We start from the raw sequence: 56,195 nt of genomic DNA on the forward strand, positions 1-56,195 counted from the left end.
TACTCAGCGTCCCGCCCGTATCGCATCATCGCCGTCTGTACCGGCAATATCTGCCGCTCCCCCATGGCGGAATTCATGCTGGCGGAAGCGTTCGACGCCGCGGGGCTGGGCGACGTCGTGGTGGTGGATTCGGCGGGAACCACGTCCTACGAGGTGGGGCGGCCCATCGACCCCCGCGCCGCCCGCAAGCTCTCGGCCCACCGCATCGCCTCGGGCTCCCACGTTGCCCGCGTCTGGCAGCAGGAATGGTTCCGGGACCGCGAGCTGATCCTGGCCTTGGACGTTGACCATTACGGCTGGCTGCAGCAGGCCGCCCCGGGCCCGGCAGAGCTGGCGAAGATCCGGATGCTGCGCAGTTTCGACCCCGCCGTGGCCGGCCGTAACACCCTGGAGCTTGGCATCGACGATCCCTGGTACGGCGGCCACCGCGACTTCGACGCCACGTGGGACCTCATCAACGCAGCCATTCCCGGCATTGTCGGATTCACGAGGAATGTCATCGCCGGAAAGCAGGACGACACCCAACAGGTACGCTCTATTCCATGACTCCAGCACCCGTGATCATCGCCGTCGATGGCCGCTCAGGAGCAGGAAAGACCACGCTGGCCGTGGAACTTGCGGCGCGGCTGCGCGAGCACCACAAGGTGTCGCTCTTCCATCTTGAGGACATCTACCCCGGCTGGAACGGGCTCGCCGCAGGCATCGAACGCTACGTCACCACGGTCCTGGCGCCGCTGCGCCGTGGCCTGGCCGCCGAGTGGGTCAGCTGGGACTGGGAAATGCACTACGACGGCGCCGGCCACACCACCCTCCCGGCGGAGATCGTCGTCGTCGAAGGCGTGGGCGCGGCCGCCGAGGCAGCCCGTCCCTTGGTGGACGCTGTGGTCTGGGTGGAGGCACCCGAGGAGGACCGCCGCCGGCGCGCCATGGACCGCGACGGCAGCGGCTACGAACCCTACTGGGACACCTGGGCGGCCCAGGAACAGGAATGGCTGGACACGGACGACGTCCCCGCCCACGCGGACATCCACGTCCTCAACCGCGCCAACGGGGACGCCCCGGATGACCTGATGCAGGCCCTGAACTACCTCCCGACGCTCTCCGCTGTCCTCACGCCGGAGCTCTCCGCGCGGCGTGGCCTGCGGCTCCTGTCCGAGCGGATCGATGCCGCACCCAAGGCTGAGGCCCTGTTCCAGGCCCTCTGCGGGAACTCGGAAAACGCCGTGTGGCTGGATTCCTCGAACGCGGCGGAGGCGCCGGCCGGCGGGCAGGCGGCGCCTTCCGGGGCGGCGCCATCCGAAACAGCGCCGTCCGAAGCTGCGGCCCGCAGCCGCTTCAGCATCCTGGCGGACGACGGCGGCACCTTCGGCCAATCGGTGCTGCACCGCTCCGGCAGCACCCGGGTGACCGCGGGATGCGCCACCGCGGAGGTCTCCTCCCCTTTCTTCCGCTGGCTGGACACCGTGTGGGGCCGCCGCGCCGTGCGCGCCCCCGAGGGCTACGACTGCGAATTCACGCTCGGCTGGCTCGGCTACCTCGGCTATGAACTCAAGCGCGAAACCGGCGGCAACAACGTTCCCTCGGACACCCCGGACTCCGCGCTCCTGTTCGCCGGCCGTGCCGTGGTGATCGACCACCAGGAGGGTTCCGTGTGGCTGCTCGCCTTGGACGCTCCCGACGCCGGAGACTGGCTGGCGCACGCCCGCTCGGCCGTGCTGGACGCCACCAAGCCGGGGGCCGCAGTCGAGCCCCCTCGCCCCGGGCTGTTGCCGCCGTCGTTCGCCAGCCGCGACAGCCAAGCGGACTACCTCCGCAAAATCAAGGAAGCCCAGCAGGAGATCACCGAGGGCAACAGCTACGAGGTCTGCCTCACCACCACGGTCAGCGCTGCGGACCCGGGGCTCGATCCGTGGCAGACATACCTTGCACTGCGCCGCCGGAATCCCGCGCCGTTCGCCAGCTACCTGCGCTTCGGCGGGCTCACGGTGGCCAGCACCTCCCCTGAGCGTTTCCTGCGGATCACCTCCGACGGCGCCATGCGGGCCGAGCCGATCAAGGGCACACGCGCCCGGGCCAACGATCCCGTGATCGATGAGCACCGCCGCAAGGACCTGGCCGGCTCGCTCAAGGACCGGGCCGAAAACATCATGATCGTGGACCTGCTTCGCAACGACCTGAGCCACTTCGCTGTGCCGGGGTCCGTGACGGTGAGCCGGCTCTGCGCGATCGAAAGCTACGCCACGGTGCACCAGATGGTCAGCACCATCGACGGGCAGCTGCGTCCCGGCGCACCCCGGGCCGAAGCGGTGGCCGCCGCCTTCCCCGCGGGCTCCATGACCGGTGCCCCGAAGATCAGCACCATGGACATCCTCGACCGGCTCGAGGACGGCCCGCGCGGCGTGTATTCGGGAGCCATCGGCTACTTTTCGCTCAACGCGGCGAGCGACCTCGCGGTGGTGATCCGCACCCTGGTGATGGACAACGACGGCGGCGGCGGGCGCACGCTCTCGCTCGGCGTCGGCGGCGCCATCACGGCCGATTCCGACCCGGCGGAAGAGTACGAGGAGATCCGCACCAAGGCCTTCGGCGTGCTCTCGGCGCTGGGCACGGAATTCCCCGAGGACTGACTCCCGCTATCCGGAGCCTGCCGCTCGGCCCCTCCGGGAGGGGAGAACTCCCCATGCGCACCCGGTGCACCGCCCGTGCGTTCCCCGTAGGGTTGGGGACCATGAAGAGACTCCTCGCAACGATCGCCGTCGCCGGCGCGTGCCTTACCGCCTGCTCTCCGGGCGGCGCCGGCCCGGCACCCAGCAGCACGCCGCCAAGTCCCTCGAACAACGCCGGCCCCTCGGGCAGCGCTGAACCCTCGGGTGGCACTGAGGGCACGCTGTCGTCGGCTGCGGCAAGCGGCGTGAAGGAATCCTGCGAACTCTTCAACTCCCTTTACGCCGAGTACGCGGCCACCGGCAAGGACGACGCCAATGGCTTCGACGACATCTACCTGCGCGCCGACGACGCCAAGGAATCCGCTCCGGACGAAGTGTCCGGGCTCTTCGACGCCCTGAGCCTGCTGGCCCTGGACCGCTCCCTCGGCGACGCCCCTTCCCAGGAGTCCAAGGACGCCATCCAGAACGCTTTCCTGGCCAGCTCCGGGCCGTGCACCGCCGAAGGCGTCACGCTCAAGATCTGAGCTTTCCCGGCACGCAACAGACGCGCGGGCCACCTTTCTGGGTGCCCGCCGCTTCCGCTGTATCTACAGGACTCAGCCCAGGCTGATCGCCCCGACGATTTCCTTCAGGCGGTCCGCGCGTGGTTCCTTCCCGGCGTCGGCCACCGGCCAGACCACCAGGACCCCGATGAACCGCTCGTTCTCAAAGACGCCGACGGCGGAGGCCACCTTCGCGGTTCCGTCGGGATCCTGGAAACCCACCATCACGGCGTAGGAGTCCTTGCCGGGCAGGTCCAGCGAGCCTTCGGCGAGTTTGGTTCCGCCGCGCTCGTCCAGGTAGTAGACGGACATGAGGTGCGCCCATCCGGTGGCCTGGGGCGCATCCTTGACGGCGCTGTCGTCCTTGATGAGGGTCACCAGGACGCCGCCCAGGAGTCCGTACTGCTCGGTGTCGGGCCCGGCGGTGGATTCGGGGAGGGCCTGGGTGAATTCGGGGAAGTCTGCGGTGAAACCCAGCGGGGATTCAATGTGGACTGTCATGTGGTTGCTCCTTCTGTGAGGGACTCGTAGCGGCCTGCCTGGGGGCGGGCCTAGAGCTTCTCGAGCTTCGTGTCGTTCTCGACCTTGTGGTAGGTGCTCACATTGGTGGTCACCTGGCTCTCGGTGCTGACCTTGACCTCCCCGGCCTTGAGGTCGACGCCGGCCTCGTTCTTGGCCGTCACCACGCTGTTCACCTGGACCGTGGCGGAACCGTGGTCGTACAGCTTCGCAGCATCCGATGCCGCGGCAACGGTGTTGCCCGTGGCGACGTTCCGCATGTAGCTGTCGATGATTTCCTTGTTCTCCGGAGTGTAGTCAACATCGATCTTGACCGTGCCCTGGGTGCCGGCCGTGATGCTCGACTCGGCGCTCCCGACGCCCTTTGCCTCCACGCCATCAACGGCGCCGGCGGCCACTGTGCCCTCGAGGGACAGGGAGACGGAGTCGATGTTGTTGTCCTTGTCCATGTTGACCTCAAGGCCGCCCTTGCCGGAAGCCTCGAAGCGCCGGCCGTCAAGGTCCAGCTGGCCGGAGGCGGACACCTCGCCGCTGGCCTTGGACGTTCCGTCGCTGAGGTTCTTTTCGTAGGACAGGTCCAGCTTCACGCCGCCTTCGGCATCCGTACCGGCCTTGCCGGATGCTTCGAGGGACAGGGTGCCCTTCGCCTTGTCCACATGGCCGTCTGCGCCGTTGTCTTCGGCGGCATCGTTGATCCGGTCGAGGACATAGCCCGGCGGGTTCGTGGCCACATCCTTGACGTCGCCCAGGCTGTCCGGCGGGAGCTCCTTGAACATCTGCGCACGGGCCGCCGCGGCCTCTTCGATGCTGTCGAACTTGTACTCCCGGGAGACCTCGCCGCTGAGCGTGGCCCCGGCGGTTCCGGACGGATCGTTCACGCCCAGGCCCAGGTTGCCGTGAACCTTCATGGTGGCGGAACCGTCGGCGTTCTCCACGATTTCCGTGCCCACCTCGGCACCGCCGTGCACCCAGGCGACCCGGGCTTCGATTGCGGCCTTGGCGGACTCCTTGTAGACCGGGATGTCGGCTTTGGCCTGCTCGTGGAGGTATTTGCGGGCCTCGGCCTGGGCGGAATCCGGGACTCCGCCGTCCATCTCCATGATCTGTTTGGCGGTCTCTTCGTTGCTGAGCAGGTATTTCCTGTCCTCGTCGGACAGGCTGTTCCACCACTTCGCCTGCTCTTCCGGGCTGGCCTTGGCCATCTTCTCCGCGCTCTCGGCGAGTTCCTTGCGGTGCTCTTCCTGCTCAGCCGCTTCCTTGGCCCGGTCCTCCAGCCACTTCCGGGCGGAGTCGATCTTTTCCTGGGCCTTCTCCGCGGAGCTCATGCTGGTGCTGCCGGTGCTGCGGTCGGAAGCCTTCTCCTGCTCGTCGGCGTGCTGGCGCAGGATCTTGGAATTCTGCCGCAGGCTCTCCACGACCTTGTCCAGGCTGGGGCGATGGCGGCCGGTCCAGTCGTGCTTGAAGCGTTCGGCGTCGTTGCCTTTCCAGGGGGCGGCCATGATCTGGCCCTGGAGGGTCGCTGCCTTGGTGCTCAGCAAGGTGGCTGCCTTGTCAGCGGCCTTCGCCAAGGCCCGGAGCTGGTCTACATCAGCGCCGTAGAATGTCATATTTCCCCCGGGGAAGAGTGCGGTGGTTGTACAGCTTGGTACCCAAGATCGTTGCATGTTGGCCGCGGCGCTGCCATGGGCAACACTGCCCATCCCCGCCGCCCGCCCATTACCAGGCGCGGGCTATTGCAGGGTCGCAGTCAGCCTCGCCACGTTGTCCACGTATTTGGCGAGCATCGGCCGGTGGAGCCAGTCCCCCAGGGTCAGTTCGAAGCTTTCCTCCCGGTAGCCCTGCTCCACCGAGCGCATCAGGTCCACGGTTTCCGCGCCCAGCAGCATCACCGAGACCTCCATGTTGAGCGAGAAGGAGCGCATGTCCATGTTGCTTGAGCCCAGGACCGACACCTCGTCGTCGATGGTGAAGTGCTTCGCATGGAGCACGAGGGGCGCCCGGTAGAGGTAGATCCGCACTCCCGCCTCCAGCAACGCCTCGTAGTAGGAACGCTGGGCATGGTGGACCAGGAACTGGTCGCCCTTCTCCGAGACGAACAGCTCCACGTCCACCCCGCGCTGGGCCGCGGTGGTGATGGCGTAGAGCAGGGAATCGTCAGGCACGAAGTACGGGCTGCAAATGGAAATGCGGTGCTGGGCCGAGTAGATCAGGGTGTTGAACAGGCGCAGGTTGTTCTCCGTGACGAACCCCGGGCCGCTGGGCACCACCTGTGCCGTAACCCTGCCGCGGCGCGGGTGGTCCGGCAGCTGGAGCTGGGATTCGAGGGATTCGTCGGTTTCGCTGAGCCAGTCCGTAGCGAACACGACATTGAGGGTCGCCACGATCGGGCCGTCCAGCCGGGCCATCAGCTCGACCCATTTGCGGCCGGCCCGGCGGTGGCGCGGGTTGTTGTAGGAGGGCTCGATCAGGTTCTGCGATCCCGTAAAAGCTGTGACGCCGTCGATCACCAGGATCTTGCGGTGGTTCCGGAGGTCCGGGCGGCGCCACTGGCCATGGATCGGCAGGAGCGGGAGCATCCGCTTCCACTGGATCCGGCTGGCCCTGAGCCGGCGGATCAGCCGGCGGTAGCCGCTCACCCGCAGCGTGCCGATGTGGTCGAACAGCAGTCGCACGCTGACGCCGCGTTCCGCCGCCTTCTCAAGCTCGCTGAGCAGCCCGTCCGTGACGGCGTCGCTGCTCATGATGTAGAACTCGGCGTTGACGTAGTTCCGGGCACCGCGGATGGCTTCGGTCATGGCGTCGATCGATTCCTGGTAGCCGGGGATCAGCTGCACCGAATTCCCGTCCACCATGGGCAGGGAGCCAAGCCGGCGGTTCAGTTCGGCGGCCGAGCTCACCCATTCCGGTCCGGAGTATTTGCTCACGACGTCGGCCATCGCCGAGGCACCCGCCCGCACCCGCTCATTCACTTCAGCCTGTTGCTCCCGGCGGCGCCGGGACAGCCGGAAATTGCCGAAAAGCAGGAAAAGCACAAAGCCCACGGACGGCACGAGGAAGACAGCCAGCAGCCACGCCATGGCCGTGGTGGGGCGCCGGTTTCCGGGAATAATGCCCAGGAGCACGATGCGAAGGATGATTTCCGCGAGCGCCCACGCGGCCAGGGGCCATGTCCAATCGGTCCCCAGCTCGAAAGGAAAAAGCACTCAACCCCCCGATTCCGATAGCCGTTAGGGTCCAGCGTAACCGGCGGATCCCGGAACATTCTGCTGGATCACCCGGTTCGTGCGTGCAATCCGGATCGGGTTTCCGGGGATGCCTGGCCTGGATGCTGAAAGTGATCCAGCAGAATGTGCGCCTGGCCATGGACTTCCCGCTGGAAGGCCCCAGTTAGGGGCGCCGTTCCCACACAGTCACTGCCCGCAGCGCCGCACTAAGCTGGTGGCATGACTCTCCCCGCCCCCACGGTTCTCGTGTTCCTTGATCCTGCCTTCGAGGACGGCCGCATTGCCGACGCCACCCAGCCCCAGCTGATGGCAACGGACCTGGGTGCCACCCGTGGTGACGGAGTCTTCGAATCCCTGCTCGCCGTCGGCGGCCATGCGCGGAAGGTGCATGCACACTTAAACCGGCTGCAGGCTTCGGCCCGTGCGCTCGATCTCGTAATTCCGGAGCAGGAGGCCTGGCGCCGTGCCATCGAAACGGCGATCACCGAATACCGCGGGACCTTCCCTGCCCCGGAACCGGAATCCGACGAAGTGGTGGTCAAGCTCCTGGTGACCCGCGGCGTCGAAGGCGCTGCTGCTCCCACCTGCTGGATCCAGGCCTCGCCGTCCCCCGCGGGCAGCCGCCGGCAGCGGGAGACCGGGATCGATGTCGTCCTCCTGGACCGCGGCTTCGACGCCGAGGCGGGCGAGCGGGCCCCGTGGCTGCTGCTCGGCGCCAAGACGCTGTCCTATGCAGTGAACATGGCGGCACTGCGCTACGCACACAAGCAGGGGGCCGATGACGCGATCTTCATCTCCACCGACGGCCGCGTCCTGGAGGGCCCGACGTCCACCGTGCTGCTGGCATATGTGGAAACGCTCGACGACGGCAGCGGCTCCCAGCGCACCGTCAAGCGGCTGGTCACCCCGCAGCTGGACAGCGGCATCCTGCCCGGCACCTCCCAGGGTGCCCTGTTCGCCAAGGCCAAGGAGGCCGGCTGGGAACTCGGCTACGGTCCGCTGGTCACCCAGGACCTGTACGACGCCGACGCCGTGTGGCTGATTTCCAGCATCCGGCTGATTGCGCCCGTCAACCACGTGGACGGCCATGAGATCGGCAGCCCGGCCCTGCGCAAGCAGCTCACGGACGAACTGAACGAGCTCTTCGCCGGGATTGAATAAGGCGGCAAACAAATCCCGGACATTTCCGCCGTGTCAAGCCTTATCGACATTAATTAACACTGAAATCCTCGGCCGCAAAACGATACTTGACTTGCAATTACAAACCCGGTCATGGCTGCCGAAGTTCAACGGAAGAATTCTATTGTGAACGCATTCCATCAGTGATTCACTAATGCCTGTGATCCCTGCTGGGGGCGGGTGAACTCCCATTCCGTCCGGCAGGGCACCTGTTTTCACGACGTCGTGAAAACAGCCAGACTGATGGGGGTCATCATTGTGAGCGCAGTTTCTTCGTCCCAGAATTTCAACCATGGATTTCCCACTCCCGGACCCCAGGACCCTTCCCCGCAAAAGGTGATGGACCATGTGTTTTTCCTGAGTGAAGGCGAATGGAAAACGGTCCGCGAGGAAGAGCAATTCGACCATATCGTGATCGGCAGCGGCTTCTGCGGCTACGCATTCGCCGAGCGGACATTGACCGTCAACCCGCATGCGCGGATCCTCATTATCGAGCGCGGCCCGTTCTTCCTGCCCCAGCATTTCCAGAACCTTCCCCTGCCCTACCGGGAGACGCTCGGCGGCCTCTCCGAGACGTTCCCCTGGACCCTCGCCGCCGCTACCGCCGGCCAGCCGGCCGGGAAAATCTCCTGGCAGCACGGCATGGTTCCCTTCTACGGCGGCCGCTCCATCATGTGGAGCGCCTGGTGCCCCCGCCCGGAGGAAGACGAAATGCGGGGCTGGCCGCGCGCTGTCATGGACGCCGCGAAGGCCCACTTCACCACGGCAGAGGACCTGCTGAACGTCGTTCCGGCCGACCAGATCGACGCCGGGGCGTCGGCCGACGTCGTCGATCTCATCACCAACACCCGACCGGTGTACGGGATCATGCAGAAAGCCCTGCAGGAGCGGCTGGCGGCCGGCCTGCATGAGATCGATTCCGCCACGCGCTTCATGCCTGCACCGCTGGCGGCAGCCTCGGGCGCGACGTCGGGCATCGACTTCGCGAAGTTCTCGACGCCGGCGGTCCTCCTTGAGCTTTCGGACAGGCAGCAGCTCCTGGCCGCCCAGGGCAAGGGTTCGGCACTGCGCGTTGTCACCGACTGCACCGTGAAGTCCGTGATCCAGCAGGATGGCCGGGCCACGGCGCTGGATACGAGCCGCGGCGTGGTGAACATCGGCGACGCCAACCTGGTCCTCGCCATGGGCACCCTTCCCCCGGCCACGCTGGTGCTCAATTCCTTCCCCCAGGTTCCGCGGGCCGGCGAAAGTTTCAGCGCCCACTTCATCACCTCCGTGGTGGCCAGGGTTCCGCGCCGGGACTACGACTTCAGCGAAGCCCTCGGCGAACTGGAACTGGCGGCGATTTACATGGCAGGCAAGAGCCCGGAAGGCATGCAGTACCACGTGCAGCTCTCCGTCCTCTCGGACCGGAAGCCCGCTGAAAACGCCCAGAAGTCCGAACGGTACGCCCCGGATGTCGTGGCCACCGCGTCCATGGCGCAGCTGCTGTCCTCCGAGGATTACCTGGTGTTCGTGTGTGCGGTGCTCGGCGAATTGGACGAATCGAATCCGGAGAACCACCTGCGCCTCTCCGGCGGCGCGGATCCCACCACCAACGTGACTCTGCAGGTGCTGGCCAACTCCACCGACGACGTCACCTGGGACACCATGGACGAGGGAACCTTCCAGATGCTGGAGCGGGTGCTTTCCCCGGGCGGGGCCAGCCGGGTGGAGTACTGGCACGGCGATCCGAACAACGGAAGCTGGGCCACGGAGCGGCCGGAGATCCCCGAACGCCGCGTCCCGGGCCTGGTCCATGAAAGCTCGAGCCTGCCCATCGGCGAAGAGGACGACGCCGTCGTCGGGATCGACTACCGGCTCAACGGCGTCGAAAACGTCTTTGTCTCCGGCGGCTCGCTGTGGCCCACCGGCGGTTCCTGGAACCCGACCATGACCATGGTGGCCCTGGCTCAGGATCTTGCCGAAAGGCTGGAGGCCGACGGCGGCAAGGAGGTTGCGCCGTGACCGCCGCCGCAGCGCTGGATCCGGTGGTCCTGCCGACATTGCCGCCCATGACCGTGGCCGATGTGCTGGACAAGCAGGACGGCGTCTATTGGGTGGTGAAGGACGCGAACTCGGTGTTCCTGTGGGTCAACCAGAACTTCGCCGACCTGGTGGGCATGAGCAAGGACGAACTGATCGGCCACCAGGACTCGCGTGCCGAACACGTGGCACACGACAAGGAGGTCATGGCCAGCGGAAAGCCGCTGCTGAACTTCCACGAAACCATCGAAGTACCGCTCAAGGATGGCGGCATGGTGAACGTGGACATCGTCACGCAGAAGGGTCTCCTGCGGTCCCTGGACACCGGCGCGATCATCGGGATCACGGTGTGCTTCTCCCTGGCGGATCCGCCCAATGAGTGACATCGGCACGGGCGGGCCCGACGCAAAGGGGTGGATCAAGCGGCTGGGCATGACGCCGTCGGGGGTTGGCGGCTGGTTCGCCCCGGCCATGGTCAGCAACGAGAACATTCCCGGCGCGGCCCTGCCCCCGCGTTTCGGCGCGGTTGACCATCCGCTCTACAGTTCCAACTGGTACCTGCTGGAAGCCGGCGAAGTCCTGCAGCTGCACACTCTCAAACAGGACGAGCTGTGGTTCTTCCATCTGGGCACTCCCGTAAGGCTGCACGTCTTCTCCGAGGAGGACGGGTACTCGGAGACGGTGTTCGGCCCGGATCCGGAGGCCGGCCAGATCCTGCACGGAGCCGCGCCGCATTCCACCTGGTTCGGCGCAGAGCTGGCGGGCCCCGGCTTCGCGCTGGTCAGCTGCAGCCTGTCGCCGGGCTACGAGCCAGCGGATTCGGCGAAACCCACAGAGGAACAGCTCGATGCGCTGGTGAGTGAGTTCCCCGTGCAGGCCGAACTGATCCGGCGGCTGGCGGGCGGGCAGCTCCCGGACGGGGAGTTCCGGGACGATGCGCAGGTAGGGGACGACAGGCAGGCAGGGGACGGCCGATTCGCCGGCGGGCGGGTAGCTGTTCAATAGGCCTGTTCAATAAGACCTGGGGGCGCGGCGCGGCCACGATCGCCGTGCCCCGCCAGCATTGCCTCGGCGGGGCTAGAGAAGTGCTATGCCAAGCTGGCCAAGTGGGGACGTGAAACCATCACCCGGTTCCGCCCGGCAGCCTTGGCCGCGTACAGGGCAAGATCAGCTTCGTGCAGCAGTGTGTCGACGCTGACCCGGTGGCTGTCCGTGCAGGCCGCTATGCCGCCGCTCAAGGTGAGGACGCCGGGCGGATTTCCGGAGTGCGCTATCTCCAGTTCCCGCACCGCCTCAAATGCCCGGGTCATGAAGGCCCGGGCGCCGGAGGGAGACTGCCGGGGCAGGATGATGAGGAACTCTTCGCCCCCGAAGCGGTACACGCCGTCGCTCTGCCTTACCTGCTGCGCCAGGGCGTCGGCAACGGCCCGCAGCGCGGCGTCCCCTGCCTGGTGGCCGTAAAGATCGTTGTACCGCTTGAAATAGTCGACATCGCACAAGACCACGCTGAACTGCTCACCGCCGTGTTCCGAGGTTTTGCGCAGCTGTTCCAGGTCTGCGGCCAAGGTCAGCCGGTTCCGCAGCTTGGTCAGCGGGTCCGTGCGGGCCTGCTCGGCCAGGGCCGCACGGTAGCGGGCAAGGTCGGCGTGCAGTGAGGTGACCCGCTCGGCCACGAGCAGCCGGGTGTGCAGGGTGAAAGGATCCAGCGGCTTGGTCATGTAGTCGTCCGCGCCGGCGTTCATGCCTGCCACCACCGCGTCCTTCGAGCCGTGCGAGGTGACCAGGACCAGGTAGGTGTAGGAATCCGTTTCCGCCGCCCGGATGGCACGGCAGAGTTCCAGCCCGTCCATCCCCGGCATCTCGAGGTCGCTCACTACCGCCTGCGGACGGTGGCGCTGGTACAGCTCCCAAGCGGCGGCGCCGTCCGCAGCCGCGATGCACTCGTGGCCGGATTGCTCGACGGCAGCCTGTGCAACCAACCGCGAGCCAAAGTCGTCATCTGCAACCAGGACTCTCATGGCGAGGTGAACAACGCCTCGTCCAAGGCCTCCGCCACAAGGGCGAGCTCGGCTTCCAGAAGCTCGATGGTTTCCAGTCCGGCGCCCGATGAGCCTGATTCCACGTGCTCCAGTTGCAGGCACAGCCCGGCAGCACGCGTCGCGCCGATGTTCGCGGCTGCACCCTTCAGCCTGTGGGCCGCCCTGCCCAGGGCATCGCCGCCGTGGGCAGCGGCAGCCCGGAGCCCCTCGAGGGAAGGCAGGATCTCGCCCTTGAACGCCTGGGCCGCGGCAGGAAGCAGTCCCCGGCCGTCGGCCGGTCCAAGGGAACGCAGCGTCGCCAACCTGGCCGGATCGAGGACGGGACCGGCGAGGTCAGGAAGGAGCATCCCGTCGACGCCGGCGGGTTCCGTCCCCGTTTCCGTCCCGCTTTCCGGCCCAGGAACGGACCCGGTTTCCGCCCGGGCAGCGGCGGCCTTGTCCGCCGCGGGACCGCCGTCGGACGCTTTGCGGGTTATCCACCGGGCCAGCACGGAGCGCAGCTTCCCCTCGTCGACGGGCTTGGAAAGGTAGTCGTCCATGCCCGCGGCGAGGCAGCGCTCCCGGTCCTCGTCCATGGCCCCGGCAGTCATGGCAATGATCGGAATCCTGGGTCCCTCGGGGGTCCTGGCCCGGATGATCCGGGTGGCTTCGAAGCCGTCCAGGACGGGCATGTGGCAGTCCATCAGCACGGCGTCATAGTGCTTTGAGTCAGTCGCGGCCACGGCTTCGGCGCCGTCGGAAACAACCTCCACCCCGTAGCCGAGCTTGGCCACGATGCTGCGGGCCACAAGCTTGTTGACCTCGTTGTCCTCGACCACCAGCACGAGGCCTTGGGGGCCGTGGCCCTCCCCGCGAATCGCGGACGGTGCGGGGGCCGCCGCGGCAGGTACTACGGGCCCGGCGATGAGGCGTATCAGCCGGTCGTAGAACTCCGAACTGCGGACGGGCTTGGTGAGCCATTCCCTGATTCCCGCCTTCTTCAGTTCCTGCCGGTCCACCTGCATCGTGGAAGTGAGCAGGATGAGCTTCATGGACTTCAACGCCTCGTCGGCACTCAGCAGGCGGGCAAGCTCAAGCCCGTCCATTTCCGGCATGCACATGTCCAGCACAGCAAGGTCGTAGGGATGGCCGGCCTCGGCTTCATAACGCGCCCGTTTCAGCGCATGCCGTGCACCCCCGACGGCGTCAGCCTGCATTTTCCAGCCGGCCAGTTGCGCTTCGAGGATCATCCTGTTGCTCGCATTGTCGTCCACGACCAGCACGCGCAACCCTTCAGTCTGGCCGTAGGGAGGCTGGGCCGGCAGCGTCGTCGGATCCGTCACCGGCAAAGGAACGCTGATCCAAAACGTACTGCCGCTGCCCGGGGTGCTCGTCAGGCCGATTTCGCCGCCCATGGCTTCGGTGAGCCTGCGGCAGATCGCCAGGCCCAGGCCCGTCCCGCCGTACTTGCGCGTGGTGGACGCATCCGCCTGCAGGAACGGCTCAAAAAGCCGCTCATGGTCTGCCGCGTCGATGCCGATTCCGGTGTCGCGGACTTCAAAACGGACCGTGGCAACGTCCGCGCTCCCGTCCACGACGCCCACCCTGATTGCAACCTCTCCGGCTTCGGTGAACTTCACCGCGTTCGACGCCAGGTTGAGGAGGACCTGGCGGATCCGACCGGCGTCGCCAAGCAGGGAGACCGGAACTTCCGGGCGGCAATAGGCCATGAGCTCCAGGTCCTTTTCCCTTGCCGATTCGGCCAGGAGGCCCGCGATTTCCTCCACGAGAAGCCGGGGATCGAACGGTTCGGGGTCGAGCTCCACCTTTCCGGCTTCGAGCTTGGAAAAATCCAGGATGTCGTTGATCAGCGACAGCAACGAGTCGGCCGCGACGCGCACGCCGTTGGCGTACTGCCGCTGGCGTTCGTCCAGTTCGGTGTCGAGCAGCACTCCCGTCAGGCCGATGACACCGTTCATCGGGGTGCGGATCTCGTGGCTCATCGTCGCCAGGAACTCCGACTTCAGGCGGCTGGCTTCCTCCGCGGATACCCGGGCCGCGATCAGTTCGGCCTCGTTCCGCAGCCGCTCGCTGATGTCCCGGGCGATGGTGGCCACGCCGTGGATCCCATCGGCACTGCTGATGGGTGACACTGTCAGGGATACGGGCACCAGCAGACCATTGCCGCGCACCCGCTCGGTTTCATAGGTGTGGGTTGTCCCGGTGGCCGCGACGTCGGCAAGGATGGCATCTTCCCGCAGCCGGAGATGCACCGGGATGATGAAGTCCGCGTGCCGGCCGATGGCCTCGGCGGCATGGTATCCGTACAGGCGCTCCGCAGCCGGATTCCAGCTCGTGATGATGCCCTCGGGCGTCTTGCCCACAATCGCGTCGGCAGAGGAGTTCACGATTGCGCCGAGGCCTTCGAGCTCCGCGGTGCGCGCGGCGACCTTGGCCTCGAGGTGCCGGGTGAGGGTGACGTTCTGGTAGATGATGAAGAACTGCCGGAGCACCACCAGGATGAAAACACAGAGCCCGGTGACCAGCAGGACCGGATCGCCTTCTTCCCTGAGCCGGGTCGGGGCTGCCAGCACCGCGCCGACGGCGGGAACATAGGGCAGCATCTCAAGGCCCAGCGAGTTCCACAGCGGTTCCTTGCGGGCACCTTTCGAATGCGGAATCAAGGGAGCAAGGCCGATCAACAAGAAGGCGCACATCCAGCCGACCGCCAGCAGGGTTCCGGTCGATCCGGTGATGCCTTCCGCGGTCAGCCTCACGTAGATGCTGTCCGTAACGGCGAGGACCACCACCCCGCACCCCAGGCACTCCCATTGCAGCCGTTCACGCCGTGAGCGGCGCATGGTGAGCACGAGCACCAGTGAGGCGAGGGCGACGTCGACGACCGGATAGCCCATGGTGGTGAGCCACGCGACGATGTCCTGTCCTTCTCCCTGGTAGATCGGTCCCAAGACGGACGCCCAACTGATGAAGAGCGTGGAGCTGGCGATGACAGCGGCGTCCAACACGCTGCGCAGCCCCGGCACGCCGGTCATCGGACGGGGAAAAGCGAAGAGCCCGATCGCCGCGGGCACTGCGTACAGGAGGAAGAGGGCGTCGGCGGGTGAAGGGAACGGATACGCGTGGTCCAGGGTGATGCCGTAAGAAGTCCACAGTGCCTGTCCCGCGGACCAGACAAGGGCCGCCGTCGCCATGAACCACCACGCCCTGGCGTCTTCCTTTTTCCGGCGGGCGGCCAAAGCGCAGCTTGCGGCCGCCGCGAGCGCACAGCAGAGGATCGCGACATCGCCCAGGGTCTGGGAACCGGGAGTCGCCGGGTGCTGCCAGAACCACAAGGCAAGGAGTGGAACCGTAACCGCGGAAATCAGGCTCCACCATAGCCAGGGCCTGCGGATTTTCATGGCGCGCCCCGCAGGGCGGCAGCGGGAACGCCGGCGGGAAGCCCGGGAACGGCGCCGGGCGGGGTATGGAACAGCCACAGCGCAATTGCGTTGTAAATCGCCCATTCGCCCCGGAGGTCGCGGAGTGAGACCATCCTTGCACCGTCCGGCGTCGTCCACGCCCGCACGATGTGCAGGGTAAGGGGCGCAGCGCCGGGAAGCCTGAGCTGGACCGGACCTGACCCCGCCAGGTCGCCGGACACGACCCGCACGGCCGCCCCGCCCATCGAGATATCGACCAGTTCACCGCGGCAGCCTGCCACTGTCACCGGCACCTGGACGCTGAACCTGTACGCTTCCCGCCTGGAGGTCGCATACTCGCTCGCCCGGATGCGCAGTGCCCCCAGCAGCAGTACGGCGCCGGCTACGGCAAGCCAGAGGCCTGACGCGACGGTGGAACCGGGACTCGAGGCCCACGGGACCCAGCCCTGGACTCCGGCCGCCGCGTATGCGAGGGCCAGGATAACGACGGCGATCATGACGTAGATCATCCCTGGCACGCGGCCCCGGTTGCGCTCGTTGGAAGCCCCCTTCGGTGTGACCTGGAATTCGAGGCTCTTGCGGGACAGCAACCACAACAAGCAGGCAAGGCCGATCGGGATCCTGAAGATCCGCAGCGCGAACGCCGTCGGCCAGTGGATCTGATGCCGCAGGAGCCTCTTGATTCCCCAAAGGCGGATGAAGAACATCGCAAGGAACGCGATGGTGAATTCAATGGGTCCGGCGGTTGTCGTCTGCGCCCCGGAAAACAGGATGAACAAGGGAACGAAGAACGCCATCAGGGTAACGAGCCCCTCCAGCCACCAGAGGGTTCCGTTCAGGTATTCGTGGAAGTTGCGCCAGGACATCCACCTCTTGGCCGCCCAAAGCTTCTCGTAGGCCAGGATCTGCATGGCGCCCATGCCCCAGCGTCGGCGTTGCAGCAGGTACTGCTCGGCCGTCGCAGGCGCCAGTCCCACCGCAAGGGTCTGGTGGTGGTAGGCGGTTTTCCAGCCGCGGCGGATGAGCTTGAGGGTGGTATGGAGGTCCTCGGTGATGGTCTCGGTGGCCACGCCGCCGACCTCGCGGAGCGCCTTCACACGGAGCAGGGACGTCGAGCCGCACCAGAACGGTCCCGCCCCTGCGACGTTGCGGGCCGGCATCAGGACGTTGAAGAAGAGGCCCTGTTCACCGGCAATGCCGTCGTCGTCGAAGGCTCCGGAGTTGTAGAAAGCCTGCGGCCCCTGCACGAGGGCGATCTCCTCGTCGTTGAACCATCCGAGCGTGGCCGTGAGGAAACTGGGAAGCGGAACGTGGTCGCAGTCCAGGACGGCGATGATGTCAATGGGTTCGCCTCCGGCCGCCTCCTCCCGGGCCATCAATTCCAGGGCGTGGTTCATGTTTCCGGCCTTGGCGTGCTCGTGGCTGGGCCGGCTCAGGTACCTGGCACCGAAGGAGCGGCACATTTCGACCACCCACGGGCGGTCGCCGTCGTCCAGTACCCATGTCTCGTGGGCGGGCTGCAGGGCGCAGGCCGCCGCAACCGTGGGCGAGAGCACCTCGACAGGCTCGTTGTACGTGGGGATGAGGACCGCGGTCCTCAGCTTGTCACCCTGTTTCGGAGCTTCCGGCGCGGCACTGTCGATGTTCCAGATGGTGATGGTCTTCAGGACAATTCCGGCGAGCGGCAGGGCTTCGAAGACCACCAACACCCACGCAATGGCGACGTTCGCTCCGCTCGTGGGCAGGGTGAACCCGATGCGCCAGGCCAAATAGAGGACGAGGGCGGCGATCGCGCTGATGCCGCCGATGTGTGCCATCCTGCGGGACCGTGGCGCCTCCGGCGCGGGCAGGCCAAGCTGCGCCGCCCACCCGGCGATTCCGGCTTTGTTGTACGCCGAAGTTTCCCTTGGTGTGTCCCTGCCTGTCGGACGATCGGTACCCGCGCGCAGGTTTTCGAGAGCGTGCATGCGATTCCCCCAGCTGGATTCGGCAGTGCAGACCTGATCTAAGAAATTATGCCATTGTGCCAGCGCAGGGTACAGCGTTCACGGGCATCCCGGGAGGACGCCCGACAGCGTGTTCCAGTCCCGTTACGGAGCGTGACGGAGGCGGAAAACGCCGCCGTCGGCCCCTGATGCGGCTAGGCCGTGTGTACCCGTACCAGGGCGGTGCGCCGCTGGACGCTGTTGTCCACGGTGAAGTTCGTCAGTTCGGGCAGGTAGCGGTCGTCTGAATACTCAAGCTTCCTGCCGTCGGCGGACAGCGACAACCGCCGTTCCCGCAGCAGCGGAACGCCGGGTTTGCGCTCCAGGAGCCGGGCATCCTCCTCATCCGCGGCCACGGCGTCAATGGTGTGGCGGGCGCGGCTGAGGTCGACTCCGAGTTCCTTCAGGTGGGCGAAGATTGACCCTGCGTCCGGATCGAAGTCGAACAGCAGCCGCCCCACCTCGAGGATGAAGGACGTGCGTTCGATCATGGCCGGCAACCCGTCCAGGGTCCGGAGCCGCAGGACTTCGACGACGGCGTCCCCGGGTTCCAGCCCGAGCTCCCGCGCCGCTTCGCTCCCGGCAACCCGGCGCGCGACTTCGAGTGTCTGCTGGCCGGGAACGCGGCCGATCGAGTGGGCCCATTCGGTGAAGGACATGAAAGTCGAAAAGGACTGGGAGTGCACCTCGCCGCGGACCATCGGAGGTTTGCCCCGGCCGCCGGTGACTGCTCCCTCGGCACGCAACGCCGCCAGGGCTTGGCGCACCGGGCCGCGGGAGGTGCCGAATTCCCGGCAAAGCTCCGCCTCGCTGGGCAACTGCGAACCGGCAGCCCACACGCCGCTGCGGATCCTCTCCCGGAATTCCTCGCTCAGGCGTTGGTGCAACGGGAGGCTCACGATGTTGTCCACACCGCTGATGATACAAGTCGCGGTTTCCCGGGCTGCCGGGAAACCCGGCCCGAAGATGAACTCCACGTGAATTGGAAGCGCTTCAACACTCCATCCGGCCCGGGTTGTATACCTAAGCGGAGCGGCCCAGCGCGCCCGATTACGGAACATGACGGCGGCCGGACTGCGGGCCGTCGTCGCCGGTGTTATTTTTCTTAGTGAGTAATGAGCACCAGCGTTCAGCCCTGACTTGCTGGTCGGCAACCCTCTCTCCCGGCGGGGTGCCTCAGGTGACTACTCGGCGTATCGACACTTTTCGAACTGCAAGCGTGACTGAGGAGCACCAATGCCTGAACCAATCGAAGACAAACTCTCCTACCGCCTCATCACTGGCCCCGACACCCGCGAGTTCTGCGAGCGGATTTCCGCTGCCCTCGCCGAAGGCTACGTGCTGCACGGCAACCCGGCTGCGACCTTCAACGGCACCGACGTGATCGTGGCGCAGGCCGTGATCCTGCCCGCCGCCGTCGCGAGCGCGGACGCCGCGGTGGCCTCCGCCGTCGACGAGCTCGAAGGCTACGACGACGAGGAAGCATTCGAGGGACACGCATGAGCTACGCCGGAGACCTGAGCCCGCAGGACGCCTGGGCCAAACTCGAAGAAGGCGCCATCCTGGTGGACGTGCGCACCGAAGGCGAGTGGGCGCACATCGGCATCCCGGACACCAAGGCCACGGACAATGATCCCCTGTTCATCCAGTGGAACTTCGCCGGCGGGGTCCCGAACGGCAACTTCGTCGAGGAGCTCAAGCAGCAGGCCCCCGAGGACAGCGACGTCGAGCTCATCTTCATCTGCCGCTCGGGCCAGCGCTCCATCTCAGCCGCGATCGCCGCAACGCAGGCCGGCTTCACGGCCTACAACGTGCTGGAAGGCTTCGAAGGGGAGCCCGACCGCTACGGAGAACGCACCGTGAACGGCTGGAAGAACCGCGGACTGCCTACGAACCTGGGGAACATCTAAGTGACTTTCAATCCCGACGCCGCCAGCTGGAGCCCCGACACCCAGGCCGTCCGCGGTGGCCTTGACCGCAGCAATTTCCAGGAAACGTCCGAGGCCGTCTTCCTGAACTCCGGCTTCGTGTACGAGTCCGCGGCCGCCGCCGAGCGCGCCTTCACCGGCGAGGACGAGCGCTTCGTCTACTCCCGCTACGGCAACCCCTCCGTGGCCACCTTCCAGGAACGCCTTCGCCTGCTTGAGGGCACCGAGGCGTGCTTCGCGACGGCGTCCGGCATGTCCGCCGTGTTCACTGCCCTGGGTGCGTTGCTGGCTGCCGGTGACCGTGTGGTGGCAGCCCGATCCCTGTTCGGTTCCTGCTTCGTGATCCTCAATGAGATCCTGCCGCGCTGGGGCGTGGAGACCGTGTTCGTCGACGGACCGGACCTGGAGCAGTGGCGTGCCGCCCTCTCCGAGCCGACCACCGCCGTCTTCTTCGAGTCCCCCTCCAACCCGATGCAGGAGATCGTGGACATCGCCGCGGTCAGCGAGCTGGCCCACGCGGCCGGCGCGACCGTCGTCGTCGACAATGTCTTCGCCACTCCCCTGCTGCAGCGCTGCGGCGAGCTCGGCGCGGACGTGATCGTCTACTCGGGCACCAAGCACATCGACGGCCAGGGCCGCGTGCTGGGCGGAGCCATCCTGGGCACCAAGGAATTCATCGACGGCCCGGTCAAGCAGCTGATGCGGCACACCGGCCCCTCGCTCTCCGCGTTCAACGCCTGGGTGCTGACCAAGGGCCTGGAGACGATCGGGCTGCGCGTAAACCACTCCTCTTCCTCTGCTTTGAAGATCGCAGAATGGCTTGAAGAGCAGCCGGCCATCAACTGGGTCAAGTACCCACTGCTGAAATCGCACCCGCAGTACGAGCTCGCAACGAAGCAGATGAAGGCCGGCGGCACCGTACTGACCTTCGAACTGCTGCCCTCCGGCGGGCGCTCGGCCAAGGACGCCGCGTTCGCGCTGCTGGACGGCCTCTCCGTGATTGATATTTCGAACAACCTGGGCGACTCCAAGTCCCTCATCACCCACCCAGCCACCACGACGCACCGCGCCATGGGGCCGGAAGGCCGTGCGGCCATCGGCCTGAGCGACGGCGTGGTGCGGCTTTCCGTGGGCCTCGAGGACGTGGACGACCTCATCCGGGACCTCGAACAGGCACTAAAGCAGGTCTAGATACCGGTTTAGGTATCGGCTCCGCGCCAGTCCTGCCGCACCCAGGTGAGCACCGGCAGGGACTTGGTGTCGGACTCCGGTGCACCTTCCGGCATCGTCTCCCGGACAGCATGGCGTACGACGGCGGCCAGCGCGGCGGGGTCCGGGCGGCCGCCGTCGTTGTCGTTTTGTTCGCTCGCGATGCGGCGTTGCTCGGTGGCGCCGTTCCCGCGCTGCAGTATCTCCGTGACGCCTGCCTGGGCGAGGTCGAACTCACCCTGCTCGGTGAGCACGGGTTCCAGGTACTCCACGAGCGACCAGACGACGTCGGCCGCGGGTGCGGGCCGGAACGCACCGAAGTCCAGGAGCTCGCTGCGCAGGCCGAAGTTGCTCGCCTGCCACGATGCCATGCGGAGCAATGCCGTAGGCACGGAAGACGGCTCGATTCCCGCCTCGGACTCCCGGACCGCCGTCTCCACGAGGGCCCGCACCAGCACCGCAATCAGCGCGGCGTCCTCGGACCGCAGGCAGACGTCTGCCACCCGGACCTCCACCGTGGGGTTGTTGCGCGAAAGCCTGGCATCGAAGTAGATCATGCCTTCGTCCAGGAGGACCCCGGTGTCGATCAGCCGGCGCACCACGCGGCGGTAGCTCGCCAACGAGCCGAACACGGCCGACGGACCCGACGAGGGCCAGCGGTTCCAGGCCTGGGTCCGGTAGCTTTCGAAGCCTGTGGCCAGTCCGCGCCAATACGGGGAGTTGGCGCTGATAGCGGTGAGCACGGCGAGCTTGTCCCGGATATGGTCCAGCGCCAGCACGCCTTCCTCCGGTGAATTGATGGAAGTGTGCACGTGGAAACCGCAGGTCAGTTGCTCATGGGCCGTGATGCCGAAACGCTCCAGCATGATGGCGTAGCGCGGGTCCGGGGTGGTGTGGGTGGCCGAATCGACGGGTGAAGTGGCGAGGGCCGCGATCCGCGCCCCGTGGCTGCGGGCGGCGTCACTGGCCATGGTCCGGCCGCGGCGGATCTGACGCAGGAGCTCGGCGTAGCTGCGGCAGGGATGGGTCTGGGTTTCGATCTGTTCGAGCTTGAGTTCGTGGCTGAGTCCGGTGCGCGGCCCCGGGGCGGCCGGGGTGTCGTCGGCATCTGTGATCCCGGGAGCGCGGGTTTCGGCGGCTTCGGCATCGGCGGCGTCGGCCGTGTCGGCCGCACCGGTCCCGGCGAGGAGCGCGTCGGCAAGGGCGAGCGGCTCGCCGCTCGCAGGATCGACGATCAGCAACTCCTCTTCCACACCGAAAGTGCGCACAGAACAATTGTGCGCTAAGGGGCCGGGGGCCGGAACAGCGGGCTTTGGGGTCTGCCGGGCTGCTCCATGGACCCATTCTGCTGGATCACACCCCGTCGATACCGGCGAGGCCGCATGTTTCCGGGCTCCGGACCAGGCCGGTCCCTGGGTGATCAAGCAGAAAGTTCCCGGCTTCGTCCACATACGGCACTTTCCCCCGCGCACGGAGGCCGAATCGGTGGCTAGCTGGAGTCATGGACGCGCTCGAATATCTGGTTTCGCTCGGCGGGGTGGCACGTGTTGGCCTGCTCCGCTCGAACGGCCACTCCCCGGCAGCGATCCGCCGGCTTGCCGCAGCGGGGGCCAGTCAACCAAGAAAGGGTGTGTGGGCGCTTCCGGCCGCGGACCCCGATTACGTCAAGGCCATTCTCAATAATGGGCGTATTACCTGTGCGAGTGCTGCGCTTCGCTACGGACTTTGGCTCAAGGACAAGCCCACCCGTCTGCATCTCGCCACACGGCACTGCCGGGGAAGTGGGTTCATCCGTCACGGGTACACACGGTTCCCCTTGCCGGAAACGGTTCCCGTCGCTTCCGTGGAGGACACGGTCATCCACGCCTTAACCTGCCTGCAAGAGGTGGATGCAATCGCGGTGGCGCAGTCAGCGATGAAAACTTTCGGCATCCCGCGGTCGATGCTGGCAAGCGAATTGTCTGCCGACTTCTACGGCAGCGCGCGGAAGCGCCTGGCCAAGGCGGACGGAATTTCGGAATCCGTACCGGAGATCAGTGCCCGGCTGCTGTTCGAGTCGGCGGGTCTGGACTTCCAACGCCAGGTCAGAATCGAGGGCGTGGGCAGGGTGGACTTCCTGGTCGACGGCCGGCTCATCGTGGAGGTCAATGGCTACCAGTTCCACAGCTCCCGGGAGGACTGGCGGCGGGACATGGCCCGGCTGAACGCAGCACAACTGCTTGGCTACGGCACGCTGAGCTATGCCCCGGAACACCTTTGGAACACCCCGGGCCAGGTCCTCGCGGAAATCCACGGAATGCTGCGGCGCGGCCGGGGCACGGGGCTGGCCTGTGAACACATTCTGCTGGATCACACCCCGCCCCGGTGGCAGGACGCCGCATGATCCCGCGCCAGCCCAAGAAACGCCTGGGTGATCCAGCAGAATGTGCGCCCGGCTCAGTCCTGGAAGTACTCGATCCTGGCGCCGACGGTGTTCAGCCGCTCGGCCAGGTCCTCGTAGCCGCGCTCGATCACATAGATGTTGCGCAGTTCGGAGGTGCCGCGGGCCGCGAGCATCGCCAGGAGCAGGCAGGCAGCGGGACGCAGGGCCGGCGGGCAGCCGATCTCCGCCGCACGCCATTTGGTGGGGCCGTTGACGTAGATCCGGTGCGGGTCCAGCAGTTGCACCTGGGCGCCCAGGCGGTTGAGTTCGGTCAGGTAGATTGCCCGGTTTTCGTAGACCCAGTCGTGGATCATCGTCTGGCCCTCGGCGTTGCCCGCGATCACGGCGAAGAAGGGCAGGTTGTCGATGTTCAGGCCCGGGAACGGCATCGGGTGGATCTTGTCTTCCGGCGCCCGCAGCACGGAGGGCTTGGTGGTGACATCCACCAGGCGGGTGCGGCCGTTGCGTGCGAAGTACTCGCCGGAGACGTCCAGTTCCTGGCCCATCTGCTCCAGCGTGGCCAGCTCGATTTCCATGAACTCGATCGGCACGCGGCGGATGGTCACCTCGGAGTTGGTCACGATGCCCGCGGTGATGAGGCTCATCGCTTCGATCGGGTCCTCGGAGGGGTAGTACTCGATGTCGACGTCGACCCCCGGGCGGCCGGTGATCCGCAAGGTGGTGGTCCCGATGCCCTCGATCATCACGCCCAGTCCCTGCAGGTAGAAGCAGAGGTCCTGGACCATGTAGTTGGGGCTGGCGTTGCGGATCACGGTGGTGCCGCAGCGGTGGGCGGCGGCCATGATGGCATTTTCGGTGACGGTGTCGCCGCGCTCGGTGAGGACGAAGGAGCGGTCGTGCTCGTCGGCGGGCGGTGCCTGGACCACGTAGAAACCGGAGGTCGCTTCCACCGACAGGCCGAACTGGCGCAGCGCCTGCATGTGCGGTTCCACGGTACGGGTGCCGAGATCGCAGCCGCCGGCGTAGGGCAGCTTGTATTCGGTGGCCTCATCGAGCAGCGGGCCGAGCAGCATGATGACGCTGCGGGTGCGCCGCGCGGCGTCCACGTCCATGGATCCCAGGTCCAGGACCTCGGGCCGGCGGATGCGAAGATCGTTGCCGTTGAGCCAGGTGCACTCGACGCCGATGGACGTGAGGACCTCGACGATCCGGTTGACTTCCTCGATCCGCGCGAGGCGGCGCAGCGTGGTGGTGCCGCGGTTGATGAGGCTGGCGCACAGGAGGGCGACGCCGGCGTTCTTGCTGCTGTTGACGTCGACGGCGCCGGACAGTGTGCGTCCGCCCTCTACCCTCAGGTGGGTCATCTGCGGTTTGCCGACCTTGACGATGCTGCGACCGAAGATCGCTTCGAGCCGCTCGATCATTTTCAGGCTGAGGTTCTGCTTGCCCTGTTCCATGCGGGCAACGGCGCTCTGGCTGGTGCCAAGCTCTGATGCGAGCTGGCCCTGGGTCCATCCCTTTTCTCCACGGGCGTCGCGGAGAAGAGCACCAACATTTTCGGCGGTCGGCTGAGTCATAACCAAAAAATATCACAGATGATCTACATGGTTTGGAGTTTTGATGATCCTGACCGCTGCGGCGTGTCGATAGTCACTTCGTGCGATATGCGCCGACGGCGGCAGACCCCGGACGCACGCGGTGCCCAGGGCCTGCGGTGCTGCTGGGGCGGCGGCTAGGGTGCCGAGTCCACCACGGAGGTTCTTATGGAAGTCCACCCGAACGCAGTGTTGGCCGGGATCCCGTCCGTCGCCACAAGGGCCACCTCACGCTCACCAATCATCAGACCGGTTGCCGGATCTACGATGATGTCCTGCCGAAGCTTGCCGTCGGCCCAATAGACACCCAGCGCCACTCCCTTTCGGCCATCAAGCGCGGCTTGCTTGTCCGCCACCACCACGCCAGGGATCAACGCTGCCGCCTTGTACATTGCTGCGCGCAAATCGGCGGGAATGGCTCCGAAGCGAAGCGCGTCGGCGATGGTTGTCAGCGCCTCGCTTTCCGGCGAAGGTCCCTTATCCTTGTTCGTTTCGAAAATCAGGTCCAGCAGTTTGCGCGGATCACGCGGCAGCGTCTTGATCGCTTCCGGAAGTGGCATTCCGAGAATCTGCTGAGGGCTGCCGTAGAAGGAGCCTCCCTTCCCCCGGATGATGCCCTCAAACTTGGGACCATCATTGGCCTGTTGGCTCTTTGAAGCCTCCTGCCTCTGGAACTCGGCTTTTGCTTCCTTGCCGAAGAAAGTAGTAGGCACCTGAGGCTCGCGGTTCCAAACCCATTCGCCGGACCTGTCCGCCGGCACATAGACCTGGCCATCCTGCGTTTCCAACCAGGCCACGTCAGTCCCGTCAGCCCTGCGAGTGAAGGAGGCGTAAACCGCCTTCGTGTCCACCTTCAAATACTGCCCCGGCTTCACCACCGGATCCGAAGTTCTGATCGCCGCGTCCGCCGCCTTGTTGAGCACTTCCGCTGCCTCAGCGCTGGCACCCGGCCTTCCCACTGGAGCCACAACATCGGCAACCACAATCCCGCCAACCAACACCGCCGCGGCCGCCGAGGCGAGGACAACGCGCCGGATCACGGTCCGCCGCCGGCGCGTACCGCCGTCGGGCACTGCCACGCCGCCGGGAGCGCCCCCAAAACCGCTCCCGAACCGGGCCTCCGTGTCAATCTTCTGAAGGAGTTTCTTCCGGCCCCGCGCCAAGGTTGCCGATGGCGGGGTTCCAACGTCGCTACGCATTTCGCGGAGCAGCTGCAAGTCGTCCATTTTCGTTGTCCGTTTCGTCAAGTATTTCCGGCCCCAGGCCGCTGCGGAGGATGCGCCGGGCGCGGTTCAGTCGCGAACGCACGGTCCCGACGGGGACGCCCATGGCGCCGGCGATGCCCTCATAACCAAGGTCCGCCCAGGCGTAGAGAAGAAGGGTTTCGCGGTCGATCGCCGGCATGGCCTTGAGGCGCTTGGCCAGTTTGGCCATGGCAGCCGAGGCATCCACCTGCGCCGCCACGCCATCGGTGCTGTCCACCCCGGCTTCACGCGGTGCGGAGCGTGCCATTGCTTTCAGCAAGCGGGCCTCGGCGCGGTGGTGCCGGCGCAGCAGGTTGGTGGCGATGCCGAACAGCCACGGCCGCGCGTCTTCCCAACGCTCGTCGAAGGAAGCCAGGCACTCAAAGGCGACAAGGAAAGTCTCCGAGGTGACGTCGTCGGCCACGAAATCACCCGCGCGCCGGGCCGCATAGCGGTAGATGACCGGGGCGTGCCTGTCGTAGAGCACGGCGAACTCGGCGGGGCTGTCCCGCGAGCGCCTGATGATGTCTCTGTCTGTGTTCACACCTTGTATTGCCCGGTGCCGCAGAAAAGGTTCACGGAAACTCAGTCTGCCCCTTAGAACACGAAGTTCCAGGTGCCGGCCGCAACGGCCGCCAGCACAGCCGCGGCGGAGATGAGCACCCCGCCCAGCAGCACCCACACGTCCAGCAGCGAGTACGTCGATTGCCGGGCCCACGTCCGGGCGGAGCCGCCGAAGCCCCGGGCTTCCATGGTTACCGCCAGCCGCGAGGCCCGGCGCACGGCCTGGACCAGCAGGCCGAAGCTCTGGCCGAGGGTGGCGCGCAGCCGTTGCAAGGGACTGCCGTGCGAACCAACCCCGCGGGCCCTGCGGGCCATCCCGATGGTTTGCCATTCCTCGGCCATGAGCCCTACCAGGCGCATCGCCGCCAGGGTCCCCAGCACGAAGCGGTGCGGCAGCTTCGCTTTCTGCGCCAGGGCGTCGGCGAGGTCGGTCGGGTCGGTGCAGCTCATCAGCAGGACCGCCGGCAGGGCGATCGCCAGCCCGCGCAGCATGAACCCAAGCCCCAGCTGAAGAGAGCCTTCGCTGATGGACCAGATGCCGACGTCGAGCAGTGTCCTTCCGCTGTCCGCCGACAGGATCGCGGTGCTCCAGCCGCCCAGGGCCGCCGCGAGGATGAGCGGCCAGCCGCGTTGCCACAAGAGCCGCAGGGTCAGGCCGACCAGCGGGAACAGGGCGAACTCCGCGAGCAGGGCGGTGGACGCGGAGACCCAGTCGATGGACAGCGCCAGCACCAGGGTGATCGCAAAGACGGCCATGAACTTCACCAGCGGGTTGGCCCGGGTGAGGAGGGCGTGGTTGCCGTGCAGGCTCATGACCTCCCTCATGCCGCACCCGCCTCCGTATAGGCCGCAGCTGCGGAGTCGAGCCGCATTTCGGTGCCGCCCAGCACCGCACTGAATTCCTGGTCATGGGTCACGGAGACAACGGCGGTTCCGGCGTCGAGCAGTTCGGACAGGAAGGACGCGAGTTCGGCCCAGGTGTTGGCGTCCTGGCCGAAGGTCGGCTCGTCCAGCACCAACACCTTGGGGCTCGCCGCCAGCACCGTGGCCACGGACAGCCTGCGCTTCTCGCCGCCGGAGAGCGTGTAGGGGTTGGCGTCCACCAGGTGCGTCAGGCGCAGGCGCTCAAGCAGTTCATCGACACGTTCCTCCCCGTGCCCCAGATGCCGCGGCCCGAACATGAGCTCATCCAGCACCCGGCCCGTGACGAACTGGTGCTCCGGCTCCTGGAACACGGTCCCGATCCGCGAAATCAGCTGCTGCGCCTTCCACGTGTAGGGGTCGCTTCCGGCGCCGTTGGAAAGCGCGACGCCGGCGCCCACCTTCCCGGCCACCGGCGCCAGCAGCCCGGCGAGGGTCAGCGCGAAGGTGGACTTGCCCGCGCCGTTGGGTCCGGTGATGGTGAGTGCCTGGCCGGCGACTACGTCGGCATTGAGGCCGGACTGCGCCGGGACGGGCGGAATGGTCTTGAAGCCGCGGCGGCGCGGGCGCTCCCGGGAAACAGCAAGGTCCTCCGCGCTGAGGAGGAGCCCGCCGGCGTCCCCGTGTGCCCCTTTTTCCGTCCGTGCCCGGGTGGCCGGCACATACCCCGGGACCCAGACGCCGGCGGCGGCCAGCATGTCGCGGGCCTGTTCCAGCACGGCGTCCGGCGGGCCGTCCAGCAGCACCGCGGGCTCGGAGGAGCTTCCGGGCTGCAGCACCACGATCCGGTCCACCAGATCCTTCCACACGGACACCCGGTGCTCCACCACCACCAGCGTGGCACCGGTCTTGTTCAAGCAGCGCCCGACGGCGTCCCGCACCTCCAGTACCCCGGCCGGGTCCAGGTTCGCCGTCGGTTCGTCCAGCAGGATCAGCCCGGGGCGCATCGCCAGGATGCCGGCGAGCGCCAGGCGCTGCTTCTGCCCTCCGGAGAGGGCCGACGTCGGGTGGTCGATCGCGAAGCCGGCCAGCCCGACGTCGTCGAGTGCCTCGTGCACGCGCGCCCAGATGTCGCCGGGCGGCACGGCCAGGTTCTCGGCGCCGAAGGCGACGTCGTCACCGAGGCGCGAGAGGACCACCTGGGTCTCCGGGTCCTGCTGCATGAGTCCGGCCCGGCCGCGGCTGTCCTGCGGCCGGGCGCCGTCGATCAGCAGCGAGCCGGTTTCGTCGGCGTCGTCCTCGCCGCCCAGTACCCCCGCAAGGGCGTGGAGCAGCGTGGACTTGCCGGCGCCCGACGGGCCCAGCAGCAGCACCCGCTCACCCGGTGCGATGTCCAGGTCAAGGCCATGGACGGCCTGGGCGGTGCGGCCGGCGTGCCGCCAGCCCCAGCCGCGTGCGGAAACGGCAGCGGCGCGGACGCCGGCTTCACTGGACGGCATCAGGAGAAGACGGGCTCCGTGGCGGCCTTCCGGGACGCGAAGGAGCTGAGCACACCGGTCTTGGCCAGGCCGCGGGTGGCGATCCAGGAGAGGCCGCCCGCGATCACGGCACCGGAGATCGCGCAGAACACGATGTAGGCGAGCTTGTCGCCGGCCTCGTACGCGATGTTCCAGCCCCACGGCATGAAGGAGTCGTTCAGGCCGCAGAACAAGCCTGCGCCAGCACCCGCCAGCAGCGATGCGGGCAGGTTGAACTTCTTGTATATGAGTGCCGCGAACACCAGCTCGGCGCCGAGGCCCTGGAGCACGCCGGAGATCAGCACGGTGGTGCCGTACTGCGAGCCCATGATCAGCTCGCCGGTGGCGGCAACGGTTTCGCAGAAGAGCGCCGCGCCCGGCTTGCGGATGATGAGCATGCCAAGCACGGCCGGAATCATCCAGCCGCCGGCGTAGAGGCCGCTGGAAGGCGGGTAGACGAAGACCGGGGCGAGCAGGTTGGCGCCCTGGTCCCAGGCCCAGAAGATCACGCCGCCCGCGACGGCGATCAGTGCCGCCACCACGATGTCCACCACGCGCCAGGTGTAGCCGGTCTTACTGGAAGCCGGCGTCGAAGAAATACCAGTCATTGTGTCCTCCTGAGGAACAGGAGGGGAAAGTGTCGCCCGGCCCTTGTTTCCCGGCCACCGGTCACTCTGAGAACTCGACTCCCTTGCGCCGGTACTAACCGGATCAGGTTCGAGGGTCTGCGGTGTTCCGCACTCTCAGCGCCCTTCCTTCGTTCTGCTGCTGCAGCCCGACGGCGGCGCTCCCCTGTCGTTATCAATTGCCCTTTTGGGCGTGCTCCAGTTTACACCCGGGCCTTTACCGGGCCCCTTCCGGGCGTTTTCGGGGCAGGGCGGACGGTCACATTGGCGCGGGGGTGCCTGGGCCTTGCACATTCTGCTGGATCACCCTGCTGGATAACCGAGGCTTGACCGCACCGTGGCCTGCAATGGTGCGGGTACGGTGGAGTGACTGCAGGTGTGATCCAGCAGAATCGTCACGAGGAGAGCAGGGAGCGTCCATGGCGGAAGACAATTCGCCCGGGAACACCGGGGCGCCCGGCACCGCGTCAGGTACAGCGCCCGGCACCGCGCCCGAGCCGCGGCTGGCGGCGAGCGTGATCCTGCTGCGGGACGGCGCCGACGGCCCGGAAGTCTTCGTCCAGCACCGGGTGTCCACCATGGATTTCGCGGCCGGAATGGTGGTGTTCCCCGGCGGCCGGGTGGACGCCGTCGACGGCAGCGGCTGGAAGTTCGCGGACGGGCTCGTACGGCAGCACGCGCAGGTGTGGCGCCGCTGCAGCATCGCGGCCGCAGACCCCGGCACGGCAGAGCACAACGCGGGCCGGGTCCTTGCCGCGGCGCTGCGCGAAGTCCAGGAAGAGGCGGGACTGCAGCTGGACGCAAGCCTGATGCGGCCGTGGGCCAACTGGGTCACCCCGGCGGACCAGCCTAAGCGCTTCGACACCTACTTCTACCTGGCTGCACCCGGGCCGGAGGACGAGGCCCGGCACCAGACCACCGAGGCCTGGCAGTCATTGTGGATGCCGGTGCGCGGAATCCTTGGCGGCGAGGCCGCGGGCGCCCTCAAGCTGATGCCACCCACCCTGGTGCTGTTGGAGGAACTGCTCCGGCTCGGCAGCACGGAAGCCTGCCTCGCCGTAGAACGGGACATCACTCCGGTTCGCCCGGAACCGGGTGCGCTCAAGGCCTTCTTCGAGCGCCGCCGCCAGTCCCCGGCAGCCGAATAGGGTTAGGCTGGGGTTCGGTCCTGTTTCCTCCCGCAAGGAGCCCCGGAATGAACATCTTTTTCAAACTGCTTGGCGCCGGCATCGGCATGGGCGCAGGATTCGTGGCCACCAAGCTGGTCAACGGCGTGTGGGAAAAGACCACCGGAAACAAACCGCCCAAGGGCCACGACGACATGGAAACCAGCCTGCGTTCAGCCCTTGCCTTCGCACTGGTCTCCTCTTCGGTCACTGCCATCATCCAGGTGCTGACCAGCCGCGCCACGCAGCGCGCCATCACCCGTTTCGCCAAGACCCCGGACATTACCTAGGTAGTTCCCACGGGTGGCGCTCTGGCACGCCGGGCGATTCACGTAGATTGCACCGCGGGCTGAACAAGCTCGATTCGCAGTCTTAGACCGGGTTCTGGGCCAGATCGGCGGCGCCGATGGAGGCGGCGAGCGGGCCCAGGAAAGCGGCCCGCAGCGTTGGGCGGAAGCGCGGCGGGGTGAATTCGATGGCTTCGAAGGCGCCTTGGGCGATCGCCAGGAACCGAGGGTCTGTGCCGAGCCCTCCACCCAGCAGCACGGTGGCCGGATTCAAGGCGTCGGCGATAAGTGAGATTCCCGGACGAGATGGGCAGCGGTGGCCTCGACGACGGCCCGCGCGGCGGGGTTGGTAAGGTCGCCCCGGGCGCCGTGCCGGCGGGCGCGGCGTCCGTGGTTGACAGTGAAGTTGTGATGGCGAATGCGAGTCCCCGGGACGCCGCCGACTGGCAACGGTCGTAGCTCGGCGACGTCCCGGGGACGGTTGGAGGTCCTCAACCGCGCCGGAGGACTCCGGTCTTCGCGATGCGGCCGAGCCAGGATGCGCTGGGCTTCGGGGTCCGTTCGAAGGTCTCTTTGTCCCAGCCGATGAGTCCGAATGTGGGTGTGTACGATCCCCATTCGTAGTTGTCGAGGGCTGACCAGTGGAGGTAGCCGAGGACGTCGATTCCGTCGGACATGGCGCGGTGCAGGCCTTGGAGGGCGTCGTGGGTGTAGTCGATCCGGCGGGCGTCGTTGTCGGTTGCGATCCCGTTCTCGGTGACGAAGATCGGAGTATGCCCGGTGAGTTCCCACGCGTGGCGGACGCAGATCTCGAGGGCTCGCGGGAAGTACTCCCAGCCCATCAGGGTGGTTTCGGCCCCGTCGGGGACGGGCAGGGCGCCGTCTTTGCCGACGAAGGTGCGCAAGTAAGCCTGGACGCCGATGAAGTCGTCCCCGCGTGCCGCCTCGAGGAAGATGTCCTCCCGGGGGTACCGGTAGGCGGCCATCTCCTCCTCGCAGCCCGGGGCTGCGTGGAAGGCTTGGCCGGCGACCGTCCATCCCGTCTTAAGGTCAGGGAGTTGGCTAAGCACCTCGCGGGAGCGTCGGTGTGCGTCGATGAGGACCTGGGTGATCCGGGCATCAGGTGAATAGATGGCGGAAGGCGTCCCCGTCTCGGCACCCACCTCCGTGCGGATCATCGCCATCCCGTTGGGCTCGTTAAGGGTACAGACCCAGGGGACGTCCTCCAGCAGCGGGAGAACTGTTTCGGTGTAGCGTGCGAAGAGCTCGGCAGCGTCAGGCTCGCTCCAGCCGCCACGCTGGGCAAACCAGCGGGGATTGGTGAAGTGGTGCAGGGTCACCATGGGCTTCAGGCCCGCGTCGAGCGTCGCGTCGATCATCCGCCGGTAATGCTGGAGCATGGCGCGGGAAACGAATCCCTGCTCGGGTTCGATGCGGGCCCATTCGATGCTGAAGCGGTAAGCGTTGAAGCCGAGCGAGGCGAGCAAGGCGATGTCCTCGGGGTAGCGGTCGAAGCTGTTTGCGGCGTCACCGCTGGGCTCCTTCAGCTCGGTTTCGGCGGCGTGTTCCCGCACCCACCAGTCGGTGTTGATGTTGTTGCCTTCGATCTGGTGCGCGGCGGTAGCGGCTCCCCAGTGGAAGTTGGGCGGAAAGGTCGGCTCGGTCACTGTGGACAGGTTCACGCGTGGTCCTTCTGTTGATTGGCGTAATGGGTTATTTGATGCCGGTGCTTACGAGGCTTTGGGTGAAGTAGCGCTGCAGGGCGACGAAGACGACGACGACGGGCAAGATGACGAGCGTCGCTCCGGCCAGCAGGAGGCCGTAGTTCGTTGCGTTCTGTCCGACCGAGAAGAGCGAGAGGGCGATCGGGAGGGTGTAAGTGCTCTGGCCCTGGGCCGCGACGAGGGGCCAGAGGAAGTTATTCCATGAGGACAGGAACGTCAGGATGGCGAGGGTCGCCAAGGGCGCCCGGCAGAGGGGCATGATGATGCTGGTGAAAATGCGTGCTTCACCAGCACCGTCGAGGCGGGCCGCGTCGATGAGGGAATCGGGGATCCCGGCGATGAACTGGCGCATGAGGAATACCCCGACCGGAGAGGCGAGGAAGGGGAGGAACAGCGAGGCATAGGTGTTGAGCAGGCCGAGTTTGCTCACGGTGACGAACATCGGGATGAACGTCACGACCCCTGGGATCATCAGGGTGATGAGCACGAGGGTGAACACGAGGCGGCGGCCCCTGAATTCCATCTTCGCCAACGCGTATCCGGCCATCGAACAGAAGACCAGGTTGCCGGCAACCGTGACGCCGGCAACGACGAGCGTGTTCGTGAAGTACTGCCCAATGTTCAGCGACCCGAACCACTGCTCGTAGTTCTCGAGGGTGAAGTGGACGGGTAGCCACGCCGTGGGATCCGAGAGGATCTCTCCCTGGCTCTTGAATGAACTCAGGACCATCCACAGCAAGGGCAGCAAGGTCGCCGCCAGGCAGATCATGAGCACAGCATGAACGGCCAGGCGTGACAGCCGGAACCTTTTCACCAGAGATGGGCGGTCACCGCGGCGGCCGGGTGCGGGCAGCGTTCCGAGGCTGTCGGGGGCTGCTTCTTCAACGTGGAGCATGGCTAATCCTGTGAGCGGAGGGTGCGGAATTGAATCAGGCTGACCAGGGCGATCAAGGCGAAGAGGACGTAACTGGCCGCCGAGGCCAGCCCGTACTGGCCGAAGCCGAACTGGTTGTAGGTGAAGTAGGTGATCGAGAGGGTCGAATTCAACGGACCGCCCTGGGTCATGACGAACGCCTCTTCGAAGAACTGCAGGAATCCCACGCTGAGCAGGACACTGCCGAGCAGGATGGTCGGGCGCAGGATGGGCAAGGTGATGGACCAGAACCGGCGCCAGGCGCCAGCGCCGTCCACCATCGCAGCCTCCTGGAGCTCCTGTGGCACGGCTTGAAGTCCGGCGAGGAAGATGATCATGAGGGTTCCGGCGTTGCGCCAGACGGCCATGGCGATAATTGCAGGCATTGCCCAGGTGGTGCTGTTGAGCCAATCGGGCCCTTGGACCCCGATCAGCTGTAGTGCGGCGTTGAGCGGGCCGTCAGGCTGGAGGATGAACTTCCAGCCGGTGGAGACTGCGACGATGCTGGTCACTACGGGGATGTAGAAGCCCACCCGGTAGAGCGTGCGGAGCCGGCTGATCCCGTTGTTCAGCGCAACCGCAAGTGCCAGGGCGACGACGATGGCCAGCGGGATTCCGACGAGGACGAAGTAGCCCGTGGTGAGCATCGAGCGCAGGAACTGCTCGTTCGTGAAGAGGGACTGGTACTTCTGCAGCCCGACGAAGTCGACGCCCAGGGGGTTCTGCACGTCGGTGGCCCTGAAGTCCGTGAAGGACATCGCGAACGAGGAAAAGATCGGCAGCAGTGTAAAGACAGCGAAGATCGCCAGGAAGGGTGCGACGAACACCCAAGGCGCGACGCGAGGCCCGGGCCGCCGGTTGGCCCCGCCCCTGCCGGCCCGCGCAGCGCGCGGCCCGGCGGGGGCGGATGTCAGCGTGCTCATTGCGAGACGCCTACATTCGATGCGGTGGCCTGCAACTCCTGCAGTGCCTGCTGCGGGGAAACCCCGCCGCGGACGATCTTCTCGAGCTCCTTGTCCGCGGCCGCGTTGACCTGGGTCCAGCTAGTGTTGGCCGGAGGGGCCTTGGCGTCGTTCATCTGGGCCTTGAAGGTCTGCAGCAATGGGTCGCTCTTCAAATCGCCCTGGCTCCAGGCGTCCTGCTGGGAGGGAAGGTCTCCGGTGAGCTTGTAGAACTGCGCCTGCACCTCGGGCCGGGAGAGATACTGGACAAGCTTCCACGCCCCGTCACGGTTGGCGGCGTTCTTGAACACGGCGAGATCGGATCCGCCCACGAACGACGTCCCCGTCTTCTGCTTGGGGAAGGTCATCACGCCAACCTTGTCCTTGAACGACGCTCCGGTGGCCGCGGTGAGGGCCCCGACCTCGGACGGTGCTCCGATGAACATCGGCGTCTTGCCGCTGACGAAGTTTGCCTCGGTCGCGCCGGTGGCGGTGTCCGGGTTCTTGTTGGCGATGCCCTCGGTGAAGAAACTGTTGACGTATTCGAGGGCGCTGGCCATCTCTGGCGTGTCGATCGTCCACTTCGTGCCGGCGGGATCCATGAGCTCGGCGCCGTTGGACCACACGAACGGCAGGATCGCCTGGAAGTCGTCCGTGGAAGCGCCGGTGGGGAGGGCGATGCCGTAGGCCGCCCCGGCCTTGGCCTGCATTGACTTGGCCATGCCCTTGAAGTCGTCCCAGGTGGCCGGCGGTGTCGTGTAGCCAGCCTTCCCGGCAAGGTCCTTGCGGTAGTAGACGACGCGGGTATCGACATACCAAGGGACACCAACCGACGTGCCCTTGATGGTGGCCGGGCTCTTGGCGGCAGGGAACATCCCGGAGGTATCCACCTCGGTGGGGACCGGTTCGAACGCGGACGCGAAGTCGGCCATCCAAGTCGTGCCCATCTGCGCCAAATCAGGGGTCGATCCTCCGGCGATCGCCGTCTGGTACTTCTGGTGCGCCGCGCTCCACGGGATCGCCGTGACGTCGACCTTCGCATCGGGGTTCTCCCGCTCGAAGCCCTTGATGATCTCGCTAAGTTGCTGGGCCTCGGAACCCTGGGCCCAGACTTTGATCGTCCCGGTGGCCTTGCCGCCGCCAATAGCGGCTGCCGGACTGGGATTGGTGCCCGTGTCGGCCGTCCTGCCACAGGCGGTCAAGGCGATCGCACCCGCGACCATGACGCCGACCGCTAAGGCCGCTCGCTTCTTCAACATCATCGTTTCCTATCGGAGGGTTGGGGGGAATGGGAGGTGCAGAGGGGCTGCTGTTCGACGTCGACGATCCGCCCGTGACTTTGAGTGTACGCGCATACATTTGCATGTGGCAAGAGTCACTTCCCTTTGATGGCAAGGATGTCAGCGCGTACAGTGTGTCTATCTTGGATTTCGCGTAACGCGACATGACTCGTGGTGGAACAACTTCCCGGGGAAGGGGTAAGCAGTGCCCAGTACACCGACCGTCTACGACGTCGCAGCGGCCGCAGGTGTTTCCACGGCCTCCGTCTCCAGGTTCTTCCGCTCCCCCGACAAAGTCAGGCCGGCCACCCAGGAGTCAATCCGCAAGGCCGTCGAAACACTCGGCTATATCCCGAGCGGACTCGCCCGGGGCTTGGCTGAGCGCCACAGCGGCGTGGTGGGCATGTATTCGTTCAGCGGACACGAGCCCGACGAACTTGCGATGCCACAGCAGTTCGACCCCGAGGATGTCACCCTGGTCCGTGAATCGTCCTCAAGTCCCCGTCTCTACCCGCTCTTCGCGGACGAAGTGCTCCGCGGAGTCGAGCTTGAATGCACCCTGCGCGGGCTCCCGCTCGCCCTCGGCTGGCAAAAGGCAGGATCTGGCGGCGTGGCCCTGGACGAGATCGCGCGCCGAGTGGACGGACTCGTTGTGCTCCCCCACATCATGTCCGAGTCCACACTCGCGCACCTCGCCCGGACCAAGCCCATCGTCCTGGTTGCCCAGAGACCGGAAGACCCCGCCGCCATGTCGTCGGTGACAGTCAACAACGAGGCTGGAATGCGCCGGCTCGTCGAGCACCTGATCCACGACCATGGGCGCAAGACTTTCTGGTTCGCCGGACCCATCGACGACGCCGACCGTACGGCGCGCCACAGCGGATTCCTTGCCGCCCTCGACACAGCCGGGCTGGACCGACCCGAGGGCCTCGTCCTCGACGAAACCCGCGGACGAGCAGATGCACGCGAAGCTTTCGCAGCGCTGCTCGCCGACAAAGCACGTCTCGCGGAGCTACCCGAGGCGATCGTCTGCGCAAACGACCAGACCGCACTCGGCGTCCTTGAAGCGCTCGCAGCCGCCGGGATCAGGGTCCCCGACGACATCGCGGTGACCGGCTTCGACGGGATCGATGCCGGCCGGTTCGTAAGCCCAGGGCTCACCACCGTCCGCCAGCCCATGGATTTGCTCGGTCGGATCGCCGTCCAGCTCCTGAACGAACAGATGGCTGAGACCCCGCCGGCATGCGAACACCGGGTCCTTCCCGTCCAGGTGCTCCTTCGGGAAAGCTGCGGCTGCACATCCTAGGCTCCGGGGGTCAGCGGGTTCCGGGCCCGCCGCCTTCTTCCGCGGCCTTCCGCACCACGGCTTCGAGTTCGTCCACGCTGAGCAGCTCCGGGTGCAGGTGCTTGGTCCGGTAACCGGCACGGCCCACCATGTGCGCTGAGACGGGGACGGTGAGCAGCTGGAAAATCCAGGCAACCACCAGCACCGGCCACACCCACCACTGTCGCATCTGCAGGCCGATCGCCGCGAGCAGCAGGAACAAGCCCAACACCTGGGGCTTGGTGGCCGCGTGCATGCGGCTCATCAGGTCCGGGAAGCGCAGCAGGCCGATGGTCGCGGTCAGCGACATCAGCGCCCCGAGCACCAGGAACACGGCAGTCACCGCATCGATCACGGCGTCCACGCCGCTTGCGTCAGGAGTCATTGGCCTGCCCCCTCCGGTCGGACACGAACCGTGCCACCGTCACCGAACCAATGAAGCCGATCAACGTCAGCGCCACCAGCAGGAACAGGTTGTTCAGGTGCTTGTTGACGGCCATGTCGATGGCGAGCGCGGCGCCCACGATCCCCAGCAGCACGTCCGAGGCCAGCACCCGGTCCAGCAGGGACGGCCCGACGGCGATCCGCACGATCGCGCCCGCCGCCGCCACAGTGAGGACCACCGCCGTCACTATCAGCACAAGGTCCTTCACGGCGTTGCTCCCTTCCTGCGCCCGGTTCCTGCGGGATTTTCGGCTTCCAGCGCCGCCAGCTCGGCCTTGCTGCCCATGATCCGGATCAGCCCGGCCTCCGTGTCCTGCACTTCCTTGCGGAGTTTGGCGGCGTCCGCCTCGTCCCGGATGTCCAGCCCGTGGACGTAGAGCGTGGACGTTGAGCGGTCCACCTCCACCACCAGCGAGCCGGGGATCAGGGACAGCACGTGCCCGGTGGCCGTGACCATGAGGTCCGAGTGGCTCCTCAGCGGGACCCCGACGACGGCGTTGACGACCCTGGGGCCTTTGACCACCGCCAGGTAGATCACCTGGCAGCTCGCTGCCACCACTTTGGCGAGGAACACCAGTGCGAAAGGGACGGCGCGGAGCACGTTGAAGCGGCCGCTCAGCTCCACAGGGGGCAGGTAGAAAATTCTGGCCACCACCAGCGCGATCAGGGCGCCGAACAGCAGGTTGCCGGGGCTGAAGTCCCGCCACAGTGCACCCCACACGACCACAAGCCAGACCAGCAGAGGCAGCTCGGTGCGCAGCGAATTTGAACTGCGCAGCGAGATCCGTTTGCGGCTCATTTCGCGCCTCCCTGCAGGCTCGGGCCGGAGTCAGCGCCGCCTGGCGAGCTGCCGCCGGTCAAACTATCGCCCGGCGAGCTGCCCCCCGGGGCGGCCTTGCCCGGCACCCTGGCGTCCGGGCCCAGCACCGAGTGGATGTAGGCGGTACGGTCCAGCATCTGCTCCGCCGAGTTCCCGGCGAGTTGGAAGAGCGGCCCGGCGAATACGGTGAGGGCTACGCCGAACACCACCAGGGCCGCCGTCGAACCCACCATCGTCCGGGGAAGCAGGCCCACCGCGGCGGTGTCCTTGAGCACGGGATCCGGGTATTCGGCGTCGTCCGGTTTGCGCCAGAAGGCGCGGTTCCAGACGCGGGCGATCGCCAGCAGGGTAAGCAGGCTGGTCAGCGCACCGCCCGCCACCAAGGTGATGGCCAGCGGCGTGCCCAGTTCCATGCCGGCCTGCATCAGCCCGAGCTTGCCGAGGAAGCCGGAGAACGGCGGGATGCCGGCCAGATTCATCGCGGGTACGAAGAAGAGCAAGGCCAGCATCGGGGACAGCTTGGCCAGGCCGCCCAGCCGGTCCATGGAGGAGCTGCCGCCGCGGCGTTCGATCAGGCCCGTGACCAGGAAGAGGCTGGTTTGCACCGTGATGTGGTGGGCCACGTAGAACACGGCGGCGGCCAGCCCGGTCACAGAGGACATAGCAAGGCCGAACACCATGTAGCCGATATGGCTGACGAGGGTGAAGGAGAGCAGACGTTTGATGTCGCTCTGGGCCAAGGCACCCAGGATGCCCACCACCATGGTCAGCAGGGCCGCCACCATGAGCGGGGTGTTAAGGGTGTCGCCCGGGAACAGCAGGGTCTCCGTGCGCACCATGGCGTACACGCCCACCTTGGTGAGCAGGCCGGCGAACACGGCCGTGACGGGTGCCGGCGCAGTGGGGTAGGAGTCCGGCAGCCAGAAGGACAGCGGGAACACGGCGGCCTTGATGCCGAAGGCCACCAGCAGCATCACGTGCAGCAGGTTCCGCGTGGAGGGATCCAGCTCGGCCAGCTTCACGGCGAGGTCGGCCATGGTGATGGTTCCGGTGGCGCCGTAGATCATGGCGATCGCGATCAGGAACAGCACCGAGGACACCACGGACACCACTACGTAGGTGACGCCGGCCCGGATGCGCGGCCCGGTTCCACCGAGCGTCATCAGCACGTAGCTTGCCGTCAGCAGGATCTCGAAGCCCACGTAGAGGTTGAACAGGTCGCCGGTGAGGAAGGCGTTGGAGACCCCGGCCACCAGGATCAGGTAGGTGGGGTGGAAGATCGAGACCGGGGCTTCCTGGTCGCCGTCGGCCATGCCCTGCCCGGTGGCGTAGACGAGCACAGCGAGGCTGATCACGGAGGACACCACCAGCATCAGCGAGGAGAACTGGTCCACCACCATCACCACGCCGAAGGGCGGAAGCCAGCCGCCCAGGGTCACGGAGGAGGTCCCCGTGGTCCAGACGGACGCCAGGAGCCAGCATTCCAGCAGCAGGGTCAAGGCCAGCAGGCCGATGCTCACCATCCGCTGGGCCACCGGATTCCGGTTGAGCGCGAAGGTGAGGGCGGCACCGAGGATGGGAAGGACGACGGCGAGCGGCGCCAGGCTTGCTGCGTTCATCGCGGTCCTCCTCCTTCGTCGTCGTTCAGTGGCGGTTCTCCGGTGGCCTCCGGGTCCCCGGGCGTGTGCCCGGCGGCGATCGCCGCGAGCGGGAACTCCGAGGTTTCCTGCGGCACTTCGGCGTCGTCCTCCGCGTCGAAGCTCGGGGTCTTGGCCACGCGGCGGTCTTCGGCGTCGTCCTGGATGTCGTCCTGGCGGGCGAGGGCCCAGGTGCGGTAGATGATGCCGAGCATGAAGGCGGTGACGGCGAAGGAGATCACGATCGACGTCAGGATCAGCGCCTGCGGCAGGGGGTCGTTGTAGTCCCCGGAGCCGGTCCCCTTACTGAAGAGCGGCGCCAGGCCCGCGTAGCCGCCGGTGGCGAGGATCAGCAGGTTGGTGGCGTTGGCCAGGAGGACCAGCCCGAGCAGCACCCGGGTGAGGCTGCGTTCCAGGATCAGGTAGATCCCGCAGGCGTAGAGCACCCCCATGACCAGCAAAAGGGTCAGATTGACGCTCATGCGTTACCCCTTTCGCTTCCCGTGGTCAGTGGGGTCTCGTCCAGGGCCGCCCCGTTCAGTGCTGCTTCTTCCGACGCGGCGCCGTCCGGTTCCCGTGCGTCGCCATCCGGGCGGGCCGTTTCCTCGAAGTGTTCGTCGATCTCGGCGCCCAGGCTGCGCAGCACGTCCAGGGCCAGGCCGATCACCACGAGGTACACGCCGATGTCGAAAAGCGTGGAGGTGACGAACTTGATGTCCCCGAAGACCGGCAGCCAGAACTGGATGATGGCGCTTTGGAACACCTCGCCGCCCAGGAACAGCGGGACCAGGCCGGTGAGCGCCGCCAGGGCGAGACCCGTGCCGAGCAGCATGCCGGCGCTGATCGGGGCGGCCTCGCGCAGTTCGAAGCGGCCGCCGGCGAGGTAGCGCACGGTCAGGGCGAGCCCGGCCACCAGGCCTCCGGCGAAGCCGCCGCCCGGAAGGTTGTGCCCGGCGAGCAGCAGGTACACGGAGAAGATGATCATCGAGTGGAAGATCAGCCGGGCGACCACTTCGAAGATGATGGAGCGTCGTTCGGGGGCCAGGGTGCGCCCGGCCACCAGCCAGGGGTCCCCTGCCTTGCCGGCGAACCTGCGTGCCACGTGCAGCGAGGCGTGCTCTTGGGAGTCTTTCCCGACGGCGGTGCGGCGCCCCACGGTGCCTTCCGGCATGGTGGCTGCCCGGTTGATCCGCTCGCCGCGGCTGCGGATGAAGATCAGGCTGGCCACGCCGGTGGCGGCCACGGCAAGCACCGAGATTTCCCCGAAGGTGTCCCAGGCCCGGATGTCCACGAGGGTCACATTGACCACGTTGAGCCCGCCGCCGCCTTCGTAGGCCAGCTGCGGGAAAGCCAGGGACACGGGCGCCGCGACCCGGGCGCCCATCGCGTAGATGGCCACGAAGATCATGGTCACCCCGAACGCGGCGCCGATGATGATCCGGACCACCCGGAGCTTCCCGCCGGTGCGGTCCCGCAGTTCGGCGGGCAGGCTGCGCATCGCCAGGACGAAGGCCACCAGGATGATGGTTTCCACCAGCATCTGGGTCAGGGCCAGGTCCGGGGCGCCCTGCAGGGCGAACATCAGGGCGATGCCGTAGCCGGTCACCGAGACCATGAGGACCGCGAGGAAGCGCTTGTTGGCGCGCACCGCGGCCAGGGCCCCGGCGATGATGCCAGCGGCCGCGACCAGTTGCAGCGGCGAATTCGGGTCCACGAGGTAGAGCCCGCCCGGCAGCGGCTTGTTGGACACCAGGAGCACGCTCAGCGGCACCGCGAAGGCAACGGTGAGGATCACGGCCAGGTAGAAGTACAGGGAACCGCGCTGGGTGCGGCCGGTGACCCACACCGCCATGTCGTCCAGGGCGCCGATGGTGCGCTGGTAGGCGCGGTCGCCGTCGACCCAGTCCGGGACCCGGCCCTGGGCACGGGAGACGGCGTTGCGCCAGTAGAACATGGCGAGGCCCGCCGCGAAGGTGACGGCGGTCAGGCCCAGCGCGGGCGTGAGTCCGTGCCACAGCGCGAGGTGCCCTGCTTCGGCAGCCTGGGCACCGGCGTCGTGCGCTGCGGCGTTCCCGGCGCTGAAGAGCGCGGCGTACGGCTGAATCCAGGTGTCCACCGGGAGCGGCCACAGGCCGTAGGCGACGCCGAGCAGGCTCAGCACCGCCGGCGCGGCCAGGAAGGACAACCGGATCGCCTTGAACGGGGTCCGTTCCACGCCGGGCTTGCTGGCGAAGGCGCCCCACATGAAACGGGCGCTGTACGCGAAGGTCAGCACGGAACCCAGCACCAGGCCGATCAGCAGCACCAGGCCCCAGCTCCCGGACGCGGGATCGTCGCTGTAATGCACGAAGGCTTCGAACACGGATTCCTTCGCCACGAATCCGGCCAGCGGCGGCACGCCCGCCATGGACGCCGCCGCCAGTCCGGCAACCACAGCGAGGGCCCGGGATGATTTGTAGACCCCGGAGAGCTGGCGGATGTCGCGGGTCCCGGACTGGTGGTCGATGATGCCCACCACCAGGAAGAGGGCCGCCTTGAACAGGCCGTGGGCGAGCAGCAGGGCGAGGCCCGCCAGTGCGGCGTCGGGACGGCCCAGGCCCACCACCATGGTGAGGAAGCCGAGCTGGCTGACCGTGCCGTAGGCGAGGATGAGCTTGATGTCGGTCTGCCGCAGCGCACGGTAACCGCCCAGCAGCATGGTGCCCAGGCCCAGGCCGAGCACCAGCGGCAGCCAGGCCGGGTTTTCGCTGAAACCGGGCGCCAGGCGGGCCACGATGTAGATGCCGGCCTTCACCATGGCGGCGGCGTGCAGGTAGGCGCTTACGGGGGTGGGGGCGGCCATGGCGCCGGGAAGCCAGAAGTGGAAGGGCAGCAGCGCGGACTTCGTGACGGCGCCGGCCAGGATGAGTACGACGGCGGCACTCACCGCGCCCTGGGCGGGCCCGGCAAAAAGTTCATCCGCCCCGGCCAGGATCCCGGACATGCGGTAGGTCCCCGCGGACTGGCCGAGGATGATGAGGCCGATGAGCATCGCCAGGCCGCCCGCCGTGGTGACAACAAGGGCCTGCAGGGCCGAGCGGCGCGCGGAGAGCCGGGTGCGGGCGTAGCCGATCAGCAGGTAGGACAGGACCGTGGTGAGTTCCCAGAAGATGAACATCATCAGGAGGTCGTCCGCCGTGACCAGGCCGAACATGGCACCGGCGAAGGCCAGGAGCTGGGCGCCGAAACCCCCGAGGTAGCTGTCCTTGTCCTTGAAGTACCTGGCACAGTAGACCAGCACCAGGGTGCCGACGCCGAGGACAAGGAGGGACATCACCCAGGACAGCACGTCCATCCGGAAGGCGAATTCCAACTTGAGCTCGGGAATCCAGGAAAAGCTTTCCTCGATGAAGCCACCCGTGCGCTTCCCCTCCGGGTAGACCTGCCCGTATTGCGCGATCAGCCACACCAGGGACGCCCCGGGTACGGCCGCCAGGACATAGAAGGCACTCCGCCCGATTTTCCGGAAGATCCAGGGCGCCACAGCAGCCGCTGCAAAGGTCACGGCAAGGACTGTGATCACTGTTGTCTCCGCAAATCAGGATGAAGGTTGTCAAAGAGTTGGAGCCGGCGGTTGTGCGTTGGGTTCGCTCCGAACAGTTTATCAATCGGGTGTGACAACCAAGTTTCCGTCGGCACCTGCCGATAGCATTCAAAACATGGACACCGCAGCGGTTCCCGACTCCTCCCGTCCGGCTTCAGAACTGGCCGCCGGCACCACGGCTTCCACCAAGGGCCGGATCCTCGCCTGGGCCTCCTGGGACTGGGGTTCGGCGGCCTTCAACGCCGTCATGACCACCTTCGTCTTCACGGTCTACCTCACCTCCAGCGCCTTCGGCGGCGGGGACGCGGCGTCGGCTGCCCTGGGCGCGGCGCTGGCCATCGCGGGCGCGGCGATCGCGCTGCTTGCTCCGGTGACCGGCCAGCGGTCCGACGCCGGCGGGCGGCGCAAGCTGTGGCTGGGCGTCAACACCGCACTTGTCGCGGTGCTGACGGGGCTGTGTTTCTTCGTGTTCCCGCGCCCGGAGTTCCTGCTGCTGGGCGTCACCTTGATCGCGCTCGGGAACGTGTTCTTCGAATTCGCCGGGGTCAACTACAACGCGATGCTCGCGCAGATCTCGACGCCGGCCAACATCGGCAAGGTGAGCGGCTTCGGCTGGGGCATGGGGTACCTGGGTGGGATCGTGGCCCTGCTGGCCGTGCTGCAGCTGTTCGTCCAGCCGTCCTTCGACTGGTTCGGGGCGCGGACCGCGGACGGGCTGAACATCCGGCTGGTGGCCGTGTTCTCGGCGCTGTGGTTCTTCATCTTTGCGTTGCCCGTGCTGTTCGCCGTCCCCGAACTGCCTGCGCGCCGGGCCCGGGAGCGCCTTGGCTTCCTGGCCTCCTACCGGCTGTTGTTCCGCAGGATCGGCGCCATCTTCAAGACCAGCCCGCACACCATCTACTTCCTGCTGGCCAGCGCCATTTTCCGCGACGGGCTGGCGGCCGTCTTCACCTTCGGCGGCGTCATCGCGGCCGGCACCTTCGGCTTCGAACTCAAGGAAGTCATCTTCTTCGCGATCTTCGGCAACATCGTGGCCGCTGTGGGCGCGATCATCGGCGGCCTGCTGGATGACCGGATCGGACCAAAATCCGTCATCGTCATTGCGCTGATCGGGCTCCTGGTTGCCGGCACCGCGATCCTGGCCCTCGGCAACGGCAGCTACACCGTCTTCGGCGCCGCTTGGACCGGCGGCAGCACCTTCTGGGTGTTCGGCCTGTTGCTGTGCCTGTTCGTGGGCCCGGCCCAGGCGTCATCCCGTGCGTACCTGGCCCGGCTGGCCCCGGACGGCGAATCCGGGGAACTCTTCGGCCTCTATGCCACCACCGGGCGCGCCGTCAGCTTCCTCGCGCCCACCCTCTTCACGCTCTGCATCACCATCGCCACTCCCCTGGTGGCCGCGGGCGAAGCACAGCGCTGGGGCATCCTGGGCATCATGGTGGTGCTGTTGGCGGGCCTGCTCGTGATCCTGCCGGTGAAGGCGCCCGCCGAAACGGCCATCGCCGTCGTTCCGGAGCGGTAAGGGGGCAAGCGGTAGGGGCCGGAGCGGTAAGGGCCCCGGCCAATAACGCCGCCCTGAGCCCCCCGGTCCCACACCCCGAAATGTTGAATACCCGCTCAAATTTGAGCGGGTTTCCCACATTTCCGGGGGTGGAACCCGAGAGCACGGTCTCGCGCCAGCCGTTGAAGCCTCGACGCAGATTCATTGCCCCGATCCTTTCGCAACCCCTTGACCTTTGATTGTTAGTAGAGTTAACTAACTTCCATGCCAAGCGTACGAGACCGGGGTCACAGCAAACGGACAGGCGCCGCCACCCTTCCCTCGGACGGCCGCGCGAACAACCTCTCCCTGGTCCGCCGCACCCTCCACGCCAGCGGCGCCATGAGCCGCGCCGATCTCTCCCGCACCCTGGGCCTCACCCGCGTAACGGTCTCCGACCTGGTCTCGGACCTCATGGACCGCGGCCACGTGGTCGAGCTCGGCCAGTCCGTCGAAATCCGCCCCGGCAAGCCCGCCATCCTCGTCGACATCAACCGCCAGGGCCTCCAGGTCATCGGCGTGGACCTTTCCAGCGAATCCGACCTCCGGGCCGCGGTCCTGGACCTCGACGGCAACATCCTGGAGCGGCTGGAACGGCCGGTCGGCACAGCCACCGGGCAGGCCGTCGTCGAACAGGTACTCGAACTCGTCGCCGAAACGGCGGGCCGTGCCACCGCGCCGCTGCTGGGCATCGGCGTCGGGACCCCCGGCATCGTCAGCGGCGACGGCGTGGTCCTCACCGCCCCCAACCTCGGCTGGACCGACATTCCGCTCCGGGACCTGCTGGAACAGCACACCGGCCTGCCCACCCTGGTCTCCAACGACGCCGACGCCGCGGTCCACGCAGACCACACCTTCGGCGGCGGCTGCGATGACGAAATCCTCGTGAAAATCGGCCGCGGCGTCGGCTCCGGCGTCATCGTCGGCGGCCGTCGCGCCCGCGGCGCCCACTCGGCGGCCGGCGAAATCGGCCACGTCACGGTCGGTACCGACGCCGGCACGCTCTGCGTCTGCGGCCGTACCGGCTGCCTCGAAACCTGGATGTCGGTCCCCAGCCTGGAGCACGCCCTGGCCGAAGCCGCGGCGGGCGAAGATCCGGAGGCCGCCACCGCCGTCGTCTACCAGGAAGCGGGCGAACGGCTCGCCATCGCCCTCGCCCCCGTGGTGGGCGTCCTCGATCTGGCGGAAGTGGTCCTCAGCGGGCCCCGCCACCTGCTGGGAGGTCCGCTGCTCGACGCCGTGCAGCGGACCCTGCTTGCCCGGCTGCTGCACCAGGACCCCCAGCCGGTCACCGTCCGGCTGGCCGAAGACCCGCAGGACATCGTCCTGCGGGGTGCTGCGGTCATGGTCCTGTGGAACCAATTGGGAGTGGCGTGAACCCCGCCCCCGCACCGACGGGCCCCGGCCCGCACCAAACCGTCCCGCACACAGCCGTCCGAAAGGGCCAAGCCATGGGCACCTTGAAATCCGCCACCCTCGCCGCACCGGAACAACACACAGACACCGAACACATCCGCCGGCTCGCCGCAGGCACCCTCATGCCCGGCTTCTCCGGGATCGCCGTGCCCGTCTGGATCCTGGACGCGTACGACGCCGGACTGGCGGCCGTGTGCCTCTACGGCACCAACGTGGCGTCCCCCGTGCAGCTGCGCGACCTGTGCGCCGGCCTGCGCGCCCACTCCCCCAACACCCTGATCGCCGTCGACGAGGAAGGCGGGGACGTCACCCGGCTGCACTACCTCACCGGCTCACCGCAGCCCGGAAACGCCGTGCTCGGCCGCCTGGACGACGTCACGTTGACCGCCACCAGCGCTGCCACCATCGGCCAGGAACTCGCCAGCCTGGGCATCAACCTGAACCTGGCCCCGGACGCGGACGTGAACTCGGAGGCGGACAACCCGGTGATCGGCGTCCGCAGCTTCGGTGCCGAGCCGGACCTGGTCGCACGGCACACGGCGGCCTGGATCCGCGGGCTGGAGGACTCCGGAGTGGCGTCCTGCGCCAAGCACTTCCCCGGCCACGGCAGCACCACCAGCGATTCCCACCACGAACTTCCGCGGGTGTCAGCGTCCGCGGACGTCCTGGAAGCCCGTGAACTGGTGCCGTTCCGCGCTCTCGTCGAGGCCCGGGGCGCCACGGTGATGACCAGCCACATCCTGGTCAACGCCCTGGATCCGGTGAACCCGGCAACCTTCTCCTCCCGCATCCTGCAAGGGCTGCTGCGCGAGGAACTCGGCTTCGACGGCGTCATCGTCACCGACGCGCTCGACATGGCCGGCGCCTCCGCGGAGACCGGGGTTCCGGAAGCCGCCGTGCGGGCCCTGCTGGCCGGGGCCGACCTGCTCTGTCTGGGCTCGGACACCGGCCCGGAACTCTACGAACAGACCCTCGCCGCCATCACCACCGCGGTAGCCGAAGGCCGTCTGGACCCCGAACGCCTGGCCGATGCGGCAGGCCGCGTCGCCAAGCTGTCGGCACGCTTCCCGGCCGCGGGCGCGGCCGAAATCCACCAGGCCACGCCCCGCGGGATCTCCAGCAAGCCGGGCCGCCCGGCTTTGGACACAGCCGCCGCAGCGCTCGACGCGAGCCGCATCCGCGAGGCCTTCGAGGTTTCCGCCGCCGCCGAAAACTGGCTCGCCCGCGAAGAAGCCGTGGCGATCGTGCAGGTGGACACCGGGGCGAACTTCGCCGTCGGGCAGGTGCCGTGGGGTCCCGCCGCGGCGACGGACGCCGTCGTCGGCGAACGCGAGGTTCCGGACGGCGCGAAGGTCGCCGTCGTCGGGCGCGGGCTCGACGCCGACCACCCCCTTTGGACCGTCTTCTCCCGCCTGCGCGCGGAAGGCCACGCGGTGATCGCCGTCGAGTGCGGCTGGCCGCGCGGCGGCGCGGACATCGTCACCTACGGCGCGTCGCTCGGGGTGTCCCAGGCGCTCTGCGGCCTGCTGCTCGGATAACTGACTCCCTACACACCGAACCAAGGAACCACTCAATGGAAATCATTGTTGCCCCCACGCCCGAATCCGCTGCGGCCGTTGCGGCCCAGGCCGTCCTCGCCGGGCTGCCCGCCGGAAAGGCTCCTGTCCTGGGGCTCGCCACGGGTTCCTCGCCGCTGGGCCTGTACGCCGAGCTCGCCGCCGCGGTGGCAGACGGCCGGGCGGACTTTTCCGCGGCCAAGGGCTTCGCCTTGGACGAGTATGTGGGCCTGCCCGCCACGCACCCAGAGTCCTACCGCCAGGTGCTGGTCCGCGAGGTCTGCGAAGTGATCGGCCTGCCGCTGGACGGCCTCAACGTGCCGGACGGTACCGGGGCCACGCTGGCGGAGCTCGAGGCCGGGGCCGCCGCCTACGATGCCGCGATCGCCGCGGCCGGGGGCGTCGACGTGCAGATCCTGGGCATCGGCGCCAACGGCCATGTGGGCTTCAACGAGCCCGCATCCTCGCTTTCCTCGCGCACCCGGGTGAAGCGCCTGGCCTCCCGCACCCGCCGCGACAACGCCCGCTTCTTCGCCACCGAAGCCGAGGTCCCCACGCACTGCATCACCCAGGGCCTGGGCACCGTGATGGACGCGCGCCGACTGGTGCTGATCGCCACCGGCGAGGCGAAGGCGAATGCGGTGGCGGCCGCCGTCGAGGGTCCGCTCTCGGCATCCTGCCCGGCGTCGATCCTGCAGTGGCACCCCAATGCGATCGTCGTGCTGGACGAGGCGGCAGCTGCTTCCCTGCAGAACCGCGAGTATTACGACGACGCCGCCCGCGGCCTGCCCGTGTAGGTCCCTTCCCAAGGCTCGCAAGCTCGCCTCGGGGCCCTCGGGACGCCGTGTGAGTCCCTTCCCAAGGCTCGCAAGCTCGCCTCGGGGCCCTCGGGACGACACTTAGCTCCAATTTCGAGGAGGGTCCCGAGTGCCCGCACGGCGCCGTTCCGCAGCCCACCCAAGAGGACTAGGGTGGAGCCATGAACGTGGATGAGACTGAACTTCCCGGCCTGGGTGTCCGCAAGGATTTCGTCACGGCTTCCGGGCGTCGGATCGGCGTCGTGGAACTGCGTGAAGGCGAAACGGAGCTTTTCGTTTCGACCTGGGACGACCCCGACACCTGCCAGGCCTCCATCCCGTTGACCGCGGACGAAGCAGCCGCCTTGGGCAATCTCCTGGGCGGCCAGCACATCGCCATGCGCCTCGCCGAAGCCCACAAGGAAATTCCCGGCATCGTCACGCGCCAGTTCTCCATCACTGCCGACTCTCCGTTCCAGAACCAGCCCATGGGCAAGGCACAGATCCGCACCCGCAGTGGTGTGTCGATCGTGGCGATCATGCGCGAAGGCGAGGTCGTTCCTTCGCCCGCGCCCGACGTCGTGCTCCATACGGGTGATCTTCTGGTTGCTGTCGGTACGCAGGAAGGCCTGGACTCTGCGGCTGCCATTCTTCGCAACGGCTGACGGTCATGGACCCGTTGGCCCTGACCCTGATTGAACTTGGCGCAGTTGTTTTCTGCCTCGGCCTGCTGGCCCGCCTTGCCGGCCGCATCGGAATGTCGCCCATTCCCCTGTACCTCATAGGCGGGCTGGGCTTCGGAGCCGGCGGGATTGTCAAGCTGGACGGCATGCATGAGTTCGCGCATCTGTCCGGCGAGATCGGCGTCATCCTGCTGCTGCTCATGCTCGGACTGGAGTACACGGCCGCGGAACTGGTGACCGGGCTGCGGCGTTCCTGGCAGGCCGGCGTCATGGACCTCGTGCTGAACTTCGCGCCCGGCGCCGGTGTGGCGCTGCTGCTGGGCTGGGGCGTGGTGGGGGCGATCGTGATGGGCGGCGTCACCTACATTTCCTCCTCGGGAATCGCCGCGAAGGTCATCACGGACCTCGGCCGGATCGGTAACCGCGAGACCCCCGTGGTGCTGGCCATCCTGGTTTTCGAAGACCTCACCATGGCCATCTACCTGCCGATCCTCACCGCCATCCTGGCCGGCGTCGGCTTCCTTGGCGGGCTGCAGACCGTGGGCATCGCCCTGGCGGTGGTGACGATGGTGCTGCTCGTGGCGCTCAAGCACGGGCACCGGGTTTCGCAAGCTGTACACAGCGAGAACTCCGAGGTCTTCCTGCTCAACGTGCTCGGGCTGGCCCTGCTGGTGGCAGGCCTCGCCTCGGCCCTGCAGGTCTCCGCCGCCGTCGGCGCGTTCATGCTGGGCATCGCGATTTCGGGCGCCACGGCCCACAACGCCACCCGGATCCTGGAACCGCTGCGGGACCTGTTCGCCGCGATTTTCTTCGTGGCATTCGGCCTCAACACGGATCCGACCACCATTCCGCCGGTGCTGCTCTTCGCCCTGCTGCTGGCATTCATCACCGCGGTCACCAAGATGCTCACCGGCATCTGGGCGGCGAAACAGGCCGGGATCGCAATGCCCGGCCGTTTCCGTGCCGGGGCGGCGCTGATTGCACGCGGCGAGTTCTCGATCGTCATTGCGGGGCTGGCCGTGACCTCGGGCGCCGTGCCGCGTGAGCTGGCCGCCCTCGCCACCGCCTACGTACTGCTGATGGCGATCATCGGACCACTGGCGGCCCGCTTCGTGGAACCCGTGGTGAAGGCGCTCCGGAAACCGCGGCGCCCGGCCTTGGCAGGGGCACGCTAAGCCGCGGGCCTACAGGCGGCTCAGCCCAGCCGGCGGGCGAGGACGGAAATGTGTTCCGGGCCGATCCCGCAGCAGCCGCCGATGATGCTGGCGCCCTGCTCGCGCCAGGCGGCGGCCCATTCAAGGTAGCCTGCGGGATCGAGGTCTTCGCGCAGTTCATCCAGGCCGTCGTTGGCGGTGGCGTCCTCGGGCTGTGGCGGGAAGGCGTTGGCGTAGACGCCCAGTTCCAGCTCCGCACCCAGCCGGTCCGCGGTCGAACGGGCGGCGGCCAGTGCCGCGCCCATCACTTCGGGGCGGCTGCAGTTGAACAGCAGCGCTTCGGCGCCCATCCCGACGGCGGCCTCCGCGGCTTCCTCGACCGTCTCGCCGGAGCGCAGCAGGGCGGAGCCCTCAACGTCTTCGTCCCGCAGGGTGAGGGAGAGCCAGAAGGGCTTGCCGTCGTCGGGCAGGCCGGCGCGGATGGCGCGCGCCTCTGCGATGGAGCTCTGGGTCTCGGCAAGCCACAGGTCCACGTGAGGAGCGAGCCCGGTCACCAGGGGCGCCAGCACCTCGGCCGCGCGTCCGGCGTCGAACAGATCCGGGCGGTAGGAGCCGAACAGCGGCGGCAGGGAACCGGCCACGCGGACGCTGTGCGCGGCGGAGTCGGCTGCGGCACGGGCCAGGCGTCCGGCACGGGAGGCCAGGGTGCGGGCGTCCGCGGCGAAACGTTCCTCGCCGATGTGGAACGGCACCAGGGCGTAGCTGTTGCTGGCGATGACCCGGGCGCCGCCGGCAATGAAGTCCTCATGCACGGCCTGCACCTGCTCCGGAGCCTCCATGAGCGCGAGCGCGGACCATTCGGGCTGTCGGAAGGGTGCACCGCGGCGTGCCAGCTCGCGGCCCATGCCGCCGTCGAGGATGGTCAGGAAACCCAAGCTCAGATGTCCGTCCGGTGGAAGTTCAAGAAGCTGCGGCTGGCGGTCGGTCCGCGCTGGCCCTGGTAGCGGTTGCCGTACTGGCCGGAGCCGTACGGGTGCTCGGCCGCGGAGCTGAGGCGGAAGAAGCATAGCTGGCCGATCTTCATGCCGGGCCAGAGCTTGATGGGCAGGGTGGCGACATTGGACAGCTCAAGGGTCACGTGGCCGGAGAATCCCGGGTCGATGAAGCCGGCCGTGGAGTGGGTCAGCAGGCCCAGGCGGCCCAGGGAGGACTTGCCTTCGAGCCGGGCGGCGATGTCGTCCGGCAGGCTCACGGCCTCGAAGGTGGAGCCGAGCACGAATTCGCCGGGGTGCAGGATGAACGGCTCGTCACCTTCGACCTCCACCAGCCGGGTCAGCTCGGGCTGCTCTTCGGAGGGGTCGATGTGGGCGTACTTGTGGTTGTCGAACAGCCGGAAAAAGCGGTCGATCCGCACGTCCACGGATGACGGCTGGACCATGGCGGGGTCGTACGGCTCCAGGACGATGCGTCGGGAATCGATTTCGGCACGAATGTCACGGTCAGAGATCAGCACAGCATCAAAAATACAGTAGGTTCCGCGCAGGCATGGCGTCCGCACAAGTCTGCGACTATAGTCCGAGGACCATATTCCGCCGCTGCCTGCTGGGTGGCACGACGCGAGCTGGTGAATAGTGAAACGAATTGCGGCAGCTGGGGCCGCCCTTCTTGCCTGCCTGGTCGCCATCACCGTGTTGGGAGGCTCGTCTCCGGCCGGACTTCAGACCGGCAGCCCGACGACGGCGGCAACCGCGACGTCCTCCCCGGCCCCCTCCGAGGGGGCTGCTTCGGCCGTGACACCGTCGGATTCAGCGTCGCCGGCGGCGGCTCCCGCGACAACAACACCGCAGGCAACCCCGACTGCTTCAACCACTCCATCGCCGTCCGCCACGGCCACGCCGTCGCTGGCTCCGCAGCTGCCCGCTCCCACGCCCCCGGCAGGCACGCCGCCGGAGGTCCCCAACATCCCGCCACTGTGGGGGCCCGACCCGCTCCCCGGCGCCACGTCAACGAACGCCAAGACTGCTTCCTATGAAGGGCCCACGGAGTCCTTCAGCGCCGTCCGGGCACTCAGTACGAGCGAATCGTTCAGCACTGCCCGCACGTCCGCGGTGACGCAGCCCGCCCCCCGGGCACTGGTGAAGGACGACAACTCCGCGGCCGTCCTGGCGGTCTTCAACGCCATCAACAGCTACCGGACATCCCTCAAGCTGCCCCCGGTCAAGTACCACCCTACGGTGGCGTCACTGTCCCAGGACTGGTCGGACAATATCGCCACGCGCGAGGTGATCGAGCACCGTGCGAACTTCTGGACGGATCCCCGCGCCCTGAACCCGGACCTGGCCGCCGGTGAGGTGATCGCGGTGCGCTGGGACCGGGACGCGGCGAAGCTGGTGGACTGGTGGAAGAGTTCGCCCGCCCATGACGCCCTGCTGCGGGACCCGCGCTTCAACGTGATCGGCGTCGGAATCACCTTCACGGACGGAAACCCGGTAACCACCCCCAACCGCTACACGATGTGGGGCGTGGTGAACCTGTTCGGGTACAGCACCCTGCCTTCCGGAACGGTAACGAGCCCGGGCGGCCCCATCACGCCGCCGCCTCCCAGCGTGTGCGATCCCCTCGCCAAGCACCAGCCGCCAACCCTGAACCTGGCCAGCGCCGCGATCCGCGGGCCGGGCGACCTTGTGGCCGTCGATCCTTACGGGACGCTGCTGGACTATCCGGCGCTCGGCAACGGACGCTTCGGCGCGGCGCGGACGGTGGGGACGGGCTTCACCGGCGCCAAGGAGCTCTTCGTGACGGACTGGGACCGGGACGGGGTCTTCGATGTGCTGTCGCAGCAGCTCGACGGCAGGCTCCTGCTCTACCCGGGCGTGCTGGAGGGTGGATTCGGTGACACCGTCCAGCTCGGCAGCAGCGCGTGGCAATCCCTGACCCTTGCGGTGGGCACGTGGTGCGGCAACAACAGAATGCCTCAGATCCTGGCCACCAACTCCAACGGCCAGCTGTTCCTGTACCGGAACCTGGGACTGGGCACCGTGGGCGCCGCGAGCAGCCTGGGTGTGACCGTTCCGGGCCAGCGCCTGGCCATGGTCGACTACGACGCCGACGGCCTGCAGGACCTGCTGGCCGTGGAAGGCAACGGGTACCTTAGCCTCTACCGAGGAAGCGGCAGACCGGCGCCAAAGGCCCAAAACCGCACCGTCATAGGCACCGGCTGGACAGACTACAGCGGGCTGCGTTCCCTGCGGGATGTCACCGGCTTGAATTCCACGGGCATCGCAGGGCTCACTGCGGACGGAACTATCGAATACTGGGCGCTGGATACCGGGCAGTTCAGCACCTCCGCCGCGGTCGTCAGTGGCTGGGGCGGCCTCAAACTGGCACAGTAACCCGCGCCGGCAGGGTCAAGCCGCGGCAGGGCACCCGCGCCGGCAGGGTCAAGCCGCGGCAGGGCACCCGCGCCGGCAGGGTCAGGCCGCGTTCTCCTGTTCGAGGACGCTTTTCAGCTTCTCCAGCTGCAGCACCTCGGCCTCCATGGTCTTCTGGATCATGCCGCCCAGGAATTTGTGCAGGCCCTTCGGGTGGAACTCCAGCGCGAAGCGCAGCCGGGTGCCGCGGCCTTCGGTGCTCAGGTAGTAGCCGCCCAGCGGCCTGGCGGGGCCGGCAACAACCGCGAAGCGCACCTCCGCGCCGGGCCGTGCCTCGGTGATCTGGAAGTCCGCCGCGAGCGGCCGGCCGCCCGGCCCGAGCAACGTCTGCTGGTACACGGCGCCCTTCTCGCCGGCTTTGCCGGAACGGAGGGAGATGCTGCGGATGCCGCTGCGCCACAGGGGGTTGTTCAGCCCGTCGACGAGGAAAAGATAGACACTCATGGCGTCGCGGCCGATCAGTACTTCGTGCGCTGCGAATGCCATGGGATCCCCTTCTATGTGCGACAAAATGATGTAGCCCGGTTCCCCATGACGCACAGCTATCCGTTTCAGGATAGGCAGGGGCCGGAGCGCCGGGACACCGTTGCCGCGAGCCTTAACCGAATCTTTATTACATCGGGCGTTGTATTGCGGTACAGTTCCTGCGCCGCAAACAGAAGGGACTGTTCATGCCTGTCGCACTCAACACGGGCCCGTTTCCGGTACGACGACGCCGTTCCAGGGCCCGTCTGCCGCTTGCCGTTTCGCTGTGTGCGGCTCTGCTGCTGGGCACCCCGGCGACGGCCCCCGCGGCGGGCAGCACCGCCGTCGTACCCGCCGTCCGGACGGCGGGCGCCGCACCGGTGACGGTCAATCCACTGCCCCACCTGGCGCCGGTGTTCAGCGCCGGCAGTATTGCGGTGCTGGTCAACAAGTCCCATCCGCTCAACCCGCTGCGGTACGTTCCCGGAGACCTCGTCAATGCCCGGGGCAGCGGCTACTACCTCCGGGCGGCAGCGGCGGGTGCCTTGAATTCGCTCTTCAATGCGGCGTCAAGTGCCGGGTACGGCCTGGCGGTGGTGAGCGGCTACCGCTCGTACGACACCCAGGCCGGCCTGTACGACTACTACGTCCGGACCTACGGCCAGGCTTATGCGGACACCATCTCCGCCAAGCCCGGCTACAGCGAACACCAGACCGGTCTGGCGGCGGACATCGGCAACGCGGGCGGCTCCTGCGGCCTGTCCACCTGCTTCGGGGATACCCCCGCCGGACGCTGGGTGGCGGCGAACGCCTACCGCTTCGGCTACATCGTCCGCTACCCCAACGGCTATTCGGGCACCACCGGATACAGCTACGAGCCCTGGCACCTGCGCTACGTGGGGCCCACCATCGCCGCCGACATGCGCGCCCGCAGCTATCCCACCCTTGAGCATTACTTCGCCGGCAACCCTGCGGCCGGGGCCAGCATCAAGAGCGGTTCGGACCTCCTGGCGGTGAGCCCGGCCGGCCAGCTGCTGCGCTATGCCGGGGGCGGCGGGAAGTATCTTCCGGCAACCGTGATCGGCAGCGGCTGGTCCGGACTGAAGCAGGGCTTCGTGGTGGACTGGAACTCCGACGGCGTCTACGACCTCCTTGCGCAGTGGAAGAACGGGGTGCTCGGCTTCTACCGCGGCCGGCCCGGCGGCGGTTTCGACGCGCAGAGGACTGTGGGCTGGGGATGGGGCGACATGACCATCACTGTGGGAAAGACAGCACGAAGCCAGAAGTATCCCGGAGTCCTCGGCTACAAGCCCGACGGCGTGCTGCGCTACTACCCCAACACGAGCGGCGCGGCGCTGGGCACCTCCACCGTTGCCGGCCAGGGATGGTCGGGGCGCACCATCACCCTGGCCGACTGGAACAACGACGGCAACAACGACATCCTGTCCCAGGCTCCGGGCGGGACGCTGCTGTTCTACAAGGGCAACGGAGCCGGAGGCGTTGCGGCAGCCA

General features: G+C 67.2%; 52 protein-coding genes and 2 riboswitches (2 of these 54 running past the window's edge). Of the genes, 23 read left to right on the forward strand and 29 right to left on the reverse strand.

Features of this window, described 5'->3' with window-relative positions; genetic code table 11:
* The 3 genes from ACNQPB_RS13065 to ACNQPB_RS13075 form a co-directional block, all read left to right on the forward strand.
* Window positions 1-546, forward strand: the 3' portion of a protein-coding gene (locus tag ACNQPB_RS13065; protein WP_498752323.1) for a low molecular weight protein-tyrosine-phosphatase. The gene continues 3 nt to the left of window position 1, outside the view; the window shows 546 of its 549 coding nt (coding positions 4-549); its start codon lies off the left edge, out of view; its stop codon occupies window positions 544-546.
* Window positions 543-2,627, forward strand: coding sequence for an aminodeoxychorismate synthase component I (gene pabB, locus ACNQPB_RS13070; protein WP_498752325.1), 2,085 nt, complete (start codon window positions 543-545; stop codon window positions 2,625-2,627). The genes ACNQPB_RS13065 and pabB overlap by 4 nt, the downstream gene beginning before the upstream one ends.
* Window positions 2,628-2,728: 101 nt before the next feature.
* Window positions 2,729-3,190 (forward strand): hypothetical protein, encoded by a 462-nt coding sequence (locus tag ACNQPB_RS13075; protein ID WP_498752327.1) that lies wholly within the window; start codon window positions 2,729-2,731, stop codon window positions 3,188-3,190.
* A gap of 72 nt (window positions 3,191-3,262) precedes the next feature.
* On the opposite strand, the gene ACNQPB_RS13080 is transcribed toward ACNQPB_RS13075, so the two are convergent.
* The 3 genes from ACNQPB_RS13080 to cls all read right to left on the reverse strand — a co-directional run bounded on the left by ACNQPB_RS13080 (window position 3,263) and on the right by cls (window position 6,930).
* The gene (locus ACNQPB_RS13080; protein WP_498752329.1) at window positions 3,263-3,709 is read right to left on the reverse strand and encodes a hypothetical protein; all 447 of its coding nucleotides are present in this window, start codon (window positions 3,707-3,709) and stop codon (window positions 3,263-3,265) included.
* 50 nt (window positions 3,710-3,759) lie between these two features.
* Complete coding sequence (locus ACNQPB_RS13085; protein ID WP_498752331.1) at window positions 3,760-5,334, reverse strand: hypothetical protein; 1,575 nt, start codon at window positions 5,332-5,334, stop codon at window positions 3,760-3,762.
* A gap of 123 nt (window positions 5,335-5,457) precedes the next feature.
* A complete protein-coding gene (gene cls / locus ACNQPB_RS13090) occupies window positions 5,458-6,930 on the reverse strand; it encodes a cardiolipin synthase (RefSeq protein ID WP_498752333.1) in 1,473 nt (490 codons plus the stop codon).
* Between the two features lie 240 nt (window positions 6,931-7,170).
* Between cls and ACNQPB_RS13095 the strand changes: the two genes are divergently transcribed.
* The 4 genes from ACNQPB_RS13095 to ACNQPB_RS13110 all read left to right on the forward strand — a co-directional run bounded on the left by ACNQPB_RS13095 (window position 7,171) and on the right by ACNQPB_RS13110 (window position 11,160).
* On the forward strand, window positions 7,171-8,112 hold the full coding sequence (locus tag ACNQPB_RS13095) for an aminodeoxychorismate lyase (protein ID WP_498752334.1): 942 nt from the start codon (window positions 7,171-7,173) through the stop codon (window positions 8,110-8,112).
* A gap of 366 nt (window positions 8,113-8,478) precedes the next feature.
* Complete coding sequence (locus ACNQPB_RS13100; protein ID WP_498752336.1) at window positions 8,479-10,137, forward strand: GMC oxidoreductase; 1,659 nt, start codon at window positions 8,479-8,481, stop codon at window positions 10,135-10,137.
* The gene (locus tag ACNQPB_RS13105; protein WP_498752338.1) at window positions 10,134-10,538 is read left to right on the forward strand and encodes a PAS domain-containing protein; all 405 of its coding nucleotides are present in this window, start codon (window positions 10,134-10,136) and stop codon (window positions 10,536-10,538) included. Before ACNQPB_RS13100 ends, ACNQPB_RS13105 begins: the two co-directional genes overlap by 4 nt.
* A complete protein-coding gene (locus tag ACNQPB_RS13110) occupies window positions 10,531-11,160 on the forward strand; it encodes a cupin domain-containing protein (protein ID WP_498752340.1) in 630 nt (209 codons plus the stop codon). Before ACNQPB_RS13105 ends, ACNQPB_RS13110 begins: the two co-directional genes overlap by 8 nt.
* An 83-nt stretch (window positions 11,161-11,243) precedes the next feature.
* Here the strand turns inward: ACNQPB_RS13110 and ACNQPB_RS13115 are convergent, their stop codons facing one another.
* From ACNQPB_RS13115 to ACNQPB_RS13130, 4 genes are all read right to left on the reverse strand, one after another.
* A complete protein-coding gene (locus tag ACNQPB_RS13115) occupies window positions 11,244-12,173 on the reverse strand; it encodes a GGDEF domain-containing response regulator (protein WP_498752342.1) in 930 nt (309 codons plus the stop codon).
* A complete protein-coding gene (locus tag ACNQPB_RS13120; protein ID WP_498752344.1) occupies window positions 12,170-15,592 on the reverse strand; it encodes a hybrid sensor histidine kinase/response regulator in 3,423 nt (1,140 codons plus the stop codon). Before ACNQPB_RS13120 ends, ACNQPB_RS13115 begins: the two co-directional genes overlap by 4 nt.
* Complete coding sequence (locus ACNQPB_RS13125; RefSeq protein WP_498752346.1) at window positions 15,589-17,580, reverse strand: glycosyltransferase family 2 protein; 1,992 nt, start codon at window positions 17,578-17,580, stop codon at window positions 15,589-15,591. Before ACNQPB_RS13125 ends, ACNQPB_RS13120 begins: the two co-directional genes overlap by 4 nt.
* A gap of 173 nt (window positions 17,581-17,753) precedes the next feature.
* Complete coding sequence (locus tag ACNQPB_RS13130) at window positions 17,754-18,509, reverse strand: GntR family transcriptional regulator (RefSeq protein ID WP_498752348.1); 756 nt, start codon at window positions 18,507-18,509, stop codon at window positions 17,754-17,756.
* Window positions 18,510-18,709: 200 nt separating this feature from the next.
* Window positions 18,710-18,824, forward strand: a riboswitch (SAM riboswitch).
* A 10-nt stretch (window positions 18,825-18,834) separates the two neighbouring features.
* On the opposite strand from ACNQPB_RS13130, the gene ACNQPB_RS13135 reads away from it, so the two are divergent.
* From ACNQPB_RS13135 to ACNQPB_RS13145, 3 genes are read left to right on the forward strand one after another with little or no spacing between them, the layout of a single operon-like run.
* On the forward strand, window positions 18,835-19,101 hold the full coding sequence (locus ACNQPB_RS13135) for a DUF1737 domain-containing protein (RefSeq protein WP_498752350.1): 267 nt from the start codon (window positions 18,835-18,837) through the stop codon (window positions 19,099-19,101).
* The gene (locus ACNQPB_RS13140) at window positions 19,098-19,508 is read left to right on the forward strand and encodes a rhodanese-like domain-containing protein (RefSeq protein WP_498752351.1); all 411 of its coding nucleotides are present in this window, start codon (window positions 19,098-19,100) and stop codon (window positions 19,506-19,508) included. Before ACNQPB_RS13135 ends, ACNQPB_RS13140 begins: the two co-directional genes overlap by 4 nt.
* Window positions 19,509-20,717 (forward strand): O-succinylhomoserine sulfhydrylase, encoded by a 1,209-nt coding sequence (locus ACNQPB_RS13145; RefSeq protein WP_498752353.1) that lies wholly within the window; start codon window positions 19,509-19,511, stop codon window positions 20,715-20,717.
* An 8-nt stretch (window positions 20,718-20,725) separates the two neighbouring features.
* Here the strand turns inward: ACNQPB_RS13145 and ACNQPB_RS13150 are convergent, their stop codons facing one another.
* A complete protein-coding gene (locus tag ACNQPB_RS13150; protein WP_498752355.1) occupies window positions 20,726-22,003 on the reverse strand; it encodes a glutamate--cysteine ligase 2 in 1,278 nt (425 codons plus the stop codon).
* Between the two features lie 233 nt (window positions 22,004-22,236).
* Here ACNQPB_RS13150 and ACNQPB_RS13155 point away from each other — a divergent pair, with 233 nt between their 5' ends.
* On the forward strand, window positions 22,237-23,118 hold the full coding sequence (locus ACNQPB_RS13155; RefSeq protein ID WP_498752357.1) for an endonuclease domain-containing protein: 882 nt from the start codon (window positions 22,237-22,239) through the stop codon (window positions 23,116-23,118).
* A 53-nt stretch (window positions 23,119-23,171) separates the two neighbouring features.
* Here ACNQPB_RS13155 and ACNQPB_RS13160 read toward each other — a convergent pair whose 3' ends face one another.
* The 6 genes from ACNQPB_RS13160 to ACNQPB_RS13185 all read right to left on the reverse strand — a co-directional run bounded on the left by ACNQPB_RS13160 (window position 23,172) and on the right by ACNQPB_RS13185 (window position 29,507).
* Entirely contained in the window at window positions 23,172-24,695 is a 1,524-nt protein-coding gene (locus ACNQPB_RS13160; RefSeq protein ID WP_498752359.1) for a UDP-N-acetylglucosamine 1-carboxyvinyltransferase, read from the reverse strand.
* Window positions 24,696-24,850: 155 nt separating this feature from the next.
* Entirely contained in the window at window positions 24,851-25,939 is a 1,089-nt protein-coding gene (locus ACNQPB_RS13165; protein WP_498752361.1) for a CU044_5270 family protein, read from the reverse strand.
* Window positions 25,905-26,501, reverse strand: a complete 597-nt coding sequence (locus ACNQPB_RS13170) for an RNA polymerase sigma factor (RefSeq protein WP_498752363.1) — start codon at window positions 26,499-26,501, stop codon at window positions 25,905-25,907. The genes ACNQPB_RS13165 and ACNQPB_RS13170 overlap by 35 nt, the downstream gene beginning before the upstream one ends.
* Window positions 26,502-26,554: 53 nt before the next feature.
* Window positions 26,555-27,346, reverse strand: coding sequence for an energy-coupling factor transporter transmembrane component T family protein (locus ACNQPB_RS13175; protein ID WP_498752365.1), 792 nt, complete (start codon window positions 27,344-27,346; stop codon window positions 26,555-26,557).
* Entirely contained in the window at window positions 27,343-28,881 is a 1,539-nt protein-coding gene (locus tag ACNQPB_RS13180; RefSeq protein ID WP_498752367.1) for an ABC transporter ATP-binding protein, read from the reverse strand. Before ACNQPB_RS13180 ends, ACNQPB_RS13175 begins: the two co-directional genes overlap by 4 nt.
* Entirely contained in the window at window positions 28,881-29,507 is a 627-nt protein-coding gene (locus ACNQPB_RS13185; RefSeq protein WP_498752369.1) for an ECF transporter S component, read from the reverse strand. The genes ACNQPB_RS13180 and ACNQPB_RS13185 overlap by 1 nt, the downstream gene beginning before the upstream one ends.
* Window positions 29,508-29,569: 62 nt before the next feature.
* Window positions 29,570-29,703: riboswitch (TPP riboswitch) on the reverse strand.
* A gap of 241 nt (window positions 29,704-29,944) precedes the next feature.
* On the opposite strand from ACNQPB_RS13185, the gene ACNQPB_RS13190 reads away from it, so the two are divergent.
* Window positions 29,945-30,673: an NUDIX hydrolase gene (locus ACNQPB_RS13190; protein WP_498752370.1), complete on the forward strand. Its 729-nt coding sequence runs from the start codon at window positions 29,945-29,947 to the stop codon at window positions 30,671-30,673.
* A gap of 47 nt (window positions 30,674-30,720) precedes the next feature.
* Complete coding sequence (locus tag ACNQPB_RS13195; RefSeq protein ID WP_498752372.1) at window positions 30,721-30,981, forward strand: DUF4235 domain-containing protein; 261 nt, start codon at window positions 30,721-30,723, stop codon at window positions 30,979-30,981.
* An 82-nt stretch (window positions 30,982-31,063) separates the two neighbouring features.
* On the opposite strand, the gene ACNQPB_RS13200 is transcribed toward ACNQPB_RS13195, so the two are convergent.
* Window positions 31,064-31,252, reverse strand: coding sequence for a hypothetical protein (locus ACNQPB_RS13200; RefSeq protein WP_498752374.1), 189 nt, complete (start codon window positions 31,250-31,252; stop codon window positions 31,064-31,066).
* 14 nt (window positions 31,253-31,266) lie between these two features.
* Between ACNQPB_RS13200 and ACNQPB_RS13205 the strand changes: the two genes are divergently transcribed.
* Complete coding sequence (locus tag ACNQPB_RS13205; protein ID WP_498752376.1) at window positions 31,267-31,437, forward strand: hypothetical protein; 171 nt, start codon at window positions 31,267-31,269, stop codon at window positions 31,435-31,437.
* Window positions 31,438-31,469: 32 nt separating this feature from the next.
* Here the strand turns inward: ACNQPB_RS13205 and ACNQPB_RS13210 are convergent, their stop codons facing one another.
* From ACNQPB_RS13210 to ACNQPB_RS13225, 4 genes are read right to left on the reverse strand one after another with little or no spacing between them, the layout of a single operon-like run.
* Complete coding sequence (locus ACNQPB_RS13210) at window positions 31,470-32,660, reverse strand: glycoside hydrolase family 1 protein (RefSeq protein ID WP_498752378.1); 1,191 nt, start codon at window positions 32,658-32,660, stop codon at window positions 31,470-31,472.
* Between the two features lie 31 nt (window positions 32,661-32,691).
* Entirely contained in the window at window positions 32,692-33,597 is a 906-nt protein-coding gene (locus ACNQPB_RS13215; RefSeq protein WP_498752380.1) for a carbohydrate ABC transporter permease, read from the reverse strand.
* A 2-nt stretch (window positions 33,598-33,599) separates the two neighbouring features.
* Window positions 33,600-34,538 (reverse strand): carbohydrate ABC transporter permease, encoded by a 939-nt coding sequence (locus ACNQPB_RS13220; RefSeq protein WP_498752382.1) that lies wholly within the window; start codon window positions 34,536-34,538, stop codon window positions 33,600-33,602.
* The gene (locus tag ACNQPB_RS13225) at window positions 34,535-35,815 is read right to left on the reverse strand and encodes a sugar ABC transporter substrate-binding protein (RefSeq protein ID WP_498752384.1); all 1,281 of its coding nucleotides are present in this window, start codon (window positions 35,813-35,815) and stop codon (window positions 34,535-34,537) included. Before ACNQPB_RS13225 ends, ACNQPB_RS13220 begins: the two co-directional genes overlap by 4 nt.
* A 226-nt stretch (window positions 35,816-36,041) precedes the next feature.
* On the opposite strand from ACNQPB_RS13225, the gene ACNQPB_RS13230 reads away from it, so the two are divergent.
* Complete coding sequence (locus tag ACNQPB_RS13230; RefSeq protein WP_498752386.1) at window positions 36,042-37,142, forward strand: LacI family DNA-binding transcriptional regulator; 1,101 nt, start codon at window positions 36,042-36,044, stop codon at window positions 37,140-37,142.
* A gap of 10 nt (window positions 37,143-37,152) precedes the next feature.
* Here ACNQPB_RS13230 and mnhG read toward each other — a convergent pair whose 3' ends face one another.
* The 6 genes from mnhG to ACNQPB_RS13260 are packed head-to-tail and all read right to left on the reverse strand — an operon-like array spanning window position 37,153 to window position 43,623.
* On the reverse strand, window positions 37,153-37,545 hold the full coding sequence (gene mnhG, locus ACNQPB_RS13235) for a monovalent cation/H(+) antiporter subunit G (RefSeq protein WP_498752388.1): 393 nt from the start codon (window positions 37,543-37,545) through the stop codon (window positions 37,153-37,155).
* Entirely contained in the window at window positions 37,535-37,813 is a 279-nt protein-coding gene (locus ACNQPB_RS13240) for an MrpF/PhaF family protein (protein ID WP_498752390.1), read from the reverse strand. The genes mnhG and ACNQPB_RS13240 overlap by 11 nt, the downstream gene beginning before the upstream one ends.
* On the reverse strand, window positions 37,810-38,403 hold the full coding sequence (locus ACNQPB_RS13245; RefSeq protein ID WP_498752392.1) for a Na+/H+ antiporter subunit E: 594 nt from the start codon (window positions 38,401-38,403) through the stop codon (window positions 37,810-37,812). Before ACNQPB_RS13245 ends, ACNQPB_RS13240 begins: the two co-directional genes overlap by 4 nt.
* Window positions 38,400-40,043: a Na+/H+ antiporter subunit D gene (locus ACNQPB_RS13250; RefSeq protein ID WP_498752394.1), complete on the reverse strand. Its 1,644-nt coding sequence runs from the start codon at window positions 40,041-40,043 to the stop codon at window positions 38,400-38,402. Before ACNQPB_RS13250 ends, ACNQPB_RS13245 begins: the two co-directional genes overlap by 4 nt.
* Window positions 40,040-40,543, reverse strand: a complete 504-nt coding sequence (locus tag ACNQPB_RS13255) for a Na(+)/H(+) antiporter subunit C (protein ID WP_498752396.1) — start codon at window positions 40,541-40,543, stop codon at window positions 40,040-40,042. The genes ACNQPB_RS13250 and ACNQPB_RS13255 overlap by 4 nt, the downstream gene beginning before the upstream one ends.
* Window positions 40,540-43,623, reverse strand: a complete 3,084-nt coding sequence (locus tag ACNQPB_RS13260; protein ID WP_498752398.1) for a Na+/H+ antiporter subunit A — start codon at window positions 43,621-43,623, stop codon at window positions 40,540-40,542. Before ACNQPB_RS13260 ends, ACNQPB_RS13255 begins: the two co-directional genes overlap by 4 nt.
* A gap of 136 nt (window positions 43,624-43,759) precedes the next feature.
* Here ACNQPB_RS13260 and ACNQPB_RS13265 point away from each other — a divergent pair, with 136 nt between their 5' ends.
* From ACNQPB_RS13265 to ACNQPB_RS13290, 6 genes are all read left to right on the forward strand, one after another.
* Window positions 43,760-45,163, forward strand: coding sequence for an MFS transporter (locus tag ACNQPB_RS13265; RefSeq protein WP_498752400.1), 1,404 nt, complete (start codon window positions 43,760-43,762; stop codon window positions 45,161-45,163).
* A gap of 243 nt (window positions 45,164-45,406) precedes the next feature.
* Complete coding sequence (locus ACNQPB_RS13270) at window positions 45,407-46,558, forward strand: ROK family transcriptional regulator (protein ID WP_498752402.1); 1,152 nt, start codon at window positions 45,407-45,409, stop codon at window positions 46,556-46,558.
* Window positions 46,559-46,632: 74 nt separating this feature from the next.
* Window positions 46,633-48,135 carry a glycoside hydrolase family 3 protein gene (locus ACNQPB_RS13275; protein ID WP_498752404.1) on the forward strand — a complete coding sequence of 501 codons (1,503 nt, stop codon included), beginning with the start codon at window positions 46,633-46,635 and terminating at the stop codon, window positions 48,133-48,135.
* 35 nt (window positions 48,136-48,170) lie between these two features.
* Window positions 48,171-48,950: a glucosamine-6-phosphate deaminase gene (locus tag ACNQPB_RS13280; protein WP_498752406.1), complete on the forward strand. Its 780-nt coding sequence runs from the start codon at window positions 48,171-48,173 to the stop codon at window positions 48,948-48,950.
* Window positions 48,951-49,132: 182 nt separating this feature from the next.
* Window positions 49,133-49,615 carry a cation:proton antiporter regulatory subunit gene (locus tag ACNQPB_RS13285; RefSeq protein ID WP_498752408.1) on the forward strand — a complete coding sequence of 161 codons (483 nt, stop codon included), beginning with the start codon at window positions 49,133-49,135 and terminating at the stop codon, window positions 49,613-49,615.
* A 5-nt stretch (window positions 49,616-49,620) separates the two neighbouring features.
* A complete protein-coding gene (locus ACNQPB_RS13290) occupies window positions 49,621-50,808 on the forward strand; it encodes a cation:proton antiporter (RefSeq protein ID WP_498752410.1) in 1,188 nt (395 codons plus the stop codon).
* 20 nt (window positions 50,809-50,828) lie between these two features.
* Here ACNQPB_RS13290 and ACNQPB_RS13295 read toward each other — a convergent pair whose 3' ends face one another.
* The 3 genes from ACNQPB_RS13295 to ACNQPB_RS13305 form a co-directional block, all read right to left on the reverse strand.
* Window positions 50,829-51,722 carry a homocysteine S-methyltransferase family protein gene (locus ACNQPB_RS13295; protein WP_498752412.1) on the reverse strand — a complete coding sequence of 298 codons (894 nt, stop codon included), beginning with the start codon at window positions 51,720-51,722 and terminating at the stop codon, window positions 50,829-50,831.
* 2 nt (window positions 51,723-51,724) lie between these two features.
* On the reverse strand, window positions 51,725-52,300 hold the full coding sequence (gene dcd / locus ACNQPB_RS13300) for a dCTP deaminase (protein ID WP_498752414.1): 576 nt from the start codon (window positions 52,298-52,300) through the stop codon (window positions 51,725-51,727).
* A 204-nt stretch (window positions 52,301-52,504) separates the two neighbouring features.
* Window positions 52,505-52,750 carry a hypothetical protein gene (locus tag ACNQPB_RS13305; protein ID WP_498752416.1) on the reverse strand — a complete coding sequence of 82 codons (246 nt, stop codon included), beginning with the start codon at window positions 52,748-52,750 and terminating at the stop codon, window positions 52,505-52,507.
* 145 nt (window positions 52,751-52,895) lie between these two features.
* Here ACNQPB_RS13305 and ACNQPB_RS13310 point away from each other — a divergent pair, with 145 nt between their 5' ends.
* Window positions 52,896-54,179 carry a CAP domain-containing protein gene (locus tag ACNQPB_RS13310; RefSeq protein ID WP_498752418.1) on the forward strand — a complete coding sequence of 428 codons (1,284 nt, stop codon included), beginning with the start codon at window positions 52,896-52,898 and terminating at the stop codon, window positions 54,177-54,179.
* An 81-nt stretch (window positions 54,180-54,260) separates the two neighbouring features.
* Here the strand turns inward: ACNQPB_RS13310 and ACNQPB_RS13315 are convergent, their stop codons facing one another.
* Window positions 54,261-54,704: an SRPBCC family protein gene (locus ACNQPB_RS13315; protein ID WP_498752420.1), complete on the reverse strand. Its 444-nt coding sequence runs from the start codon at window positions 54,702-54,704 to the stop codon at window positions 54,261-54,263.
* 185 nt (window positions 54,705-54,889) lie between these two features.
* Between ACNQPB_RS13315 and ACNQPB_RS13320 the strand changes: the two genes are divergently transcribed.
* Window positions 54,890-56,195 carry the 5' portion of a M15 family metallopeptidase gene (locus ACNQPB_RS13320; RefSeq protein ID WP_498752422.1) on the forward strand. Its footprint extends 191 nt past the window's final position, so 1,306 of the gene's 1,497 nt are visible here — the first part of the coding sequence; its start codon is at window positions 54,890-54,892; its stop codon lies beyond the right edge, outside the window.

Origin of the sequence: Curtobacterium sp. LFS079, from assembly GCF_047977865.1 — a bacterium.
Taxonomy (GTDB): domain Bacteria; phylum Actinomycetota; class Actinomycetes; order Actinomycetales; family Micrococcaceae; genus Arthrobacter.

Coding starts and splice junctions, on each gene's coding strand:
- pabB (WP_498752325.1), top strand. CDS start 543: ATGACTCCAGCACCCGTGATCATCGCCGTCGATGGCCGCTCAGGAGCA.
- ACNQPB_RS13075 (WP_498752327.1), top strand. CDS start 2,729: ATGAAGAGACTCCTCGCAACGATCGCCGTCGCCGGCGCGTGCCTTACC.
- ACNQPB_RS13080 (WP_498752329.1), bottom strand. CDS start 3,709: ATGACAGTCCACATTGAATCCCCGCTGGGTTTCACCGCAGACTTCCCC.
- ACNQPB_RS13085 (WP_498752331.1), bottom strand. CDS start 5,334: ATGACATTCTACGGCGCTGATGTAGACCAGCTCCGGGCCTTGGCGAAG.
- ACNQPB_RS13095 (WP_498752334.1), top strand. CDS start 7,171: ATGACTCTCCCCGCCCCCACGGTTCTCGTGTTCCTTGATCCTGCCTTC.
- ACNQPB_RS13110 (WP_498752340.1), top strand. CDS start 10,531: ATGAGTGACATCGGCACGGGCGGGCCCGACGCAAAGGGGTGGATCAAG.
- ACNQPB_RS13115 (WP_498752342.1), bottom strand. CDS start 12,173: ATGAGAGTCCTGGTTGCAGATGACGACTTTGGCTCGCGGTTGGTTGCA.
- ACNQPB_RS13120 (WP_498752344.1), bottom strand. CDS start 15,592: ATGAAAATCCGCAGGCCCTGGCTATGGTGGAGCCTGATTTCCGCGGTT.
- ACNQPB_RS13125 (WP_498752346.1), bottom strand. CDS start 17,580: ATGCACGCTCTCGAAAACCTGCGCGCGGGTACCGATCGTCCGACAGGC.
- ACNQPB_RS13135 (WP_498752350.1), top strand. CDS start 18,835: ATGCCTGAACCAATCGAAGACAAACTCTCCTACCGCCTCATCACTGGC.
- ACNQPB_RS13140 (WP_498752351.1), top strand. CDS start 19,098: ATGAGCTACGCCGGAGACCTGAGCCCGCAGGACGCCTGGGCCAAACTC.
- ACNQPB_RS13155 (WP_498752357.1), top strand. CDS start 22,237: ATGGACGCGCTCGAATATCTGGTTTCGCTCGGCGGGGTGGCACGTGTT.
- ACNQPB_RS13160 (WP_498752359.1), bottom strand. CDS start 24,695: ATGACTCAGCCGACCGCCGAAAATGTTGGTGCTCTTCTCCGCGACGCC.
- ACNQPB_RS13165 (WP_498752361.1), bottom strand. CDS start 25,939: ATGGACGACTTGCAGCTGCTCCGCGAAATGCGTAGCGACGTTGGAACC.
- ACNQPB_RS13175 (WP_498752365.1), bottom strand. CDS start 27,346: ATGAGGGAGGTCATGAGCCTGCACGGCAACCACGCCCTCCTCACCCGG.
- ACNQPB_RS13180 (WP_498752367.1), bottom strand. CDS start 28,881: ATGCCGTCCAGTGAAGCCGGCGTCCGCGCCGCTGCCGTTTCCGCACGC.
- ACNQPB_RS13185 (WP_498752369.1), bottom strand. CDS start 29,507: ATGACTGGTATTTCTTCGACGCCGGCTTCCAGTAAGACCGGCTACACC.
- ACNQPB_RS13190 (WP_498752370.1), top strand. CDS start 29,945: ATGGCGGAAGACAATTCGCCCGGGAACACCGGGGCGCCCGGCACCGCG.
- ACNQPB_RS13195 (WP_498752372.1), top strand. CDS start 30,721: ATGAACATCTTTTTCAAACTGCTTGGCGCCGGCATCGGCATGGGCGCA.
- ACNQPB_RS13215 (WP_498752380.1), bottom strand. CDS start 33,597: ATGCTCCACGTTGAAGAAGCAGCCCCCGACAGCCTCGGAACGCTGCCC.
- ACNQPB_RS13220 (WP_498752382.1), bottom strand. CDS start 34,538: ATGAGCACGCTGACATCCGCCCCCGCCGGGCCGCGCGCTGCGCGGGCC.
- ACNQPB_RS13225 (WP_498752384.1), bottom strand. CDS start 35,815: ATGTTGAAGAAGCGAGCGGCCTTAGCGGTCGGCGTCATGGTCGCGGGT.
- mnhG (WP_498752388.1), bottom strand. CDS start 37,545: ATGACTCCTGACGCAAGCGGCGTGGACGCCGTGATCGATGCGGTGACT.
- ACNQPB_RS13245 (WP_498752392.1), bottom strand. CDS start 38,403: ATGAGCCGCAAACGGATCTCGCTGCGCAGTTCAAATTCGCTGCGCACC.
- ACNQPB_RS13250 (WP_498752394.1), bottom strand. CDS start 40,043: ATGAACGCAGCAAGCCTGGCGCCGCTCGCCGTCGTCCTTCCCATCCTC.
- ACNQPB_RS13255 (WP_498752396.1), bottom strand. CDS start 40,543: ATGAGCGTCAATCTGACCCTTTTGCTGGTCATGGGGGTGCTCTACGCC.
- ACNQPB_RS13265 (WP_498752400.1), top strand. CDS start 43,760: ATGGACACCGCAGCGGTTCCCGACTCCTCCCGTCCGGCTTCAGAACTG.
- ACNQPB_RS13270 (WP_498752402.1), top strand. CDS start 45,407: ATGCCAAGCGTACGAGACCGGGGTCACAGCAAACGGACAGGCGCCGCC.
- ACNQPB_RS13275 (WP_498752404.1), top strand. CDS start 46,633: ATGGGCACCTTGAAATCCGCCACCCTCGCCGCACCGGAACAACACACA.
- ACNQPB_RS13280 (WP_498752406.1), top strand. CDS start 48,171: ATGGAAATCATTGTTGCCCCCACGCCCGAATCCGCTGCGGCCGTTGCG.
- ACNQPB_RS13285 (WP_498752408.1), top strand. CDS start 49,133: ATGAACGTGGATGAGACTGAACTTCCCGGCCTGGGTGTCCGCAAGGAT.
- ACNQPB_RS13290 (WP_498752410.1), top strand. CDS start 49,621: ATGGACCCGTTGGCCCTGACCCTGATTGAACTTGGCGCAGTTGTTTTC.
- ACNQPB_RS13305 (WP_498752416.1), bottom strand. CDS start 52,750: ATGTTGGGGACCTCCGGCGGCGTGCCTGCCGGGGGCGTGGGAGCGGGC.
- ACNQPB_RS13315 (WP_498752420.1), bottom strand. CDS start 54,704: ATGGCATTCGCAGCGCACGAAGTACTGATCGGCCGCGACGCCATGAGT.